The organism is Crenobacter caeni (assembly GCF_010435965.1).
Lineage (GTDB): Bacteria > Pseudomonadota > Gammaproteobacteria > Burkholderiales > Chromobacteriaceae > Craterilacuibacter > Craterilacuibacter caeni.
In genome coordinates this window covers 55,942-111,953 of record NZ_JAAGAA010000013.1, presented here as the reverse complement: position 1 = coordinate 111,953, position 56,012 = coordinate 55,942, and the positions used below count along the sequence as shown (strand labels likewise).

54 protein-coding genes and 1 tRNA gene (2 of these 55 only partly in view) are annotated in these 56,012 nt (G+C 66.8%); 33 read left to right on the top strand and 22 right to left on the bottom strand.

Going from position 1 to position 56,012, the window contains the following annotated elements; all coding sequences use genetic code 11:
- From udk to iscR, 10 genes are all read right to left on the bottom strand, one after another.
- Positions 1-146 carry the 5' portion of a uridine kinase gene (udk, locus tag GZH52_RS14055; protein WP_163317276.1) on the bottom strand. It extends 469 nt beyond the left edge of the window, so the window shows 146 of its 615 coding nt (coding positions 1-146); it begins with the start codon at positions 144-146; its stop codon lies off the left edge, out of view.
- Between the two features lie 59 nt (positions 147-205).
- On the bottom strand, positions 206-844 hold the full coding sequence (locus tag GZH52_RS14050) for a glutathione S-transferase family protein (protein ID WP_163317274.1): 639 nt from the start codon (positions 842-844) through the stop codon (positions 206-208).
- 157 nt (positions 845-1,001) lie between these two features.
- A complete protein-coding gene (gene iscX, locus GZH52_RS14045) occupies positions 1,002-1,196 on the bottom strand; it encodes a Fe-S cluster assembly protein IscX (protein ID WP_163317272.1) in 195 nt (64 codons plus the stop codon).
- Positions 1,197-1,220: 24 nt separating this feature from the next.
- On the bottom strand, positions 1,221-1,562 hold the full coding sequence (fdx, locus tag GZH52_RS14040) for an ISC system 2Fe-2S type ferredoxin (protein ID WP_163317270.1): 342 nt from the start codon (positions 1,560-1,562) through the stop codon (positions 1,221-1,223).
- A gap of 8 nt (positions 1,563-1,570) precedes the next feature.
- A complete protein-coding gene (hscA, locus tag GZH52_RS14035) occupies positions 1,571-3,430 on the bottom strand; it encodes a Fe-S protein assembly chaperone HscA (RefSeq protein ID WP_163317268.1) in 1,860 nt (619 codons plus the stop codon).
- A gap of 46 nt (positions 3,431-3,476) precedes the next feature.
- Positions 3,477-4,010 carry a Fe-S protein assembly co-chaperone HscB gene (hscB, locus tag GZH52_RS14030; RefSeq protein ID WP_163317266.1) on the bottom strand — a complete coding sequence of 178 codons (534 nt, stop codon included), beginning with the start codon at positions 4,008-4,010 and terminating at the stop codon, positions 3,477-3,479.
- 59 nt (positions 4,011-4,069) lie between these two features.
- Positions 4,070-4,393, bottom strand: a complete 324-nt coding sequence (gene iscA / locus GZH52_RS14025) for an iron-sulfur cluster assembly protein IscA (protein ID WP_163317264.1) — start codon at positions 4,391-4,393, stop codon at positions 4,070-4,072.
- A 14-nt stretch (positions 4,394-4,407) separates the two neighbouring features.
- Positions 4,408-4,791 carry a Fe-S cluster assembly scaffold IscU gene (gene iscU, locus GZH52_RS14020; RefSeq protein ID WP_163317262.1) on the bottom strand — a complete coding sequence of 128 codons (384 nt, stop codon included), beginning with the start codon at positions 4,789-4,791 and terminating at the stop codon, positions 4,408-4,410.
- A gap of 52 nt (positions 4,792-4,843) precedes the next feature.
- A complete protein-coding gene (locus GZH52_RS14015; protein ID WP_163317260.1) occupies positions 4,844-6,061 on the bottom strand; it encodes an IscS subfamily cysteine desulfurase in 1,218 nt (405 codons plus the stop codon).
- Positions 6,062-6,095: 34 nt separating this feature from the next.
- Positions 6,096-6,575 carry a Fe-S cluster assembly transcriptional regulator IscR gene (gene iscR, locus GZH52_RS14010; RefSeq protein ID WP_163317258.1) on the bottom strand — a complete coding sequence of 160 codons (480 nt, stop codon included), beginning with the start codon at positions 6,573-6,575 and terminating at the stop codon, positions 6,096-6,098.
- 292 nt (positions 6,576-6,867) lie between these two features.
- Between iscR and GZH52_RS14005 the strand changes: the two genes are divergently transcribed.
- The 14 genes from GZH52_RS14005 (at position 6,868) to GZH52_RS13940 (ending at position 24,669) form a co-directional block, all read left to right on the top strand.
- On the top strand, positions 6,868-7,989 hold the full coding sequence (locus GZH52_RS14005) for a beta-ketoacyl-ACP synthase III (protein ID WP_163317256.1): 1,122 nt from the start codon (positions 6,868-6,870) through the stop codon (positions 7,987-7,989).
- A gap of 125 nt (positions 7,990-8,114) precedes the next feature.
- Positions 8,115-9,707, top strand: a complete 1,593-nt coding sequence (locus GZH52_RS14000) for an ABC transporter substrate-binding protein (protein WP_163317254.1) — start codon at positions 8,115-8,117, stop codon at positions 9,705-9,707.
- A gap of 276 nt (positions 9,708-9,983) precedes the next feature.
- A complete protein-coding gene (locus tag GZH52_RS13995; protein WP_163317252.1) occupies positions 9,984-11,576 on the top strand; it encodes an ABC transporter substrate-binding protein in 1,593 nt (530 codons plus the stop codon).
- Positions 11,577-11,740: 164 nt separating this feature from the next.
- A complete protein-coding gene (locus GZH52_RS13990) occupies positions 11,741-12,769 on the top strand; it encodes an ABC transporter permease subunit (RefSeq protein ID WP_163317250.1) in 1,029 nt (342 codons plus the stop codon).
- A 10-nt stretch (positions 12,770-12,779) separates the two neighbouring features.
- Positions 12,780-13,700, top strand: a complete 921-nt coding sequence (locus tag GZH52_RS13985) for an ABC transporter permease subunit (RefSeq protein WP_163317248.1) — start codon at positions 12,780-12,782, stop codon at positions 13,698-13,700.
- Between the two features lie 10 nt (positions 13,701-13,710).
- Positions 13,711-14,688, top strand: a complete 978-nt coding sequence (locus GZH52_RS13980; protein WP_163317246.1) for an ABC transporter ATP-binding protein — start codon at positions 13,711-13,713, stop codon at positions 14,686-14,688.
- Positions 14,685-15,656, top strand: coding sequence for a peptide ABC transporter ATP-binding protein (locus GZH52_RS13975; protein WP_163317244.1), 972 nt, complete (start codon positions 14,685-14,687; stop codon positions 15,654-15,656). The genes GZH52_RS13980 and GZH52_RS13975 overlap by 4 nt, the downstream gene beginning before the upstream one ends.
- 134 nt (positions 15,657-15,790) lie before the next feature.
- Positions 15,791-16,288, top strand: a complete 498-nt coding sequence (gene coaD, locus GZH52_RS13970; protein ID WP_136553335.1) for a pantetheine-phosphate adenylyltransferase — start codon at positions 15,791-15,793, stop codon at positions 16,286-16,288.
- 68 nt (positions 16,289-16,356) lie between these two features.
- The gene (locus GZH52_RS13965) at positions 16,357-17,307 is read left to right on the top strand and encodes a class I SAM-dependent methyltransferase (RefSeq protein WP_163317242.1); all 951 of its coding nucleotides are present in this window, start codon (positions 16,357-16,359) and stop codon (positions 17,305-17,307) included.
- Positions 17,308-17,359: 52 nt separating this feature from the next.
- Positions 17,360-18,559: a sodium/glutamate symporter gene (gene gltS / locus GZH52_RS13960; protein ID WP_163317240.1), complete on the top strand. Its 1,200-nt coding sequence runs from the start codon at positions 17,360-17,362 to the stop codon at positions 18,557-18,559.
- Between the two features lie 128 nt (positions 18,560-18,687).
- A complete protein-coding gene (gene trxA, locus GZH52_RS13955) occupies positions 18,688-19,062 on the top strand; it encodes a thioredoxin (protein ID WP_163317238.1) in 375 nt (124 codons plus the stop codon).
- A gap of 131 nt (positions 19,063-19,193) precedes the next feature.
- Positions 19,194-20,453, top strand: coding sequence for a murein transglycosylase A (gene mltA, locus GZH52_RS13950; protein ID WP_163317236.1), 1,260 nt, complete (start codon positions 19,194-19,196; stop codon positions 20,451-20,453).
- Positions 20,454-20,481: 28 nt separating this feature from the next.
- Entirely contained in the window at positions 20,482-21,561 is a 1,080-nt protein-coding gene (locus GZH52_RS13945) for an efflux RND transporter periplasmic adaptor subunit (protein ID WP_163317234.1), read from the top strand.
- Positions 21,562-21,564: 3 nt separating this feature from the next.
- Positions 21,565-24,669, top strand: coding sequence for an efflux RND transporter permease subunit (locus GZH52_RS13940; RefSeq protein ID WP_163317232.1), 3,105 nt, complete (start codon positions 21,565-21,567; stop codon positions 24,667-24,669).
- A 4-nt stretch (positions 24,670-24,673) separates the two neighbouring features.
- Here GZH52_RS13940 and murJ read toward each other — a convergent pair whose 3' ends face one another.
- Positions 24,674-26,209 carry a murein biosynthesis integral membrane protein MurJ gene (gene murJ / locus GZH52_RS13935; RefSeq protein WP_163317230.1) on the bottom strand — a complete coding sequence of 512 codons (1,536 nt, stop codon included), beginning with the start codon at positions 26,207-26,209 and terminating at the stop codon, positions 24,674-24,676.
- 125 nt (positions 26,210-26,334) lie between these two features.
- Between murJ and rpsT the strand changes: the two genes are divergently transcribed.
- A complete protein-coding gene (gene rpsT, locus GZH52_RS13930) occupies positions 26,335-26,598 on the top strand; it encodes a 30S ribosomal protein S20 (protein WP_163317228.1) in 264 nt (87 codons plus the stop codon).
- 87 nt (positions 26,599-26,685) lie between these two features.
- Here rpsT and GZH52_RS13925 read toward each other — a convergent pair whose 3' ends face one another.
- Genes GZH52_RS13925 through fabI form a run of 3 tightly spaced genes read right to left on the bottom strand, consistent with a single transcriptional unit; the run spans position 26,686 to position 29,556 of the window.
- Positions 26,686-27,831, bottom strand: coding sequence for an acetate/propionate family kinase (locus tag GZH52_RS13925; RefSeq protein ID WP_163317226.1), 1,146 nt, complete (start codon positions 27,829-27,831; stop codon positions 26,686-26,688).
- Positions 27,828-28,760: a phosphate acetyltransferase gene (locus GZH52_RS13920; protein ID WP_163317224.1), complete on the bottom strand. Its 933-nt coding sequence runs from the start codon at positions 28,758-28,760 to the stop codon at positions 27,828-27,830. The genes GZH52_RS13925 and GZH52_RS13920 overlap by 4 nt, the downstream gene beginning before the upstream one ends.
- Positions 28,761-28,779: 19 nt before the next feature.
- A complete protein-coding gene (fabI, locus tag GZH52_RS13915) occupies positions 28,780-29,556 on the bottom strand; it encodes an enoyl-ACP reductase FabI (protein ID WP_163317222.1) in 777 nt (258 codons plus the stop codon).
- A 231-nt stretch (positions 29,557-29,787) separates the two neighbouring features.
- Here fabI and GZH52_RS13910 point away from each other — a divergent pair, with 231 nt between their 5' ends.
- From GZH52_RS13910 to GZH52_RS13895, 4 genes are all read left to right on the top strand, one after another.
- The gene (locus GZH52_RS13910) at positions 29,788-30,018 is read left to right on the top strand and encodes an FmdB family zinc ribbon protein (RefSeq protein ID WP_163317220.1); all 231 of its coding nucleotides are present in this window, start codon (positions 29,788-29,790) and stop codon (positions 30,016-30,018) included.
- Positions 30,019-30,021: 3 nt separating this feature from the next.
- A complete protein-coding gene (locus tag GZH52_RS13905) occupies positions 30,022-30,654 on the top strand; it encodes a DUF502 domain-containing protein (RefSeq protein ID WP_163317218.1) in 633 nt (210 codons plus the stop codon).
- A 46-nt stretch (positions 30,655-30,700) separates the two neighbouring features.
- The gene (gene aspS / locus GZH52_RS13900) at positions 30,701-32,488 is read left to right on the top strand and encodes an aspartate--tRNA ligase (RefSeq protein ID WP_163317216.1); all 1,788 of its coding nucleotides are present in this window, start codon (positions 30,701-30,703) and stop codon (positions 32,486-32,488) included.
- 181 nt (positions 32,489-32,669) lie between these two features.
- The gene (locus tag GZH52_RS13895; RefSeq protein ID WP_163317214.1) at positions 32,670-33,284 is read left to right on the top strand and encodes a peroxiredoxin; all 615 of its coding nucleotides are present in this window, start codon (positions 32,670-32,672) and stop codon (positions 33,282-33,284) included.
- A gap of 202 nt (positions 33,285-33,486) precedes the next feature.
- On the opposite strand, the gene ppsR is transcribed toward GZH52_RS13895, so the two are convergent.
- Positions 33,487-34,305, bottom strand: coding sequence for a posphoenolpyruvate synthetase regulatory kinase/phosphorylase PpsR (gene ppsR, locus GZH52_RS13890; protein ID WP_163317212.1), 819 nt, complete (start codon positions 34,303-34,305; stop codon positions 33,487-33,489).
- 192 nt (positions 34,306-34,497) lie between these two features.
- Here ppsR and ppsA point away from each other — a divergent pair, with 192 nt between their 5' ends.
- The 5 genes from ppsA to GZH52_RS13865 all read left to right on the top strand — a co-directional run bounded on the left by ppsA (position 34,498) and on the right by GZH52_RS13865 (position 39,461).
- On the top strand, positions 34,498-36,885 hold the full coding sequence (gene ppsA / locus GZH52_RS13885) for a phosphoenolpyruvate synthase (RefSeq protein ID WP_163317210.1): 2,388 nt from the start codon (positions 34,498-34,500) through the stop codon (positions 36,883-36,885).
- Between the two features lie 152 nt (positions 36,886-37,037).
- Positions 37,038-37,385 (top strand): YgiW/YdeI family stress tolerance OB fold protein, encoded by a 348-nt coding sequence (locus GZH52_RS13880; RefSeq protein WP_163317208.1) that lies wholly within the window; start codon positions 37,038-37,040, stop codon positions 37,383-37,385.
- Positions 37,386-37,465: 80 nt separating this feature from the next.
- Positions 37,466-37,828 carry a YgiW/YdeI family stress tolerance OB fold protein gene (locus GZH52_RS13875; protein ID WP_163317206.1) on the top strand — a complete coding sequence of 121 codons (363 nt, stop codon included), beginning with the start codon at positions 37,466-37,468 and terminating at the stop codon, positions 37,826-37,828.
- Positions 37,829-37,959: 131 nt separating this feature from the next.
- A complete protein-coding gene (locus GZH52_RS13870; protein ID WP_163317204.1) occupies positions 37,960-38,856 on the top strand; it encodes a DMT family transporter in 897 nt (298 codons plus the stop codon).
- Positions 38,856-39,461, top strand: a complete 606-nt coding sequence (locus tag GZH52_RS13865; protein WP_163317201.1) for a LysE family translocator — start codon at positions 38,856-38,858, stop codon at positions 39,459-39,461. The genes GZH52_RS13870 and GZH52_RS13865 overlap by 1 nt, the downstream gene beginning before the upstream one ends.
- Before the next feature lie 239 nt (positions 39,462-39,700).
- On the opposite strand, the gene mfd is transcribed toward GZH52_RS13865, so the two are convergent.
- The gene (gene mfd, locus GZH52_RS13860) at positions 39,701-43,102 is read right to left on the bottom strand and encodes a transcription-repair coupling factor (protein WP_163317199.1); all 3,402 of its coding nucleotides are present in this window, start codon (positions 43,100-43,102) and stop codon (positions 39,701-39,703) included.
- 113 nt (positions 43,103-43,215) lie between these two features.
- On the opposite strand from mfd, the gene GZH52_RS13855 reads away from it, so the two are divergent.
- The 7 genes from GZH52_RS13855 (at position 43,216) to rplI (ending at position 48,986) form a co-directional block, all read left to right on the top strand.
- Positions 43,216-46,482, top strand: a complete 3,267-nt coding sequence (locus GZH52_RS13855) for a sensor domain-containing protein (RefSeq protein WP_239058137.1) — start codon at positions 43,216-43,218, stop codon at positions 46,480-46,482.
- A 20-nt stretch (positions 46,483-46,502) separates the two neighbouring features.
- Positions 46,503-47,249 (top strand): 23S rRNA (guanosine(2251)-2'-O)-methyltransferase RlmB, encoded by a 747-nt coding sequence (rlmB, locus tag GZH52_RS13850; RefSeq protein WP_136553384.1) that lies wholly within the window; start codon positions 46,503-46,505, stop codon positions 47,247-47,249.
- 26 nt (positions 47,250-47,275) lie between these two features.
- Positions 47,276-47,485: a heavy-metal-associated domain-containing protein gene (locus tag GZH52_RS13845; protein ID WP_163317197.1), complete on the top strand. Its 210-nt coding sequence runs from the start codon at positions 47,276-47,278 to the stop codon at positions 47,483-47,485.
- 103 nt (positions 47,486-47,588) lie between these two features.
- Positions 47,589-47,966: a 30S ribosomal protein S6 gene (rpsF, locus tag GZH52_RS13840; protein WP_163317195.1), complete on the top strand. Its 378-nt coding sequence runs from the start codon at positions 47,589-47,591 to the stop codon at positions 47,964-47,966.
- A gap of 14 nt (positions 47,967-47,980) precedes the next feature.
- The gene (gene priB / locus GZH52_RS13835; protein WP_163317193.1) at positions 47,981-48,280 is read left to right on the top strand and encodes a primosomal replication protein N; all 300 of its coding nucleotides are present in this window, start codon (positions 47,981-47,983) and stop codon (positions 48,278-48,280) included.
- Between the two features lie 4 nt (positions 48,281-48,284).
- Positions 48,285-48,512: a 30S ribosomal protein S18 gene (rpsR, locus tag GZH52_RS13830; protein ID WP_136553391.1), complete on the top strand. Its 228-nt coding sequence runs from the start codon at positions 48,285-48,287 to the stop codon at positions 48,510-48,512.
- Positions 48,513-48,536: 24 nt separating this feature from the next.
- Entirely contained in the window at positions 48,537-48,986 is a 450-nt protein-coding gene (gene rplI / locus GZH52_RS13825; protein WP_136553393.1) for a 50S ribosomal protein L9, read from the top strand.
- A 98-nt stretch (positions 48,987-49,084) separates the two neighbouring features.
- Here rplI and GZH52_RS13820 read toward each other — a convergent pair whose 3' ends face one another.
- The 6 genes from GZH52_RS13820 to GZH52_RS13795 all read right to left on the bottom strand — a co-directional run bounded on the left by GZH52_RS13820 (position 49,085) and on the right by GZH52_RS13795 (position 54,704).
- A complete protein-coding gene (locus GZH52_RS13820) occupies positions 49,085-49,648 on the bottom strand; it encodes a LutC/YkgG family protein (protein ID WP_239058136.1) in 564 nt (187 codons plus the stop codon).
- The gene (locus GZH52_RS13815; RefSeq protein WP_163317190.1) at positions 49,645-51,024 is read right to left on the bottom strand and encodes a lactate utilization protein B; all 1,380 of its coding nucleotides are present in this window, start codon (positions 51,022-51,024) and stop codon (positions 49,645-49,647) included. The genes GZH52_RS13820 and GZH52_RS13815 overlap by 4 nt, the downstream gene beginning before the upstream one ends.
- Positions 51,021-51,755, bottom strand: a complete 735-nt coding sequence (locus GZH52_RS13810) for a (Fe-S)-binding protein (RefSeq protein ID WP_163317188.1) — start codon at positions 51,753-51,755, stop codon at positions 51,021-51,023. The genes GZH52_RS13815 and GZH52_RS13810 overlap by 4 nt, the downstream gene beginning before the upstream one ends.
- Before the next feature lie 84 nt (positions 51,756-51,839).
- Positions 51,840-51,934 (bottom strand) — tRNA-Sec (locus tag GZH52_RS13805).
- Positions 51,935-51,953: 19 nt separating this feature from the next.
- Positions 51,954-53,813 (bottom strand): selenocysteine-specific translation elongation factor, encoded by a 1,860-nt coding sequence (gene selB / locus GZH52_RS13800; protein WP_163317186.1) that lies wholly within the window; start codon positions 53,811-53,813, stop codon positions 51,954-51,956.
- 3 nt (positions 53,814-53,816) lie between these two features.
- Positions 53,817-54,704 carry a cation diffusion facilitator family transporter gene (locus tag GZH52_RS13795; protein ID WP_163317184.1) on the bottom strand — a complete coding sequence of 296 codons (888 nt, stop codon included), beginning with the start codon at positions 54,702-54,704 and terminating at the stop codon, positions 53,817-53,819.
- Positions 54,705-54,892: 188 nt separating this feature from the next.
- Between GZH52_RS13795 and GZH52_RS13790 the strand changes: the two genes are divergently transcribed.
- Entirely contained in the window at positions 54,893-55,885 is a 993-nt protein-coding gene (locus GZH52_RS13790) for a DUF2860 family protein (RefSeq protein ID WP_163317182.1), read from the top strand.
- Between the two features lie 102 nt (positions 55,886-55,987).
- Positions 55,988-56,012, top strand: partial view of a histidine-type phosphatase gene (locus GZH52_RS13785; protein ID WP_163317180.1) — the start only. The gene runs 1,196 nt beyond the window's last position; 25 of the gene's 1,221 nt are visible here — the first part of the coding sequence; it begins with the start codon at positions 55,988-55,990; its stop codon lies beyond the right edge, outside the window.

The following is a 56,012-nucleotide window of genomic DNA, read 5'->3' as shown; positions in this document are numbered from 1 at the left end:
GTCAGGTGGCTCTGGTCGCGGTAGTAGTTGTCCTGGATGATCACCGCCGCCTTGTCGGCGCCGATGGTTTCGACCACCTTGCGGGTGACCGTGGTCTTGCCGCTGCCGCTGCCGCCGGCGACACCGATGATGAAAGGTTTGCTCATGACCACCCCCACAAAGAAAAGCGGGCTAATTTAGCAAAGTCTGATGTACAAGAAAAGCGTCAGGCGTCCCCACCCGCTTCGGCCTCGGCGCGGGCTGCGTCGTGCCACGCCTGCATCGCCGGCAGCGCGCGCATGTGCGCGGCGTACTCGGCCGCGTCGCCGTCAAGTTGCACGCCGTAAGTCTCGAAGCGGAATACCACCGGCGCGAACATCGCGTCGGCGATGCCGAAGCGGCCGAACAGGAAGGGGCCGGCCTCGCGGTGCGCCGCGCGCAGCGACTGCCACAACTGGGTGATGCGCTGGATGTCGGCGAGGGTGGCCGCGTCAGGCTCGATCACATGGCGCTGTCCGCAGTCGAAACCCATCTGCTGGCGCAGCGCGGCGAAGCCCGAGTGCATCTCGGCGCTGACCGCGCGCGCGAGCGCGCGCTCCTCTGCCTCGCGCGGCCACAGGCCGGCGGCCGGGTAGCATTCGGCGAGGTACTCGCAGATCGCCAGCGAGTCCCAGATCTTCAGGTGGTGGTCGATCAGGAGCGGTACCTTGCCGGTCGGGCTGTACTGCAGGATGCGCTCGCGGGTATCGCTCTGGTAGAGCCGGACCTGGACCTCCTCGAACGGCTCTTCCAGCATCTTCAGCACGAGCCAGGGCCTGAGCGACCACGAGGAATAGCGTTTGTCTCCAATCACGAGCCGGAACATGACGGCCTCTCCTGTTTGCTGGGATTTATGCATTCTAGGATAAAAGCGTCCGCCAAGGCTTAGACTTGGTGGCAGACAAGCAAGCCGGGCACGCGCCCATGGCGCGAAAAAAGCCGGCCTGCACCCTTGTGCGGCCGGCATGCGTGGCGTGGCGGTGTTACTCGGCCTCGTCTATCCACGCCTGCTGGATCGCCTCGAGGACCTTCTCGCCACCGCGGGTGTGGTTGTCGTCGAAGCCGGGCAGGCCGACTACCTTGTTGTGCAGGTCGGTAAAGCGGATCGTCTTCGGGTCGACCTCGGGGTAACGGTCGTAGAGTTCGGCTGCGATCGCGTGAATGTCGGTCCATTTCATGGCGTCTTGTCCTCGGCGGCGGTCTCAGTGGTGTTCGCGGGCGTGGTTGATCGTGTAGCGCGGGATTTCGACGACAAGGTCGGCGCCGTCGACGATGGCCTGGCACGACAGGCGCGAGTCGGGCTCGAGCCCCCACGCCTTGTCGAGCATGTCCTCTTCGAGCTCATCCGCCTCGTTCAGCGATTCGGCCCCCTCGCGCACGACGACGTGGCAGGTCGTGCACGCGCACGACATCTCGCACGCGTGTTCGATTTCGATGCCGTGGTCGAGCAGGGTCTGGCAGATGCTCTGGCCGGACGGGGCGTCGTCGATCACGGTGCCATCGGGGCAGAGTTCGGCGTGCGGCAGCACGATGATGCGGGGCATGTTCTTCCTTACAGTTCTGCGATGTTGTGGCCCTTGAGGGCGCGCTGGATATTGCGGTCCATGCGCCGCTCGGCGAAGGGGTCGGTCGCGCGGCTGAGCGCGGCGGCCGCCTCGTTGACGGCACGGGTGTCCTCTCCGGCGGCGGCACGCTCGGCGGCCTCGAGCGCGGCGTCGACCCGAGCGCGCTCGCTCTGGTCGAGCAGGTCGCCGTCGCTCGCGAGTGCGGCGCGGGTCGCCTCGATCAGGCTTTCGGCGTCGACGACTGCCTCGCGCAGCTTGCGCGCCTGGATGTCGTCCTGCACGTTGGCCAGCGAGTCGGCGAGCATGGTGCTGATCGCCTCGTCGGTCAGCCCGTACGAGGGCTTGATCTGGATCGACGCTTCGACGCCGGTGGTCTGCTCGCGCGCGGACACCGACAGCAGGCCGTCGGCGTCAATCTGGAAGGTGATGCGGATGCGTGCGGCGCCGGCGACCATCGGCGGGATGCCGGAGAGCACGAAGCGGCCGAGCGAGCGGCAGTCGGCGACCAGTTCGCGCTCGCCCTGCAGCACGTGGATGCTCATCGCGGTCTGGCCGTCCTTGAAGGTGGTGAACTCCTGCGCGCGGGCCACCGGCAAGGTGGTGTTGCGCGGGATGATCTTCTCGGTCAGCCCGCCCATGGTTTCCAGCCCCAGCGACAGCGGGTTGACGTCGAGCAGCAGCCAGTCGTCGCCGGCCTTGTTGCCGGCGAGCACGTTGGCCTGGATCGCCGCGCCCAGCGCGACGACCTTGTCCGGGTCGAGGTTGGTCAAGGGCGGCTGGTCGAAGAAGTCGCCGACCGCCTTCTGGATCGCCGGGATGCGCGTCGCGCCGCCGACCATCACCACGCCGCGGATGTCGGTGCGTTCGATGCGCGCGTCGCGCAGCGCCTTGCGCATCGGCAGCATGGTCTTGTCGACCAGGGTGCGGGTGATCTGGTTGAAGGTCTCCTGCGTCAGCGTGAGGTCGACCGCCTGCCCGTCGGCTAGGATGGCGGTGATGCGCGCGCTGCTGTGGTCGGTCAGGTGTTCCTTCGCCTCGCGGGCGCGGGTCAGCAACAATCGGGTGTCCTGCGCGGACAGGCCGGACAGGCCGGATTCGGCGAGCAGCCAGCAGTAGATGCGGTGGTCGAAGTCGTCGCCGCCGAGCGAGGCGTCGCCGCTGGTGGAGAGCACCTCGAACACGCCGCGGGTCAGGCGCAGGATGGACACATCGAGCGTGCCGCCGCCCAGGTCGTACACCGCGTAAGTGCCTTCGGCACCGTTGTCCAGCCCGTAGGCGATCGCAGCGGCAGTCGGCTCGTTCAGGAGGCGCAGCACGGAGAGACCGGCGAGCCTTGCCGCGTCCTTGGTCGCCTGCCGCTGCGCGTCGTCGAAGTAGGCGGGTACGGTGATCACCACCCCGGTCAGCTCGCCGCCCAGGCTGGCCTCGGCGCGCGCGCGCAGCGCCTTGAGAATCTCTGCGGAGACTTCAACCGGGCTCTTGCAGCCGGCGCGGGTCTGCACGCCGACCATGCCCGGCGCGTCGACGAAGCGGTAGGGCAGCGTCGGCGCCTCGCTGATGTCGGCGAGGCTGCGGCCCATGAAGCGCTTGGCCGACACGATGGTGTTGTGCGGGTCGTGGCTCTGTTCGGCCTGCGCGGCGTAGCCGACGGCGACACGGCCGTCTTCCAGGTAGCGGACGACCGACGGCAGCAGGCTGCGTCCTTCGCTGTCGGGCAGCACGGTCGCGCTGCCGCTGCGCACGGTGGCGACCAGCGAATTGGTGGTGCCAAGGTCGATGCCGGCGGCGAGGCGGTGCTGGTGGGGCGCGGCGGACAGGCCGGGTTCGGCGATTTGCAAGAGGGCCATGGATTCGGGTCTTTGTCGTCGGGCGAGCTAGCGCGCCCGGTCGTTGTCAGTACAGCAACGCTTCGATGGCGTCGCCGGTTTCCTGCTCGATCTTCTCCAGGAAGCGCAATTTTCGCACCAGCAGTGCGCCTTCTTCCAGCTCGCCGCGCGTATCGATCGCGTCTTCGAGCGCGGCCTCGAGTTCGCGGGTGTCGGCACGGATCTCGGAGAGCAGCGCCTCGAGCGCGTCGATGTCGCTCGCCTCGCGCGCGGCCTCCAGCGTCTCGCGCCACGCAAGCTGCGCCATCAGGAAGTCGACCGGCATCCGCGTGTTGGTCTCCTCCTGGGTGTCGACCCCGGCGAGCTGCAACAGGTAGCGGGCACGGTTGACCGGCTTTCTCAGCGTCTGGTACGCCTCGTTGACGCGGGTGGCCAGCATCAGCGCGTCGCGCCGCTCGGCGTCAGGGGCGCTGGCGAAGCGGTCGGGGTGGACCTCGGCGGCCAGCGCGCGCCATGCGGTGTCTAGGGTGACCGCGTCGATCGCGTAGCGGCGCGGCAGCGCGAAGAGCGCGAAGAAGTCCTGCTTCAGGTCAAGGTTCATGGCGGGGCGGTCCGGACGGGAAAGGGCCGGGCGGCGGACCGCCCGGCGACGGGGGCTGCTCAGACGTGGAAGCTTTCGCCGCAGCCGCACTCGTTCTTGACGTTCGGGTTGTTGAACTTGAAGCCTTCGTTCAGCCCTTCCTTGACGAAGTCGAGCTCGGTACCGTCAAGATAAGCGAGGCTTTTGGCGTCGGTGAACACGGTGACACCGAAGCTCTCGAAGGTGAGGTCGCTCTCGTCGGCGACGTCGACGAACTCGAGCTTGTACGCCATGCCCGAACAGCCGGACGTCTTGACGCCCAGACGGACGCCGAGACCCTTGCCGCGGCGGGCCAGGAAGTTGCGTACATGGTTGGCGGCGGCTTCGCTCAGGGTGATGGCCATGCTGGACTCCTTGTTTACTTGCCGTGCTTTTGCTTGTAGTCGTCGACGGCGGCCTTGATCGCGTCCTCGGCGAGGATGGAACAGTGGATCTTGACCGGTGGCAGCGCCAGCTCTTCCGCGATCTGGGTGTTCTTGATCGACAGCGCTTCGTCGAGCGTCTTGCCCTTCACCCATTCGGTGACCAGCGAGCTCGACGCGATTGCCGAACCGCAGCCGTAGGTTTTGAACTTGGCGTCTTCGATCACGCCGTCTTCGCCGACCTTGATCTGCAGCTTCATCACGTCGCCGCAGGCCGGTGCGCCGACCATGCCGGTGCCGACGGTGTCGTCGCCCTTGTCGAAGGCGCCGACGTTGCGCGGGTTTTCGTAGTGGTCGAGGACTTTTTCGCTGTATGCCATGGTGTTCTCCGGTGCTGGAGCGGGCGGCGGTGCCGCCCGCGGTTGCAGTCTCTTAGTGGGCGGCCCACTGCACGGTGTTCAGGTCGACGCCGTCCTTGTACATCTCCCACAGCGGCGAGAGTTCGCGCAGCTTGCCGATCTTCTGCTTGAGCAGGTCGACCGCGTAGTCGACTTCTTGTTCGGTGGTGAAGCGGCCGATGGTGAAGCGGATCGAGCTGTGCGCCATCTCGTCGTTGCGGCCGAGCGCGCGCAGCACGTAGGACGGTTCGAGCGACGCCGAGGTGCACGCCGAGCCGCTGGACACCGCGAGGTCCTTGATCGCCATGATCAGGCTCTCGCCTTCGACAAAGTTGAAGCTGACGTTCAGGTTGTGCGGCACGCGCTGTTCGATGTCGCCGTTGATGTACACCTCTTCCATGTCCTTGATGCCGTTCCACAGGCGGTCGCGCAGCATGCGGATGCGTTCGTTCTCGGTGTGCATCTCCTCGCGCGCGATGCGGTACGCCTCGCCCATGCCGACGATCTGGTGGGTGGCCAGCGTGCCCGAGCGGAAGCCGCGCTCGTGGCCGCCGCCGTGCATCTGCGCTTCCAGGCGGACGCGCGGCTTGCGGCGCACGTACAGCGCGCCGATGCCCTTGGGCCCGTAGGTCTTGTGCGCGGACAGGCTCATCAGGTCGACCTTGAGGGTCGAGAGGTCGATGTCGACCTTGCCGGTTGCCTGCGCGGCGTCGACGTGGAATAGGACGCCCTTTTCACGGCACATTTCGCCGATCGCCGGGATGTCCTGGATCACGCCGATCTCGTTGTTCACGTACATCACCGAGACGAGGAGGGTATCCGGGCGGATCGCCGCCTTCAGCTCGTCCAGGTCGATCAGGCCGTTTTCCTGCACGCCAAGGTAGGTGACTTCGAAACCTTCGCGCTCAAGTTCGCGGCAGGTATCGAGCACGGCCTTGTGTTCGGTCTTGACGGTGATCAGGTGCTTGCCCTTGCCCTGGTAGAAGTGGGCGGCACCCTTGATCGCCAGGTTGTTCGACTCGGTCGCGCCCGACGTCCAGACGATTTCCTTGGGGTCGCAACCCAGCAGTTTCGCGACTTCGACGCGCGCGTTCTCGACGGCCGCCTCGGCGTCCCAGCCGAAGGCGTGGCTGCGCGAGGCCGGGTTGCCGAACTGCCCGGTCAGGTAGGGGATCATCTTGTCGGCGACGTGCGGGTCGACCGGCGTCGTCGCCGAGTAATCGAGGTAGATCGGGAACTTGAGTTCGCTCATTTTCTGGAATTCTCCACTGGATGGGGCCGCTGCTTCAGGCCGCGCCGGCTGCCGCACTGGCGGCTGCCTGCTCCGGTACGCGCTTGTCGTGGATCACGCTGGTTTCCTTCGCCTTGTGCTGGCGCACGAGGCCGCCCAGCGTGACGTTGGACAGGTAGTTGAACAGGGTGGCGTTGAGGTCGGTCCACAAATCGTGTGTCATGCAGCGGTGATTGTCATGGCAGTTCTCGCGGCCGGCGCACTGGGTGGCGTCGACCGGTTCGTCGACGGCGATGATGATCTGCGCGACCGTGATGTCATCTGCTTCACGGGCAAGAGTATACCCTCCGCCGGGGCCTCTTGTGCTCGTGACCAGCGCGTTGCGGCGCAATTTGCCGAACAGCTGCTCGAGGTAGGACAGCGAGATGCCCTGCCGTTCGCTGATGCCGGCCAGCGTCACCGGGCCGCGGCTCTCGCGCAGCGCCAGGTCGAGCATCGCTGTAACTGCGAATCGTCCCTTGGTGGTCAGTCGCATGGTGAAGTCTTCCTTTGTCGTGGACGCCCGCAGCGGCGGGACAGGCCTATTATGATGATTTCCGACCAATATGGTCAAGTATTGCGTGCGTGGCCGGTATCCCGCACGGCTTGCGCTTCAATATCCGATTATTTTACTTGGATTTTTGGGCTTTGTGCCAGCGGCCGCCCGCGAGTCGATAGTCGGTGCTTATGACAGTCCGGCATGAAGGTGTATTATCCAGCCGCTAATACTTACAACCCAGACAACCTATGGCGGCGCGCGGCAAGGCGCGTACGCGCGGAGTTTTTGCATGCACAAGGTCGTGATCAGCGGCACCGGTCTTTTCACCCCGCCCAATGCGGTCAGCAACGAGGCGCTGGTCGAGGCGTTCAACGCGTGGGTGCGCGGGGCCAACGCCGCGAACGCGGAGGCGATCGCGGCGGGACGCATGGACCCCCTGCCCGAGTCGAGCGCCGAATTCATCGTCAAGGCGTCCGGTATCCGCCAGCGCTACCTGATGGACGCCGCAGGCGTGCTCGACCCCGAACGCATGGTGCCCCACCTTGCCGAGCGGCCGAACGAGGCGCTGTCGGTGCAGGCCGAGATGGCGGTCGCCGCCGCGAAGGGCGCGCTCGCGCGCGCCGGCCGCGCCGGCAGCGACGTCGACATGGTGATCTGTGCGTGCTCCAACCTGCAGCGCGCATACCCGGCGGTGTCGATCGAGGTGCAGCAGGCGATCGGCGCTGCCGGCTTTGCCTACGACATGAACGTCGCCTGCTCGTCGGCGACTTTCGGGATCCAGGCGGCGGTCAGCGCGATCGCGACCGGCGCCGCGCGTACCGTGCTGGTGGTCAACCCCGAGATCTGCTCGGCCCATCTCAATTTCCGCGACCGCGACAGTCACTTCATCTTTGGCGACGCGGCCACCGCTGTACTGCTCGAGCGCGCCGACGCGGCGACCGCCGAGGGATGTCTTGAAGTACTCGGCTGCAAGCTCGCGACCGTGTTCTCCAACAACATCCGCAACAATGCCGGCTTCCTGAACCGTTGCGACGCGGCGGGCATCGGCGCGCCGGACAAGCTGTTTGTCCAGCAGGGGCGCAAGGTGTTCAAGGAGGTCTGCCCGATGGTCGGCGAGCACATTGTCGGCCACCTGGGCGAGCTTGGCATCGCGGCGGAGGGCGTGCGCCGCTTCTGGCTGCACCAGGCCAACCTGGCGATGAACCAGCTGATCGCGCGCCGCGTGCTGGGGCGCGAGGCGACCGAAAGCGAGGCGCCGGTGATCCTCGACCGCTACGCCAACACGAGCTCGGCCGGCTCGGTGATCGCGATGCACCTGAATCGCGACGACCTCGTGCCCGGCGACATCGGCGTGCTCTCGTCGTTCGGTGCCGGCTATTCGGTCGGCAGCGTGGCGCTGCGGCGCATCTAAATGCCTAATTTGCAAGATTCTTTGCCTTTTTATGACATGGATCTTGCATTTGGTATTGTGTTTGCTTAGTGTCAGTTTCATGCGGCGGCCGTGGCTGCCGCGTCTCGACCTGAGGGAGAAACTACATGAAGACAAACAAACGCATTCTCGTCGCCGCCAGCCTGCTGGCAGCGGCCAATCTGGCGTCCGCCGCCGGCACGCTGATCTACTGTTCGGAGGCGAGCCCGGAAGGCTTTGACAACGCGCAGTACACCGGCGGCAACAGCTTCGACGCCTCCGGCCACGCCGTCTACAACCGTCTGGTCGAGTTCGAGCAGGGCTCGACCAAGCTGCAGCCGGGCCTCGCCGAGAGCTGGACCGTGTCGCCGGACGGCAAGACCTACACCTTCAAGCTCCGTAAGGGCGTGAAGTTCCACACCACCGACTTCTTCAAGCCGACGCGTGAATTGAACGCCGACGACGTGGTGCTGACCTTCGACCGCATGGTCAACAAGAACAACGCCTTCCGCAAGGCGTACCCGGTCGAGTTCCCGTACGCGTCCGACACCGGTCTCGACGCCAATATCGTCGCCGTAGAGAAGGTCGATGCGAATACCGTGCGCTTCGTGCTCAAGGAGCCGGACGCCGACCTCTTGGCCAAGATCGCGATGCCGTTCGCGTCGGTGCTCTCCGCCGAGTACGTCGGCCAGCTGATGGCCGCCGGCAAGGCCGCCGACATCAACCAGAAGCCGGTCGGCACCGGCCCCTTCGTGTTCAAGCGCTACCAGAAGGACGCGCAGATCCGCTTCGCGGCGAACAAGGACTACTGGAAGAAGGGTGCGGTCAAGGTCGACAACCTGGTGTTCGCGATCACCACCGACCCGTCGGTGCGCTTCCAGAAGATGAAGGCCGGCGAATGCCAGATCATGTCGTACCCGAAGCCGACCGACCTCGCCGCGATGAAGACCGACCCCAAGATGAAGATGATCTCGTCGCAGGGCTTCAATATCGGCTACCTGTCGTACAACACCGAAAAGCCGCTGTTGAAGAAGAAGGAAGTGCGCCAGGCGCTGGACATGGCGATCAACCGCAAGGCGATCATCGACGCGGTGTACCAGGGGCAGGGCGTCGAGGCGGCCAACCCGATCCCGCCGACGCTGTGGTCGTACAACAAGTCGCTGAAGAACGCCGCGTTCGACCCGGCCAAGGCCAAGGCGCTGCTCGCCAAGGCCGGCTACCCGAACGGCTTCGAGATCACGCTGTGGGCGATGCCGGTGCAGCGCCCGTATAACCCGAACGCCAAGCTGATGGCCGAGATGATCCAGGCAGACTGGGCCAAGATCGGCGTCAAGGCCAAGATCACCAGCTACGAGTGGGGCGAGTACCTCAAGCGGATGAAGAACGGCGAGCACGACACCGGCCTGATCGGCTGGACCGGCGACTACGCGTCGCCGGACAACTTCCTCGGCGTGCTCCTGACCTGCGAGGCGGTCGGCGGCTCCAACTACGCGCGCTACTGCAGCAAGGAATTCGACCAGCTGGTGCTCGCCGCTCGCAAGTCGAACAACGTCGCCGAGCGCACCAAGTTGTACGCGAAGGCGCAGGAAGTGTTCAAGCGTGACCTGCCGTGGTCGACCATCGCCCACTCGACGGTCAACCAGCCGATGCGCAAGGAAGTGAACGGCTTCAAGATCAGCCCGTTCGGCGACTACACCTTCCAGAACGTCAGCGTCCGTTAATTCTGTCTGACAATGTGCAAAAAAGCCCTCCGTACGCGGAGGGCTTTCTGTTGCCCGTGCCTCCTGGGTGGCATGCGGCTGATTTGCTTGAATATTATTTTCTGCTTTTATTGCTTGTCATTTTATTGCAATAATACATTTCCTTTTGGAATATTAATTCATTAATTATAGAATCCGCGCTTGTCAATTGTTATGTAATTAAATAATGTCTTTTGAGTGCGGGCGGTTCCTGACCGGACGCACCCCATCCAAGCCAAAGAGAAGTGGAGCCAGAAAATGAAAAGAAGCAAGCAATGGCTGATCGCGGCGGGCCTGATGGCCAGCGCGGCAGCAAGCCAGGCAGCCGGAACGCTGATCTACTGTTCCGAGAGCAGTCCCGGCGGTTTTGACCCCGCGCAGTACCTGTCCGGTGCCGACTTCGACGCGTCCGCCGAGACCGTGTTCAACCGTCTGGTCGAGTTCGAGCGCGGCGGCACCAAGGTGATTCCGGCACTGGCCGAGTCGTGGACCATCTCGCCGGACGGCAAGGTGTACACCTTCAAGCTCAGGAAGGGCGTGAAGTTCCACAGCACCGACTACTTCAAGCCGACGCGCGACTTCAACGCCGACGACGTGGTGTTCACCTTCTCGCGCATGCTCGACAAGAACCACCCGTTCCGCAAGGCGTACCCGACCGAGTTCCCGTACTTCACCGACATGGGCCTGGACGGCAATATCGCCAAGGTCGAGAAGCTCGATCCGCAGACCGTGCGCTTCACGCTCAAGAACGTCGACGCCGCCTTTATCCAGAACCTGGCGATGAGCTTCGCGTCGGTGCAGTCGGCCGAGTACGCGGACAAGCTCTTGAAGGCCGGCAAGGCCTCCGAGATCAACCAGAAGCCGATCGGCACCGGCCCCTTCGTGTTCCGCCGCTACCAGAAAGATGCGCAGATCCGTTTCAGCGGCAACAAGCAGTACTGGAAGCCGGCCGACGTCAAGCTGGACAACCTGGTGTTTGCGATCACCACCGACGCGTCGGTGCGCGCGCAGAAGCTGAAGAAGGGCGAGTGCCACGTCACCGTCTACCCGCGTCCGGCCGACGTGCCGTCGCTGAAGGCCGACCCCAACGTCACCGTGCTGAGCAAGCCGGGCTTCAACCTCGGCTACCTCGCGTACAACGTCGAGAAGCCGACGCTGAAGAAGCTCGAGGTGCGCCAGGCGCTCGACATGGCGGTCAACAAGGACGCGATCCTGAAGGCGGTCTACCAGGACGCCGGCCAGAAGGCCGACAACGCGCTGCCGCCGACCCAGTGGTCGTACAACAAGGCGATCAAGGCGACCGCGTACAACCCGGCCAAGGCCAAGGAACTGCTGGCCAAGGCGGGTTACCCGAAGGGCTTCGAGATGACGCTGTGGGCGATGCCGGTGCAGCGTCCGTACAACCCGAACGCGCGCCTGATGGCCGAGATGATGCAGGCCGACTTCGCCAAGGTCGGCGTCAAGGCCAAGATCGTCAGCTACGAGTGGGGCGAGTACATGAAGCGCGCGATGAAGGGCGAGCACGACGCGATCCTGATCGGCTGGACCGGCGACAACGGCGACCCGGACAACTGGATGAACAACCTGTACGGCTGCGACTCGGTCAAGGGCAGCAACTACTCGAAGTGGTGCTACAAGCCGTTCGACGACCTGGTGCAGAAGGCCAAGGTGACGACCAACGTCGCCGAGCGCAGCAAGCTCTACTCGAAGTCGCAGGAAGTGTTGAAGGGCCAGGTGCCGATCACGCCGATCGCGCACTCGACCGTCAACCAGCCGGTGCGCAAGAACGTGCAGGGCTTCAAGGTCAGCCCGTTCGGCCTGCACTCCTTCTACGGCGTGTCGGTGAAGTAAGTGTTTGACCGCCGGGCAACCGGCGGCAGCGGCGCGGGCGAGCAGCCAGTCAAGAGCCTGCCGCCCGCGTTTGGCGGGCCGGGGTTACCCCGGCCCAAGGCCCGGGGATTGCGCCCGGGGCTTCAAGGGGAATGGAATCGGCACCCGGTGCCGGGAGAGAAATGATGTTCACTTTTATCCTTCGTCGGCTCGGCTTGCTGATACCGACGTTTTTCGGCATTACGCTGTTGACCTTCGGCCTGATCCGGATGATCCCGGGCGACCCGGTCGAGGTGATGATGGGCGAGCGCTCGCTCGACCCGCAGATGCACGCCGAAGCGCTGCACCGGCTGGGGCTGGACAAGCCGCTTTACGCGCAATATTTCGATTACCTCTCCAACCTGGCCCGGGGGGATCTTGGCCAGTCGCTGGTGACCCGCGAGAACGTGTGGGCCGAATTCACCACGCTGTTCCCGGCGACGCTTGAGCTTGCGCTGTGCGCGATGCTGTTCGCCAGCGTAGTCGGCCTGCTGGCCGGCGTGCTCGCCGCGATCAAGCGCGGCTCGCTGTTCGACCACGGTGTGATGGGCATCTCGCTGACCGGCTTCTCGATGCCGATCTTCTGGTGGGGCCTGGTGCTGATCATGTTCTTCTCGGTGTCGCTCGGCTGGACGCCGGTGTCGGGCCGGCTCGATTTGATGTTCGACATTCCGCCGGACACCGGCTTCATGCTGATCGACGCGTGGCGTGCCGAAGCCGCTGACCCCGAGTACAACGCCGGCGCGTTCAAGGACGCGCTGATGCACCTGATCCTGCCGTCCATCGTGCTGGGCACCATCCCGCTGGCGGTGATCGCGCGGATGACCCGCTCGTCGATGCTGGAAGTGATGCAGGAAGACTACGTGCGTACCGCGCGCGCCAAGGGCCTGTCGCCCGCGCGCGTGATCTTCGTGCATACCCTGCGCAACGCGCTGATCCCGGTGCTGACCGTGATGGGCCTGCAAGTCGGCGTGCTGATGGGTGGCGCGGTGCTGACCGAAACCATCTTCTCGTGGCCGGGGATCGGCAAGTGGCTGATCGACGCGATCGGCCGGCGCGACTATCCGGTGGTGCAGAACGGCATCCTGATCGTCGCCACCCTGGTGATCCTGACCAACTTCATCGTCGACATCCTGTACGGCATCGCCAACCCGCGCATCCGTCACGCCAAATAAGGAAGCAACCATGACGCAAGCCAACAGCGCCCTTCAGGCCACGGCCGACGACGTGGCGGTCAGCTACCCCAGCCCGCTCAAGGAATTCTGGCAGGGCTTTTCCTTCAACAAGGGCGCGGTCGCCGGCATGCTGTTCATGCTGGTGGTGTTCTTCGCGGCGATCTTCGCGCCGTGGGTCGCGCCGTACAGCCCGATCGAGCAGTTCCGCGACCACCTGCTGACGCCGCCGGCCTGGCTGGAGGGCGGCTCGAGCGCCTACCTCCTGGGCACCGACGAGCTCGGCCGAGACATCCTGTCGCGCCTGATCCACGGCGCGCGGCTGTCGCTCTTCATCGGCGTCTCGTCTGTGCTGATGTCGCTGATCCCGGGCATCGCGCTGGGCCTGGTCGCCGCGTTCTTCCCGCGCGTGGCCGGTCCCGCGATCATGCGGCTGATGGACGTGATGATGGCGCTGCCGGCGCTTTTGCTCGCGGTCGCCATCGTCGCCATCCTCGGGCCGGGCCTTATCAACACCATGATCGCGATCGCGGTGGTCGCGCTGCCGGGCTACGTGCGCCTGACCCGCGCCTCCGCGCTGACCGAGCTCAACCGTGACTACGTGACGGCCAGCCGCGTCGCCGGCGCCGGCAAGCTGCGCCTGATGTTCGTGACCGTCTTGCCCAACTGCATGGCGCCTTTGATCGTGCACGCGACGATGAGCTTCTCCTCGGCCATCCTCGAGGCCGCCGCGCTGGGCTTCCTCGGCCTTGGCGTGCAGCCGCCGACGCCGGAGTGGGGCACCATGCTCGCCTCCGCGCGCGACTACATCGAGCGCGCGTGGTGGGTGGTGACCATGCCCGGCCTGACCATCCTGTTTTCGGTGCTGGCGATCAACCTGATGGGCGACGGGCTGCGCGACGCGCTCGACCCCAAACTCAAGCGTGCAGCCTAAGGAGAGCAAAATGAGCCTGTTGGAAATCAAGAACCTCTCCGTGCAGTTCGGCCGCAAGGACGCTCCGTTCAACGCGGTCGAGGGCCTCGACCTGACGGTGAACGAGGGCGAGCTGGTCGGCATCGTCGGCGAGTCCGGTTCGGGCAAGTCGGTGACCATGATGGCGATGATGGGCCTGCTCGAAGGGCAGGGCCGTATCGTCGCCGACAAGCTGTCGTTCGACGGCAAGGACCTGCTGACCATCAGCGCGCGCGAGCGCCGCAAGATCGTCGGCAAGGACATCGCGATGATCTTCCAGGACCCGATGACGTCGCTGAACCCCAGCTACACCGTCGGCTACCAGATCATGGAAGTGCTGAAGGTGCACCAGGGCCTGAGGGGCGCCGCGCTCAAGGCGCGCGCGCTCGAGCTGATGCAGATGGTCGAGATCCCGGCCGCCGAGAGCCGGCTGTCGGCCTACCCGCACCAGCTCTCCGGCGGCATGAGCCAGCGCGTGGTGATCGCGATGGCGATCGCGTGCAAGCCCAAGCTTTTGATCGCCGACGAGCCGACCACCGCGCTCGACGTGACCATCCAGGCGCAGATCATGGAATTGCTGGTGTCGCTGCAGAAGAGCCAGAACATGGCGCTGATCATGATCACGCACGATTTGGCGGTGATCGCCGAAGTCGCACAGCGCGTCGCGGTGATGTACGCGGGGCAGGTGGTCGAGATGGGGGCCGTGCCCGGACTCTTCCGCCAGCCGGTGCACCCGTACACCGAGGCGCTGCTCTCGTCGATTCCCGAGCACAGCAAGGGCGCGAGCCGACTCTCGACGCTGCCGGGCATCGTCCCCGGCCAGTACGACCGCCCGGCAGGCTGCCTGCTGTCGCCGCGCTGCCCGTATGTGCAGCCCAATTGCCGGCAAGACCGGCCGGCGCTGAGCCCGCACGGCGAGGGTGCGTACCGCTGCCACTACCCGCTACTGAACAAGGAGACCGCACGATGAGCGAGACCGTATTGCGTGCCCGCGACCTGACCCGCCACTACGAGGTCTCGCAGGGCTTTATGAAGCCGAACGGCGTGGTGCGCGCGCTGGGCGGGGTATCGTTCGAGCTTGCGGCGGGCAAGACGCTGGCGGTGGTTGGCGAGTCCGGCTGCGGCAAGTCGACGCTGGCGCGCGCGCTGACGCTGATCGAGACGCCGACCTCGGGCTCGCTCGAACTGGACGGCGTCGACGTGGTCGCTGGCGCCAAAGCCGACATCCGCAGCCTGCGCAGCAAGGTGCAGATGGTGTTCCAGAACCCGTACGCGTCGCTGAACCCGCGCCAGAAAATCGGCGTGCAGCTGGCCGAGCCGCTCCTGATCAACACCGACCTCACGGCCGCCGAGCGCGAGGCGCGCGTCAAGGAGATGATGTCCATCGTCGGCCTGCGCCCCGAGCACTACTACCGCTACCCGCACATGTTCTCCGGCGGCCAGCGCCAGCGCATCGCCATCGCGCGGGCGATGATGCTGCGCCCGAAGATCGTGGTCGCCGACGAGCCGACTTCGGCGCTTGACGTGTCGATCCAGGCGCAGGTGCTCAACCTGTTCATGGACCTGCAGCAGGAGCTGGGCACCGCCTACGTGTTCATCTCGCACAACCTGTCGGTGGTCGAGCATGTAGCGGACGACGTGATGGTGATGTACCTGGGGCGCACGGTCGAGATGGGCAGCAAGGCGCAGATCTACGGCGCGCCGCGCCACCCGTACACCCGCGCGCTGCTGTCGGCGACGCCGTCGATCCACCCGGAGGACAGGCGGGTCAAGATCAAGATCGAGGGCGAGCTGCCCAGCCCGCTCAACCCGCCGACCGGTTGTGCCTTCCATAAACGCTGCCCGTTCGCCAAGGCGCGCTGCCAGGAAGAGGTGCCGCTGCTTCGCGAGGTCGATGGCCACCAGGTTGCCTGCCACTTCGCCGAAGAAATCTCGTAAGCGTCGTCTTGGGTGACGCCCGGGCCCCGTGCCGTGCACGGGGCTTTTGCATTGCAGCAGAGACGGCTTGCCCCTGCCCAGCGTCGGCGTTACAGTGTGCCGATTGTCATTTAATAAGCATAAAGGGGGACGCCTTGAAACGTGCCGTATACGCCGGCAGCTTCGACCCGGTGACCAATGGCCACCTGTGGATGATCCGCGAGGCGGTCGAGCTCTTCGACGAGCTGGTGGTCGCCATCGGCGTCAACCCCGAGAAGCGTTGCACCTTCAGCGTCGAGGAGCGTGCCGAGATGCTGCGCGCGGTCACCCGCGGCCTCGACAAGCTGAAGATCGAGGTGTTCGAGAACCAGTTCCTGGTCAACTACGCGCAGAGCATCGACGCCAACTACATCGTGCGCGGCATCCGCACCGCCAGCGACTACGAGTACGAGCGCACCATGCGCTATATCAACTCGGACCTGCACCCCGAGATCACCACCGTGTTCCTGTTGCCGCCGCGCGAGTACGCCGAAGTGTCGTCGACCATGGTCAAGGGCCTGGTCGGCCCGGACGGCTGGGAAAAGGTGATCCGCCAGTACGTCGCAGAACCGGTCTACCGCAAGCTGGTCGCGCTGTACGGCACCGAGGAGTAGCCAGGCAAGGGGGGGCTTGACCGGTTTGTTATACTGTTGCGTTCGACGTTCACGCAGCAGGAGGCAATATGGTCGACGTCTCGCCTTTTCTGAACCGCCTGGCCAAGAACTACAAGCATCTGGCCAAGTGGGCACGCCGCCAGGAGATCGAAGCCTGGCGCATTTATGACCGCGATATCCCGCAGTTTCCGCTCGCGGTCGACCTCTACGGCACCCGCGCGCAGGTTTACGAATACGACACCGGCTGGCAGATCGACGACGACGCCTATCAGGCGTGGCTGGATGCCGCGCTCGGCGCGATCGCCGAGGTGACCGGCATTGCCAGCGAGGCCATCGCGGTGAAGACCCGTCGCCGCCAGAAGGGCGTCCAGCAGTACGAGAAGCTCGACGCGCAGGGCCGCGACTTCGTCGTGCTGGAACAGGGGCAGCGCTTCTGGGTCAACCTCGACGACTATCTCGACACCGGCCTCTTTCTCGACCACCGCAACACCCGTCGGCGCGTGCGCGAAGAGGCCGCCGGCAAGCGCTTCCTCAACCTGTTCGCGTATACCGGCAGCTTCAGCGTGTACGCGGCGGCCGGCGGCGCGGTCTCGTCGGAGACGGTCGACCTGTCGAACACCTACCAGGACTGGACGCGCCGCAATTTCGAGCTCAACGGGGTGGACCTCGCGCGCCACCATCTGGTGCGCGCCGACGTGTTCCAGTACCTCGACGACGCCGCGCGCGACCACAAACGCTTCGACCTGATCGTGATGGACCCGCCGAGCTTCTCCAACTCGAAGAAGATGCTGGAGATCCTCGACGTGCAGCGCGACCAGGCCCGGCTGGTTGACTGCGCGATGGACCTGCTCGCGGACGACGGCGTGCTTTATTTCTCGAACAACCTGAGGAGCTTCACGCTCGAGCCGTCGCTCGAGGCACGTTACGCGGTGCGCGACATCAGCGCGCAGTCGGTGCCGGAGGACTTCCGCAACCGCAAGATCCATCAGTGCTGGCGTATCACCCACCGCAAGGCATGAGCAGCGGTCTGGCATGGCGCCGGCTACAACAAAAATACAGGAGGCATGATTAATGGATCTGGATTTCTACGGCACGCTGGTCGCCGCGTCGCTGGTGCTGTTGGCCGGGCGCATGATCGTCGCGCGGGTGTCTGTGTTGCGCAATTTCAACATCCCAGAGCCGGTCGCAGGTGGCCTGTTGGTCGCGCTGGGCCTGCTCGCGCTGCGCTCGGCAACCGGTACCGAGGTGCATTTCGACACCGCCTTGCAGACCCCGCTGATGCTGGCATTCTTCGCGTCGATCGGGCTGTTGGCCGACCTTGCCCGCCTGCGCAGCGGCGGCAAGGCGCTGGCGCGCTTCCTGTTCGTGGTGGTCGGCCTGCTGGTCGTGCAGAACATCCTCGGCGTGTCGCTGGCGACGCTGCTCGGCCTTGACCCGCTGATGGGGCTGCTCGCCGGCTCGATCACGCTCTCCGGCGGCCACGGCACCGGCGCCGCGTGGAGCGCGGTGTTCGCCAACAAGTACGGCCTGCCCTCGGCGACCGAACTGGCGGTGGCGACCGCGACCTTTGGCCTGGTGCTGGGCGGCCTGTTGGGCGGCCCGGTCGCGCACCTGTTGCTCTCAAGGGTGAAGGCGCCCGGCGCCGAGCACAACGCCGACGACGAGCCGCAGGGCTTCGAGCAGCCCGACCATGTGCGCCTGATCACCCAGTTCAGCTTCATCGAGACGCTGGCGCTGATCGCGGTCAGCCTGCTGTGCGGAACCGCGCTCTCCGGCTGGATCCGCGGCACGCCGTTCGAGTTGCCGACCTTCGTGTGCGTGCTGTTTGTCGGCGTGGTGCTGCGCAACGGGCTGGAGGCGCTCGGCGTGCACAAGGTGTTCGAGCGCGAGGTGTCGCTGGTCGGCAACGTCAGCCTGTCGCTGTTTCTGGCGATGGCGCTGATGTCGCTGAAACTGTGGGACCTGGCCGCGCTCGCGCTGCCGATCTTTGTGCTCCTGGTCGCGCAGGCGGCGGCCATGGCGCTGTACGCGATCTTCGTGACCTTCCGCGTGATGGGGCGCAACTACGACGCGGTGGTGCTCGCGGCCGGCCACTGCGGCTTCGGCCTGGGCGCGACGCCGACGGCGATCGCCAATATGCAGGCGGTGACCCAGCATTTCGGCCCGTCCCACCTAGCCTTCTTGGTAGTGCCGATGGTCGGCGCGTTCTTCATCGACATCGCCAACGCGATCGTGATCAAGCTGTTCCTCGCGCTGCCCTTCATTGGCTGACGCTATGGGCCCATCGGCAAAAACAATGCAGTGGGCCGCTTGCAAGCGGTGCGGCGCGCCCCACCTAGGGGGAAAGGGCGGCGCCAGCTGACGCGCCGTCATCTCCCATCCCTGGAACTGGAGCCGCCATGGCCTACGTCGACATCACCGCAGACACCTTCAACGACACCGTCAAGCAGGACGGCATCGTCATCCTCGACTTCTGGGCGCCGTGGTGCGGCCCGTGCAAGAGCTTCGGCCCGGTGTTCGAGGCGGCGTCCGAACAACACGCCGACGTCGTGTTCGGCAAGATCAACACCGAGGAAGAGCAGGAACTCGCCGGCCACTTCGGCATCCGCTCGATTCCGACGCTGATCGCGCTGCGTGACGGCATCATGGTGTTCAACCAGGCCGGCGCGATGATGGCGCCGCAGTTCGAGCAGCTGATCCAGGCCGTGAAGGGCCTCGACATGGACCAGGTGCGCGCCGAGATCGCCGAGCACGAGGCCGGCTCGGCGTCCTGAGCCGCTAGACAACCACGCCAAGCCAACCGCCGGCCACGTCCGGCGGTTTTTTGCGCTTGTCCTTGCCACCTGGCAGGCGGCAAAATCGCCGTTTGCCCAAGAATTCCGCCCGCTTGGCGGGCCGCCTGTCCATGAAAAGAACTTCCTTCCTGCTGCTCTCCCTCACCCTGTGGCTTGCCGCGTGCTCCAGTATCGCGCCGCCGGGCAAACCTTCCCCCGGCGCGCCCGAGGGCGTGCGCTACGAACCGGTCGCGTTCGCGAGCCTGCCTGGCTGGGGGGACGCCGAGCGCGCCAAGAGCCTGGACGCGCTGCGCGAGAGCTGCCGCGTGCTCGCGCGGCGCGACGGCTGGGCCGGCGCGTGCGCGGGGGCGGCTGCGGTCGATACGGCTGACAGCGCAGCGGTGCGCCGCTATTTCGAGCAGTCGTTCGCGCCGTGGCGCATCGTCGAGGCAGGCAAGGACGCCGGCCTGATCACCGGCTACTACGAGCCGCTGCTCAACGGCAGCCGCGTGAAGAGCGCGCGCACGCCTTACCCGGTGTACGGGGTGCCGGCCGACCTCGTGGTCGCCGACGTGACGCCCGCGCAGCGCGCACGCGACGTACTGGTGTTGCGCCCGGCCGGCGCCAACCGCTACGCGGTGGTCGAAGGCAAGACGAGCGCGTCCGAAGGCGAGCTCATCGCGCGCCCGCGCGAGTTCGCGATCGACAGCCGCACCGCGCGCCTGAAGGGGCGGATCGACGGCAACCGTTTCGTGCCTTATTACCCGCGCGCGCAGATCAGCGCCGGGCAGGGCGTCGGCCAGACCGAGGTGCTCGCCTGGGTCGAAGACGCGGTCGAACTCTTCTTCCTGCAGGTGCAAGGCTCGGGCCGCATCCAGCTCGACGACGGCTCGATGCTGCGCGTCGGTTATGCCGAGCAGAACGGCTACCCCTACGTGTCGATCGGCCGCCACCTGGTCGACCGCGGCGAGCTGACGCTCGCCGACGCGTCGATGCAGGGCATCCAGGCATGGATCAAGCGTAACCCGAATCGCATGGACGAACTATTCAATGTGAATCCCAGTTATGTATTCTTCCGCAGGCTGGGCGAAACCGGCGGCGGGCCGCTCGGTTCGCTCGGCGTACCCCTGACCGACGGCTACAGTGTCGCGGTCGACCCGCGCTACGTGCCGCTGGGCGTGCCGGTGTTCCTCGACACCACCTGGCCGCTGACCGCGTCGCCGCTGCGCCGCGTGATGCTGGCGCAGGACACCGGCGGCGCGATCCGCGGCGCCAACCGTGCCGATTTCTTCTGGGGCTTCGGCACCGAGGCCGGCATGTACGCCGGCCGCATGAAACAGAAGGGCAGCCTGTGGCTGCTGTTGCCGCGCGGGGTCAACCCGCCGGCCTGACCCCTTACCGTAGTTCTGGAGCTTGTCGATGACGCTGCCGCGCCGCGCCTCCCTTGCCTTGCTGCTCGCGGCGCTTGCCGCCTGCAGCGCCGAAACCGAAGCGCCGCCGAAGGCGGCCGCGCCGGTGAAAGTGCTATCCGCGGCCGATACCGCCGTCGCCCGCGTGTCGACGGTGCGCGAGAGCGTGCCCCTGAACGCGACCCTGTCGGCGTTGTCGACCAGCGAACTGGCCGCGCAGGGCGAAGGGCGGGTGCAGGCGGTGGCAGTGCGCGAGGGCGAGCGGGTACGCCGCGGCCAGTTGCTCGCGCGCATCGACGCGCAATTGCTTGCCGAGGCGGTGCGCGAGCAGGAGGCGCAGCTCGCCAACGAGAAGGCGCGGCTGGAGCTCGCCCGCGTCAAGCTTGAAAAGCAGCGCGAACTCTACCGGCAGGGCTTCATCTCGGCGCTGGCCATCGCGGAACTGGAGAGCGACTACCAGGTGCGCGAGGGCAGCCTCGCCGCGCAGGCGGCGCAGCTTGCGCGCGCGCGCCGCGCGCTGACGGACACCGAGATCCGTTCGCCGATCGACGGCGTGCTGTACCGGCGCAGCGTCAACCCGGGCGACAGCGTGTCGCGCAACCAGAAGCTGTTCGCGGTCGCCGACCTGTCGGTGCTCGAGGCGGTCGCCGCCGTGCCCGCGCGGCGGGTGTCGGCCATCGCGCCCGGCCAGAAAGCCTGGCTGTCGGTGGAGGGGGGCGCGCCGGTGTGGGGGCAGGTGGTGCGTGTCAACCCGGTCGCCAACGAGGGCAGCCGCAGCTTCAACGTCTACGTGCGCGTCGACAACCGGGACGGCCGCCTCAAGGCCGGCCAGTTCGCCAAGGGGGCCGTCGTGCTCGCCGAGCGTAGCGACCGTGTCGCGCTGCCTGCGCCGGCGCTATCGCGCAAGGAGGGTGCCGCGAGCGTGCTGGTGGTGGAGGGCGGCGTGCTCAAGGCGCGGCCGGTGACGCTGCTGCTGGAAGACGAGGCGAACGGACTCGTCGCGCTCGACGGCGTGCGTGCGGGCGAGCGGGTGCTGCTGTTGCAGGGCCTGCGCGCAGGCGAGCGGGTGACGCTCGCGGCGGGGGGCTGAGCGATGTGGCTGACCCGTACCAGCGTCGACAACCCTTACTTCGCCGCGGTGCTGATGATCGCGCTGACCGTGCTGGGCCTGTTTGCCGGCAGCAAGATGGCGGTCGAGGAGTTTCCCGACATCCGCTTCCCGGTGGCCGCGGTGACCACCGCCTACCCCGGCGCGTCGCCCGAGGTGGTCGAGAGCGAGGTCACGCGCCCGCTGGAAGAGGCGATCAACACCATCGCCGGCATCAAGCATATCCGCTCGTACTCGATGGAGGGCGTCTCGACGCTGGTCGTCGAGTTCGAACTCTCCGCCGACCCCAACCTCGCGGTGCAGGAGGTGCGCGACCGCGTCTCCGGCGTGCAGGGCACGCTCAGGCGCGAGGTGAAGACGCCGGCGGTCTCGCAGTTCAATCCGAACGACGAGCCGTTGATCTCGTTGTCGTTCAATTCGTCGCAGGCCGGCGCGCGCGCGCTGACCGACTGGGTCGACAATGTGCTGAAGAAGCGTTTGCAGACGGTCAGCGGCGTCGGTGAGGTCAAGGTGCTCGGCGGCGCGCGCCGCGAAGTGCGCGTCGAGCTCGACCCGACGCGGCTCGAGGCGCTGGGCGTCGCCGTCGACGACGTCGCCTCTGCCCTTTCGGCCGGCAACCGCGACTGGGCGGCCGGCGCCTTGGGCGGCGGCGAGCAGGAGCGCAGCCTGCGCGTCGAGGGCAAGTTCACGACGCCCGCGTCGTTCGGCGACCTGCTGGTGAGCCGGCGCGCCGACGGCGAGGTGAGGCTGTCCGACATCGCCACCGTGCGCGACGCCGAGGCCGAGCGGGTGTCGGTCGCGCTGATCGACGGCAAGCCCGGCGTCGGCGTCGACATCCGTGCCTCGCGCGGCGCCAACGTGGTCGAGGTCGCCGAGGGCGTCAAGCGTACGCTGGACGCCTTGAGGCCGGCGATGCCGGCCGGTACCGTGGTGACCGTCACCTACGACAAGTCGGACGACGTCGAGCGCTCGCTCGCCGAGGTCCGGCAGTCGCTGGTCGAGGGGGCTGCGCTTACCGTGCTGATTGTCTTCCTGTTCTTGGGGAGCTGGCGCAGCACGGTGATCACCGGGCTGACGCTGCCGATCTCGCTGATCGGCACGCTGTTCGCGGTGTGGGCGCTGGGCTTCACCTTGAACCTGATGACGCTGATGGCGCTGTCGCTGTCGATCGGCCTTCTGATCGACGATGCGATCGTGGTGCGCGAGAACATCGTGCGCCATGCCGCGCTTGGCAAGAACCACCGCCAGGCGGCGCTGGACGGCACCAACGAGATCGGCCTCGCGGTGCTGGCGACCACGCTGACCATTGTCGCGGTGTTCCTGCCGGTCGGCTTCATGGGCGGCATCATCGGCAAGTTCTTCCACCAGTTCGGGCTGACCGTGGTCGTCGCCGTGCTGATTTCGATGCTGGTCAGCTTCACGCTCGACCCGATGCTCTCTTCGGTGTGGCCCGACCCGCACCACCACGGCGACCGCCACCGCGGCCCGCTCGGGCGCGTGCTCGACTGGCTCGAAGGCTCGCTCGACCGTCTGGCCGGCGCTTACGTCGGCGTGATTGGCTGGGCGCTGGGGCACCGCAAGACGGTGCTCGCCGTCGCCGCCTTGTTAACCATGGGCAGCTTCGCGCTGGTGCCGGCGATCGGCGGCGAATTCCTGCCGCGTGCCGACAAGGGCGAGTTCGTCGTCGTGCTCAAGGCCCCGCCCGGCTCGACGCTCGAGTACAGCGAGCGCAAGGCGCGCGAAGTCGAGGCGAGGCTGCGCACCTTGCCCGAGGTGCGCTCGGTCGAGATCAAGGTCGCCGGCGGGCGCTTTGGCGCCGGCAAGACCGAGGCGAGGGTCAAGGTCGAAATCGGCCGCGCCGCCGAGCGCACGCGCGACCAGGACGCGCTGATGCGTGACGCGCGCGCGCTGGCAGGCCAGGTCGCCGGCGTCGAGGTCGACGAGGTGTCCGCGCTCGGCCAGCACGGCGGGGGCGGCAAGCCGGTGAACGTCGGCGTGCGCGGCGGCAACGTCGCCGAGCTCGAGCGCACTGCGGCGATGCTCGCCGAGCGCATCCGGCGCGTGGACGGGGTGTCCGACGTGAGTACCAGCCTAGACGAAGCCGACCCGGCGCTGACCGTGCGCGTCGACCGCGACGCGGCGGCCGCGCTGGGGGTCGACCCGGCGCGGGTCGGGCAGACGCTGGCGACGCTGACGGCCGGCGCTCAGGTGACGACCTGGGAGGCGCCGGATGGCGAGAACTACGACGTGGTGCTGCAACTGCCCAAGGCCGAGCGTGCCGACGCCTTGCTCGAGATGCTGACCGTCGCCGCACCGGGCGCGGGCGGCACCGCTGCGATGGTGCCGCTCTCGGCGCTGGCGGATACCGAAAACGCCCGCACGCCGCGCCAGATCGAGCGGGTCGACCTGATGCGCGAGGTGTCGATCAGCGCGAACGTGCAGGGGCGCTCGCCGGGGGCGGTGTTCGCCGATGTCGACCGCCTGCTCGCGGGCACGCCGCTGCCACCCGGGGTGCAGTTGTCGCAGCAGGGTGAGCGGCAAGACATGCAGGAGTCGTTCAGCTACGCGCTGCAGGCGCTGGCGCTCGGCGTGGTGTTCATCTACATGATCCTCGCCGCGCAGTTCAGGAGCTTCACCTTGCCCCTGACCATCATGGTCGCGCTGCCCTTGTCGTTTGTCGGCGTGTTCTTGGCGCTGTGGGCATGCGGGTCGACGCTCAACATGTTCTCGGTGATCGGCATCGTGATGCTGATGGGGCTTGCTGCAAAGAACGGCATCCTGCTGGTCGACTTCATCGGCCAGGCGCGGCGCGAAGGCGCGCCGCGCGACGCGGCGATCGTCGAGGCCGGGCGCGTGCGGCTGCGACCGATCATGATGACCAGCCTTGCGATGATCTTCGGCATGCTGCCTCTGGCGCTCGCCAGCGGCGAAGGCTCGGAGACGCAGCGGCCGATGGCGCAGGCGATCATCGGCGGCCTGGTCACCTCGACCCTGCTCACGCTGATCGTGCTGCCGGTGGTCTACACCTACCTCGACGCGCTGAGGGTCAGGCTGCGCCGGCTGGTCGGCGCTCCCTCTGCCCGTGCCTGAGGGCTCATGCCTCGCGGCGCATGAAGTGGCGCGGGCGCAGCCCTAGCGCGAACAGGATGGCGAAATAGGCGGTGGCCGCCGCGCACAGGTGGGCGCCCAGCCATAGCGCGCGCTGCCAGGCGTGGCCGGTCCAGTTGCCCGGCAACCAGGTCTCCAGCGCCCACAGCGCGCCGGCCATCGCGGCGGAGGCGAGCGCGACCTTGAGGGCAAAGCCCGGCCAGCCCGGCTGCGGGCGGTAGATATCGCGGCGAATCAACAGCACCAAGAGCGCGACCGCGTTGATCAGCGCGGCCAGGCCGATCGCCAGCGCGAGGCCGGCGTGCTTCAGTTGCCAGACGAAGGCGAGGTTCATCAGCTGCGTCATCGCGAGAGTGAAGATGCCGACCTTGACCGGCGTCTTGATGTCTTGGCGCGCGTAAAAGCCGGGTGCCAGCACCTTGACCATGATCAGCCCGGTCAGCCCGACCGCGTAGGCGACCAGCGCCTGGCGCGTCATTTCGGCGTCCAGTTCGGTGAAGCGGCCGTACATGAACAGGGTCGCAATCAGCGGCTTGGCCATCACCGCCAGCCCCACCGACGCCGGGATGGCCAAGAGCAGCGACAGGCGGATGCCCCAGTCGAGCAGCTTCGAGTATTCCTCGGCCGACTTGTCGGCGGCGTGCCGCGACAGTGAAGGCAGCAGGATGGTGCCCAGCGCGACGCCGAGGATGCCGGTCGGGAACTCCATCAGGCGGTCGGCGTAGTACATCCACGACACGCTGCCCGAGACCAGGAAGGACGCGAAGATGGTGTTGATCACCAGCGACACCTGCGCGATCGACACGCCGAAGATGGCCGGCCCCATCAGCTTGACCACCCGCCACACAGCCGCGTCCTTCAGGTTCAGGCGCGGCCAGGCGAGCATACCGATCTTTTTCAGGTAGGGCAGCTGGTAGCACAACTGGGCGAGGCCGCCGATGAACACCGCCCACGCGAGCACCAGTACCGGCGGGTCGAAGTAGGGCGCGAGCAAAAGCGAGCAGGCGATGAACGACACGTTCAAGAGCGTCGGCGTGAACGCCGGCACCGAGAACTGGCGCCAGGTGTTGAGGATGCTGCCGGCCAGCGACGACAGCGAGATGAACAGGATGTAGGGGAAGGTGATGCGCAGCAGGTCGACGGTCAGCGCGAACTTGTCCGCCTCGCGCGCGAAGCCCGGCGCTGATATCCAGATCACCCACGGCGCGGCCAGCATGCCCAGCGCGGTCACTGCCACCAGCGCGAGCGTGAGCAGGCCGGCGACATGCGCGAGGAAGGCGCGCGTCTCGTCCTCGCTCTTTTCGCGGCGGTACTCGGCGAGCACCGGTACGAAGGCCTGCGAGAACGCGCCCTCGGCGAAGATGCGGCGCAGCAGGTTGGGGAGCTTGAACGCGACGAAGAAGGCGTCGGTCGCGAAACCGGCACCGAAGACGCGGGCGATGATCGCGTCGCGCACGAAGCCCAGCACGCGCGAGACCAGGGTCAAACTGCTGACAGCCGCCAGCGCCTTGAGTAGATTCATGGAAAATCGTTGTTATCGTTTATGCAACAGGGCGTGAGTTTACTCGGGCGGGATTCCTGTTGCAAAACCAGTGCTTAACGAATAGAATCGCGGGTTTCAGATTCCGCTCATCAGGAGAAAGATTCATGGCTAACAGCGCACAAGCTCGCAAGCGTGCACGCCAGGCTCTCAAGCAGCGCGCGCACAACGCCAGCCTGCGTACTGCGTTCCGTTCCGCAGTCAAGAAAGTGCTCAAGGCAGTTGCCGCTGGCGACAAGGCCGCCGCCAAGGTGGTGTTCCAGTCGTCCGTCAAGGTGATGGACAGCATCGCCGACAAGGGCGTGTTCCACAAGAACAAGGCCGCTCGTCACAAGAGCCGCCTGTCCGCACAGATCAAGGCCATGGCCTGATTCTGAGCGGTACGGAGCCAGCAGGCTCCGGCCAGCAGAATACGCAAAAGCCCCGCCTGGTGCGGGGCTTTTGCGTGGGCGGACGTTTTACGCGAGCAGCGGTGCCGCCTCGCGTGCCATCTCGCCTTCCTCGTCGGTGGCGAGCACCCAGGCGTGGCGTGCGCTGTCCGCCTCCGTGAGCCTGGCGCCACCCGCGTCGTTGGCGGCCGCATCCAGCGTGAAGCCCAGCCAGGCGAGCCGCGACAGCACCCGCGCGCGGATTTCCGGCGAGCGCTCGCCGATGCCGGCGGTGAACACCAGCGCGTCGACGCCACCCATCGCCGCGGCGAGCGAGGCGACCTCGCGCGCGACGCGGTAGCAGAACAGCTCGACCGCCTCGGCGGCTTGTGGCTGGTCGCTCGCGAGCAGCTCGCGCATGTCGGCGGAAATGCCCGACACGCCGAGCAGGCCGGAGCGCTTGTACAACTCGTCGCGGATCGCGGCGACGTCCATGCCGTGGCGCTCCTGCCAGTAGAGCAGCACCTCCGGGTCGAGGTGGCCCGGGCGGGTGCCCATCATCAGCCCTTCCAGCGCGGAGAGCCCCATCGACGAGGCGACGCTTTGTCCGGCGCGGATCGCGCACGCGCTGGCACCGCTGCCCAGGTGGCAGACGACGACGCGCGCGTCCTCAAGCCCCAGGGCGGGCAACTGGCGGGTGATCGCCGCGTACGACAGGCCGTGGAAACCGTACGCGCGCACGCCTTCGTCGTGCCAGTGGCGCGCGATGCCGAAGCGGGTGGCCAGCGTGTCCTGCCCCGCGTGGAACGCCGTGTCGAAGCAGGCGATCTGGCGGATTTCGGGGTGGGTGTGCGCGAAGGCGTCGATCACCGCGAGGCTGGCCGGCTGGTGCAGCGGCGCCAGCGGGATGAAGCGCGCCAGCGCCGCGCGTACCTCGCCGGTGATTTCGGTCGCGTCGGTGTAGACGCCGCCGCCGTGCACCACGCGGTGCACCACCGCGTCGGGCCTGAGGCCGGCCGCGCCCAGCGCGTCCAGCATCGCTGTGGCGGCCGCCTCGCGGCTCGCGCCGACCGGCTGCGTGTCGAGCGTGGCGCCGTCGGCCGCGTGCAGGGTGAGCGTGCTGCCGCTCATGCCCATGCGGTCGATCAGCCCGCGCGCGACGAGCGCACCGTCCTGGTAGGCACGGAACTTCAGCGTCGCCGAGCCTGCATTGACCGCGATCAGTGTGTGCTTCACAGGCGGTCCCCCGGCCGGCGCTGGCGGGCCAGCACGTTGGCGACGGCGCTGGATGCCAGGCGGCCGTGCGCGTCCTCGGCGCGGCTGGTCAGCACGATGGGCGCGCGCGCGCCCATCACGATGCCGGCCGACGCGGCGGCAGCGAGGTAAGTCAGCTGCTTGGCAAGCATATTGCCCGACTCGAGGTCCGGCACCAAGAGGATGTCCGGCTCGCCGGCCACCAGCGAGTGGATGCCCTTGGTGTCGGCCGCCGCGTGCGAGATCGCGTTGTCGAAGGCGAGCGGGCCGTCGAGCAGCGCGCCGCTGATCTGGCCGCGATCGGCCATCTTGCACAGCGCGGCCGCGTCGATGGTCGAGCGGATCGCCGGGGTCACCGTCTCGACCGCCGACAGGATCGCGACCTTGGGCTCCTTGATGCCCAGCGCGTGGGTGAGGTCGATCGCGTTCTGGCAGATGTCGCGCTTGGTGGTGAGGTCGGGCTCGATATTGATCGCCGCGTCGGTGATGAACAGGTAACGCGGGTAGCTTTCGACCTTCATGATGAAGACGTGGCTGATCCGGCGGTCGGTGCGGATGCCGGTCGAGCGGGCGAGCACCTCGGTCATGAATTCGTCGGTGTGCAGGCTGCCCTTCATCAGGATATCGGCCCGGTGGCTGCGCACCAGCTCGACCGCCTTCTCGGCGGAGGCGTGGCTGTGCGGTACGTCGACAAGCTCGATGCCGTCCAGCGACAGCTCAAGCTCGTCGGCGAGCTTGCGGATCTTGTATTCGGGGCCGACCAGGGTGGGGGTGGCAATGCCGTGGTCGGCGGCTTCCAGCGCGCCCTGCAGCGATTCCCGGCTGCACGGGTGGGCGACGGCCATGCTGACCGGACCGTTGGCGCGCGCCTGCGCGAGGATGCCGGAGAAGGCGTTGTCGTCGTATGTCATCGCTTGCCTGTCCTCCGGTTTAGGCCATGATGTTGAAGCCGCCGTCGATGTAGACGGTCTGGCCGGTCTGCGCGCGCGCGTAGTCGGACGCCAGGAAGGTGCAGGTGTGGCCGACGTCCTCGATGTCGACCAGCTTGTGCTGCGGCGCGCGCTGCTTGGCCTCGTCGATCAGCGCGTCGAAGTGGGCGATGCCACTGGCCGCACGGGTCTTCAGCGGGCCGGGCGAGACCGCGTGCACGCGGATGCCCTTGGGGCCGAGCTCGTGTGCGAGGTAGCGGGTGGTGCTCTCCAGCGCCGCCTTGACCGGCCCCATGATGTTGTAGTTCTCGACGACCTTGTCGGCGCCGTAGTAGCTCATCGTCAGCAGCGCGCCGCCTTCCTTCATCAAGGGTTCTGCGTGGCGGGCCAGTTCGATGAAGGAGTAGCAGGACACGCGCATCGCGCGCAGGAAGCCGTCGAGCGAACAGTCGGTGACGCGGCCGTGCAGGTCCTGCATCGGGCAGAACGCGATCGAGTGCACCATGAAGTCGAGCTGGCCCCACTGCTCGCCGATCCGCGCGAACAGCGCTTCGGTCTGGCCGGGGGTCTCGACGTTCAGCGGCTCGACGATGCTGGCCGACAGCGACTCCGCCAGCGGGCGCACGTAGGGTTCGGCCTTTTCGTTCAGGTAGGTGACGGCGAGTTCGGCGCCGGCCAGCTGCATGCTGCGCGCGCAGCCGTAGGCGATGCTGTGCTCGTTGGCGATGCCGACGATCAGTCCTTTCTTGCCGGCGAGCGGTTTCAGTGCCATGTTCATGTGTTCTCCTTGCGCTTGTCTGTGCCTTAGCGTGCCGACGCGGCGTGACAACTTGATGTCCGGCATTTTTCGGCTGCGTTTTTGTATTGCCTGTTCAGTCGGTTATAATGCGCGGTTTGCGGCCCGGTTCATGTCCGGGTGGCCCGCGAGCCGATATGCGCCGCGTCCTGGTTGCGGTGCAGCAATCCATATGTATTATTGCACTGCACAATGCCAGTGCTGGAGAAATTGATGCCTATTTACGAATACCGCTGTGAAAAGTGTGGCGAACAGCACGAACACCTGCAGAAGCTGAGTGACGCGCCGGTCGCCGCCTGCCCGTCGTGCGGCAGTGCCGACTATGCCAAGCTGCTGTCCTGCGCGGGCTTCCAGCTCAAGGGCAACGGCTGGTACCAGACCGATTTCAAGAACAGCGGCAGCAAACACAGTTGCGGCGACGGCGGCTGCGGTGGTTGCGGCTAAGCGATGACCCATATCAAACTGACGCTCAAGGGCTACCTCGTCACCGGCCTGTTGATCTGGTTGCCGCTGGCGGTGACCTGGTGGGTGCTCGACATGATCGTCGGCACCCTCGACCAGACGCTGGTGCTGCTGCCCGATGCGCTGCGCCCGCAAAGCCTGTTCGGCTTCGACGTGCCGGGCCTGGGCGTGGTGCTGTCGGTGCTGGTGCTGATCGGCACCGGCATGGTCGCCGCCAACGTGCTCGGCCAGAAGCTGTTCGACGCGTGGGACGCTCTCTTGGTGCGTATCCCGGTGGTCAAGAGCATCTACAGCAGCGTCAAGCAGGTCAGCGACACGCTGTTCTCCGACAGCGGGCAGTCGTTCAAGAAGGCGATGCTGGTGCGTTTCCCGCACCAGGACATGTGGACGGTCGCGTTCCAGACCGGCTCGCTGCCCGAGAGCGTCGCCCGCGCGCTCGCCGACGTCGGTGACGACTTCATCGGCGTTTACGTGCCGACCATCCCCAACCCGACGTCGGGTTACTTCGTGATGGTCGATCGCAAGGACACCCGCGAGCTGGCGATGACCGTCGACGAGGCGCTCAAGTACGCGATCTCGATGGGCATGGTCGCGCCGGCCCAACCCAAGGCGCGCTGACACCCGGTGTCGCGCGTAACCCAATAACCTACCCGAAGCTGACAGCATGCGAACCGATTACTGCGGACTCATTGACAAGAAATACCTCGGCCAGACCGTGACCGTTAAGGGCTGGGCCCACCGTCGCCGCGACCACGGCGGCGTGATCTTCATCGACCTCCGGGACCGCGAGGGCCTGGTGCAGGTGGTGATCGACCCGGACACCCCCGAGGCCTTCGCGCTGGCGGATAGCGCGCGCAACGAGTACGTACTGTCGGTGACCGGCATCGTGCGCGAGCGCCCGGCGGGCACCGCCAACACCAAGATGATTTCCGGCGAGATCGAGCTCTTGGCCAAAGAGATCGAGATCCTGAACGCCGCGGCGACCCCGCCGTTCCAGATCGATGACGAGAACATCTCCGAGAACGTGCGCCTGCTCAACCGCGTGATCGACCTGCGCCGTCCGGTGATGCAGAAGAACCTGCGCCTGCGCTACCGCGTCGCGATGGGCGTGCGCAACCACCTGGACAAGCAGGGCTTCATCGACATCGAGACGCCGATGCTGACCCGCTCGACCCCGGAAGGCGCGCGCGACTACCTGGTGCCGTCCCGTGTGCACCCGGGCGAGTTCTTCGCGCTGCCGCAGTCGCCGCAGCTGTTCAAGCAGCTGTTGATGGTCGCCGGCTTCGACCGCTACTACCAGATCACCAAGTGCTTCCGTGACGAGGACCTGCGCGCCGACCGCCAGCCCGAATTCACCCAGATCGATATCGAAACCTCGTTCCTGAACGAGAACGAGATCATGGACATCACGGAAACCATGGCGCAGGAGATCTTCCGCGACGTGATGAACGTCGAGCTGGGCAAGTTCCCGCGCATGACGTACGCCGACGCGATGTACTACTACGGCTCGGACAAGCCGGATCTGCGCGTGTCGCTCAAGTTCACCGAACTGACCGACCTGATGAAGAACGAGGAGTTCAAGGTGTTCCGTGGCGCCGCCGACATGCCGAACGGCCGTGTCGTCGCGCTGCGCGTGCCCAAAGGCGCTGCGCTCAGCCGCAAGGAGATCGACGACTACACCCAGTTCGTCGGCATCTACGGCGCCAAGGGCCTCGCCTACATCAAGGTCAACGACGCGTCCAAGCCGAACGAGGAAGGCCTGCAGTCGCCGATCGTCAAGTTCCTGTCCGCCGAGGGCCTCGCCGCCATCATCGAGCGCACCGGTGCGAAAGACGGCGACATCATCTTCTTCGGCGCCGACAAGGCCAAGGTGGTCAACGAGGCGATCGGCGCGCTGCGCATCAAGATCGGCCACGAGCGCGGCCTCGAGAACGGCTACTTCGTCAAGGAATGGCGCCCGTTGTGGGTGGTCGACTTCCCGATGTTCGAGTACGACGAGGACGACGACCGCTGGACCGCGTGCCACCATCCGTTCACCAGCCCGAAGCCGGGCCACGAAGACCTGATGGAGACCGACCCGGGCGCCTGCATCGCGCGCGCCTACGACATGGTCCTCAACGGCTGGGAGATCGGCGGCGGTTCCGTGCGTATCCACCGTGCCGACGTGCAGGAGAAGGTGTTCTCCGCGCTGAAGATCAGCCCGGAAGAGCAGCAGAACAAGTTCGGCTTCCTCTTGGACAACCTGAAGTTCGGCGCGCCGCCGCACGGCGGCCTGGCTTTCGGCCTCGACCGTCTGGTGACGCTGATGTGCGGTGCCGAGTCGATCCGCGACGTGATCGCGTTCCCGAAGACGCAGCGCGCGCAGTGCCTGCTGACCAACGCGCCGAACCATGTCGACGACAAGCAGCTGCGCGAGTTGAACCTGCGCCTGCGCAAGACCGAAACCGCGTAAGCGGCACCTCGCACGCGACAACCGGCCGGGCTTGCCCGGCCGGTTTTTTTGCGTGTGCCCCTTGAAAGGGACTGATTCGGCAGCAATATGCTGACAGGTTGCCGCGGCCCTGTCCGCGGCCGCTTCGCAGGTGCCCGCGCCGGCGCGGGATGTCCGATCCTATCTTCTCAGGAGCAAACAGATGGCCGTACTCGTAGGCAAGCAAGCCCCGTTCTTTGATGGCGACAAGACTTTCTCCGCCGTCCTCGGCGACGGTCAGATCGTCGACAACTACAGCTTCAAGGACGCGACCGCCGGCAAGTACGCCGTGGTGTTCTTCTACCCGCTGGACTTCACCTTCGTCTGCCCGTCCGAGCTGATCGCATTCGACCATCGCCTGGAAGAATTCAAGCAGCGCAACGTAGAAGTGATCGGCGTGTCGATCGATAGCCAGTTCACCCACGCCGCGTGGCGCAACACCGCCGTCGAGCAGGGCGGCATCGGCCAGGTCGGCTACACGCTGGTCGCCGACATCCAGCACGCGCTGTGCCAGGCGTACGACGTCGAGGCGGACGAAGGTGTCGCCTTCCGCGGCTCCTTCCTGATCGACCGCTCGGGCGTGGTGCAGCACCAGGTCGTCAACAACCTGCCGCTGGGCCGCAATATCGACGAGATGCTGCGCATGGTCGACGCGCTGCAGTTCACCGAAGAGCACGGCGAAGTCTGCCCGGCCGGCTGGAACAAGGGCAAGAAGGGCATGAAGGCGAGCGCCGAGGGCGTCGCCAGCTACCTGGCCGAGAACGCCAAGGAGCTGTAAGAGCCTGTTCACGGTCTGCTGCGCATCGCCGATACAGCGTTGAAAACGGCTTCGAAATGCTCATGTACAAGCTGTACACTCCGCTTTCTCAGCCGTTTTCGCCTTGTCTCGCTCTCGCTCGCGAGACCGTGAACACGCTCTAAGCGAGGCTTGCACGCAAAAAAGCCCGCGCCGAATGCGCGGGCTTTTTTGCGTGCAAGGCTCAGAAACGGCGGGTCAGCCCGGCCTTGAGCATGATGGTCGTCGAGATCTCCTCGATCGACTTATGGGTGGTGCTGACGAACGGGATGCCGTGCTGGCGGAACATCGACTCGGCCTCGTTCACCTCGTAGCGGCAGTTGTCCATGCTCGCGTAGCGCGAGTCGCGGCGCCGCTCGGTGCGGATGTTGTGCAGGCGCTGCGGGTCGATGGTCAGCCCGAAGATCTTCTGGCGGAACGGCAGCAACATCTTGGGCAGGGTCGGGCAGTCCAGGTCTTCCGGGGTCAGCGGGTAGTTGGCGGCCTTGATGCCGTATTGCAGCGCAAGGTACAGACAGGTCGGCGTCTTGCCCGAGCGCGACACGCCGACCAGGATCACGTCGGCCTCCTCGAGGTCCTTGAGCTTGACGCCGTCGTCGTGGTCGAGCGAGAAGTTCACCGCGGCCATCCGGTAGTCGTAGCGTTCCTCATTGACGAGGCCGTGCGTCTTGCCGACCGTCAGCGACGGTTTCTGCCCCAGTTCGTTTTCGATCTGCCCGATGAAGGTCTCGAAGAAATCGATCGACAGCGCGCAGTCGACCTTGAACACCGCCCGTACCGCCGGGTCGACGATGCTGGTGAACAGGAGCGGGCGGTGGTGGTCGGACCCCGCGCGCTCGCGGATGGTGGCGACGACTTCCTCGGCCTTCTCGACGGTGTCGACGTAGGGGATGGTCTCGCGCTTGAACTCCTGCTCGAACTGGGTCAGCAGGGTCGAGCCCATCGCCTCGGCGGTGATGCCGGTGCGGTCGGACACGAAGAAGGCGGAGCGGCGGTGTGGCATGGGTTACCCCCTATCTGGATCAATAAATGTCTGCTGCGGATTGCGCTATTATATCGCCGCCTTGCGCGGGGCCGGGTGTTTGCCGCTGCATGCGGTATTCATATTGCGGTGCAAAACCTTACGCAATGCACCGAGTATTCGTATAGAATCGCGCAACCGAAATTCGTCCAATCCACACAGGAAGAGATAGTGATGGCTGACAGCTACGTCATCTGGTTCGAGAAGCTGCGTATGACCGACGTCGAAGAGGTGGGCGGCAAGAACGCTTCCCTCGGCGAGATGATCAGTCAACTCGCAGGTTCCGGAGTCCGCGTCCCCGGCGGTTTCGCCACCACGGCCGAGGCCTACCGTGACTTTCTGAACCACAACGGCCTGGCCGACCGCATCAATGCGAAGCTGAACCAGCTGGACATCGATGACGTGACCGAGCTGGCCCGCGTCGGCAAGGAAATCCGCCAGTGGATCATCGACACGCCGTTCCCGGAGAAGCTTGACCAGGATATCGCCCAGGCGTGGGCCAAGATGGTCGACGATGCCGGCGGCGCCGACATTTCGGTCGCCGTGCGCTCCTCCGCCACGGCCGAAGACCTGCCGGACGCCTCGTTCGCCGGCCAGCAGGAAACCTTCCTCAACATCCGCGGCCTCGACAACGTCAAGGACGCGATGAAGCACGTGTTCGCGTCGCTGTACAACGACCGCGCGATCTCCTACCGCGTGCACAAGGGCTTCGCCCACGACGTGGTCGCGCTGTCCGCCGGCGTGCAGCGCATGGTGCGCTCCGACATCGGCGCCGCCGGCGTGATGTTCACCATCGACACCGAGTCGGGCTTCGAGGACGTGGTGTTCATCACCGCCTCCTACGGCCTCGGCGAGACCGTGGTGCAAGGCGCGGTGAACCCGGACGAATTCTACGTACACAAGCCGACGCTCTCCGCCGGCCGCCCGGCCATCCTGCGCAAGACCATGGGCTCCAAGCTGATCAAGATGGAGTTCACCGACGCGTCGCAAGCCGGCCGCTCGGTGCGCACGCTGGACGTCGAGCCCGAACTGCGCAAGCAGTTCTCGATCACCGACGCCGAGATCGAGGAGCTGGCGCGCTACGCACAGATCATCGAGAAGCACTACCAGCGTCCGATGGACATCGAGTGGGGCCGCGACGGCGTCGACGGCAAGCTCTACATCCTGCAGGCGCGTCCGGAGACCGTGAAGTCGCAGGAAAACCGCGTCGACACGCTGCGCCGCTACCGCCTGAACAGCAAGTCCGCCGTGCTGGCCGAAGGCCGCGCGATCGGCCAGAAGATCGGCCAGGGCGTGGTGCGCATGATCAAGGACGCGTCCGAGATGGACCGCGTGAAGGCCGGCGACGTGCTGGTCACCGACATGACCGACCCGGATTGGGAACCGGTGATGAAGCGCGCGGCCGCGATCGTGACCAACCGTGGCGGCCGTACCTGCCACGCGGCGATCATCGCGCGCGAACTGGGCATCCCGGCCGTAGTCGGCTGCGGCGACGCGACCGACGTGCTGCGTGACGGCATGGAAGTGACCGTCTCCTGTGCCGAAGGCGACGCCGGCCTGATCTACGAAGGCCTGCTCGACGTCGAAGTGATCGACCTCAAGCTCGACTCGATGCCGAAGAGCCCGGTCAAGATCATGATGAACGTCGGCAACCCGGAACTCGCGTTCGACTTCGCGCAGCTGCCGAACGAAGGCGTGGGCCTGGCCCGCATGGAATTCGTGATCAACCGCCAGATCGGTATCCACCCGAAGGCGCTGCTCGAATTTGACAGCCTGTCGGCCGACCTGAAGGCGACCATCAGCGACCGCATCGCCGGCTACGCGAGCCCGGTCGACTTCTACGTCGACAAGATCGCCGAAGGCGTGTCGACGCTGGCCGCGGCCTTCTCGCCGAAGAAGGTGATCGTGCGCATGTCCGACTTCAAGTCGAACGAGTACGCGAACCTGATCGGCGGCAGCCTGTACGAGCCGCACGAAGAGAACCCGATGATCGGCTTCCGCGGCGCAGCGCGCTACGTCGCCGACAGCTTCCGCGACTGCTTCGAGCTCGAGTGCCGCGCGATCAAACACGTGCGCGACGTGATGGGCCTGACCAACGTCGAGGTGATGATCCCCTTCGTGCGTACCGTCGCCGAAGCGCGCGCAGTGGTCGACATCCTGGCCGGTTTCGGCCTCAAGCGCGGCGAGAACGGCCTGCGCCTGATCATGATGTGCGAGCTGCCGTCCAACGCGGTGCTCGCCGAGCAGTTCCTCGAGTACTTCGACGGCTTCTCGATCGGCTCGAACGACATGACCCAGCTGACCCTCGGCGTCGACCGCGACTCCGGCGGCCCGATCGCTTCGACCTTCGACGAGCGCAACGACGCGGTCAAGGCGATGCTGTCGATGGCCATCAGCGCCTGCCGCAAGCAGGGCAAGTACGTCGGCATCTGCGGCCAGGGCCCGTCCGACCACCCCGACTTCGCCAAGTGGCTGGTGGAAGAGGGTATCGAGACCGTGTCGCTGAACCCGGACACCGTGGTCGAGACTTGGCTGTACCTGGCCAAGGAACTGAACGCGTAAGTGTTTACCGCCTTCGCGTCCGAACCGCCCGGCCTTGCCGGGCGGTTTTGTTTTGTCTGCACAGATACGAAAGAATTTGCTCGCTTAAGTTTTGTTTAAGGTGGGTCGGGTCTAATGCACGCATCGCAAGTCACCGCACAAGGACAAGACCCATGAAGAAAACCGTCATCGCAGCGCTGTTTGCCGCGCTCGCCCCACTGGCCGCCCACGCCGCCTACCAGGGACCGGGTAGCGCGCCCGCCGTGCGCACCATCACCCAGGCCCAGGCCGCCGCCGACGACGCGGCCTTCGTGCTCGAAGGGCGTCTCGTGAAGAAACTCGGTCACGAACGCTACCTGTTTGCCGACGCAAGCGGCGAGGGCGAGGTCGAGATCGACGACAAGCGCCTGCCCGGCGTTACCTTCGACGACAAGGCTCTCGTACGCCTGAGCGGCAAGGTCGACAAGGCGTGGTACGGGACACGTGAAGTCGAGGTCAAGCGCGTCGAGTTGCTCGACTGAGGGCGGCAGCGCACCACGAGCCGCCTATAACGTAGGTCGGAGTTCTAATTTTCATCCAGAATCAAGAACGGGAGCATTTCATGACTGCCAAGAAGACTGTCCTCGCGCTAGCCATCGCGCTCGCTGCCGCCACGCCGCTCGTCGCGCAGGCTGGCTATACCGGTCCTGGCGCACAGCCGCCGGCCAAGATGAACGCGCAAGAGGCGATCAAGGCGGCCGACGACACGGCGGTGGTCCTCGAAGGCCACATCGTCCGCCACCTGGGCAAGGACCGTTACCTGTTCCGCGACGCCAGCGGCGAGATCACGGTCGAGATCGACCACAAGCGCATGCCCAAGGCCAACTTCGACGCCAGCCAGCGTGTGCGGCTGACCGGCGAAGTCGACCGCGAGCTGACCGGGCAGGACGAAGTCGACGTCAAGCAGGTCGAGTTGCTGAAATAAGGCGGCGACCCCCAGACGACAAAACCCGCAGCTTGGCTGCGGGTTTTTTGTGTGCAGAGGGTGAGTTGCAAGTTAGACGGCATGTGCTATCTGGTGGCAGAATGCCATAAGCAAAATGTCCGGTGGTTTGTATGCTTCCCTACCTTGCGCTGATCCTCGCGATGCTGCTGTGGGCCAGTTCCTTCATCGCGCTCAAATACGTGTTCGTCGTGTTCGACCCGATCGCCGTGCTGTTCGCGCGCATGCTGATTGCCACCGTCTGCGTGCTGCCGCTGATCCGGCTGACCGGCGCGCGCGGCCACTACCGAAAGGGTGACTGGAAGTGGCTCATGGCGCTGGGGCTGGCCGAGCCTTGCCTCTATTTCCTGTTCGAGGCGCAGGCCTTGATGCTCACCAGCGCGTCGCAGGCGGCCATCCTCACCGCGACGCTGCCGATGCTGGTCGCGTTCGGCGCGATGCTGTTCCTGGGCGAGCGGCAATCGGCGCGGATGTGGGCGGGGATGGCGGTGTCGATGGCCGGCGTCATCTGGCTGACCGCCGGCGCAGGCCAGAGCGCGTCCGCGCCCAACCCGGTGCTCGGCAACCTGCTGCAGTTCCTGGCGATGGTGTGCGGGGCCGCCTATATGCTGGTCGCCAAGCGACTGTCCGGACGCTACTCGCCGCTGCTGCTCACCTGCGTGCAGTCGGTGACCGGCAGCCTGTGGTTCGGCGCCGGCATGTTCACGCCGTGGGTAGCGTGGCCGACCGTGTTTCCGCTGTGGCCGAGCTTCTGGGTGGTGTACCTGGGCGCCGGCATCACGCTGGGTTCGTACGGGCTGTATACCTGGGCGGTGTGCCGGGTGCCGGTCGCGCAGGCGGCAATGTTTACCAACCTGATCCCGGTGTTCGCGGTGCTGCTGGCGTGGGCCATCCTCGGCGAGACGCTGAATGCCGCGCAGTGGTTCGCCTGCGCGCTGGTGTTCGCCGGGGTGTGGCTGAGCCAGCGCAAGGACGAGGCTGCGCCGCGCGCGGCCGCGCAGGCCGGCTGATGCCGCCTGTCGACACGCTGGCCACCTTCTTCGGCGTCGCCGTCCTGTTGGCGCTCTCGCCGGGGCCGGACAACCTGTGCGTGCTCGCGCTCTCCGCGCGGCACGGCACGCGTGCGGGGCTGCGCCTGGTGCTGGGCCTGTGCATGGGCCTGCTCGTGCAGACGGCGCTGGTGATGGCCGGCGTTTCCGCCTTGCTCGCGGCCTCGCCCGTCGCCTTTGGCCTGCTCAAGCTCGCCGGCGCGCTCTACCTTGCGCGCCTTGCCTGGCTGGCGTGGTGCCACGCGGGGCAGGGGCGCCTGCCTGCGGACGGCCGCGTGCCGGGCATCCGGCAGGGCGTGTGCATGAACCTGGCCAACCCCAAGGTCGTGCTGTTCTTCCTGGCCTTGCTACCCCAGTTCGTCGACCCCGAGCTTGGCCACGCGTCGTGGCAGCTCGCGTGGTTGGGTAGCGCCTTCATCCTAGCGACCTTGCTGGTGTTCGGTGCCGTCGCCTGTGCGGCCGGCGCACTCTCGCGCCGCCTGGCCCGTTCGCCGAGTCTGTTTGCCGCGCTCGACCGCCTTGCCGCCTTGCTGTTCGCTGGCATGGCGCTGGCAGTCCTGCTGTAACGGCCGACCCTCATCCGGCGCCCCACAGCTCCTCTCCCGCGGGCGGGAGAGGAGCTGTGGGGGAGCTGGCTTGGTCGGTGGGTAGTGGGTGACGGCCTGCGGCCTGATCCACGGGTGTCTGGTGATGGGTACGCCGCCTGCCGGCGGCTATTCCATCCTGCGGGGGGCTGGTCGGCGGGTGGTGGGTTACGGCCTGTGCGACCATTCACCCTCTCCAGCTGGCGGGAGAGGGGTGAGGGTCAGGCCAGCGCCTTCATGATCTCGCGCACCTTGGCGACGCGCGCGGCGACGTCGGGGAGTTTTACCTCGCAGCGCAGCTTGTCCGGGCCGGCCATCTTGTAGCCCTTGCCGCTTTGCATCAGCGCGATGATCTTGATCGGGTCGACGTCGGGTTTCTTGACGAAACTCAGCTGAACCACGCTGTCGCTCGCCTCCAGCTTGGCGACGCCGAGCGACTTGGCCATCAGGCGCAGCCGGTGGCTCTCGATCAGCGTCTTCACCGCTTGCGGCGGCAGGCCGAAGCGGTCGATCAGCTCCTCGTGCATGGCGTCGATCTCGTCGCCGCTCTCGCAGGTGGCCAGCCGCTTGTAGAGCACCAGCCGCTCGTGCACGTCCGGGCAGTACGCCTCGGGCAGCAGCGCCGGGCTGTACAGGTTGACTTCGGTGGTCACCCCCAGCGGCTGGTCGAGGTCGGGTTCGCGCCCTTTTTTCAGCGCGCGTACCGCCTGCTTGAGCATCTCGGTGTAGAGGCCGAAGCCGACTTCCTGCATTTCGCCCGACTGCCCTTCGCCCAGCACCTCGCCGGCGCCGCGGATCTCCAGGTCGTGCATGGCCAGATAGAAACCCGCGCCCAGTTCTTCGGAGAGCTGGATCGCTTCCAGCCGCTTTTGCGCGTCGCGCGTCATGCCGTCCGGCGTGAGCAGGTAGGCGTACGCCTGGTGGTGGCTGCGGCCGACCCGGCCGCGCAGCTGGTGCAACTGGGCGAGGCCGAAGCGGTCGGCGCGGTTGATCAGGATGGTGTTGGCGTTGGGGATGTCGATGCCGGTTTCGATGATGGTCGAGCACAGCAAGAGGTTGTAGCGCTGCTGCATGAAGTCGCGCATCACCTGCTCGAGTTCGCGCTCGGGCATCTGGCCGTGGGCGACGCCGATGCGCGCCTCGGGCAACAGCTCGGCCAGCTTGTCCCGCATATTGGGGATGGTGTCGACCTCGTTGTGCAGGAAGAACACCTGGCCGCCGCGCTTGAGTTCGCGCAGCACCGCCTCACGGATCACCCCGTCGCGCAGGGGACTGACGAAAGTCTTCACCGACAGCCGGCGGCTGGGGGCGGTGGCGATCACCGAAAAGTCGCGCAGGCCTTCCAGCGCCATCGACAGCGTGCGCGGGATCGGTGTCGCGGTCAGCGTCAGCACGTCGACGTTGGCGCGCAGCCGCTTGAGCTGCTCCTTCTGGCGCACGCCGAAGCGGTGTTCCTCGTCGATGATGACAAGGCCCAGGTTCTTGAAGTGCACGTCCGGCTGCACCAGCTTGTGGGTGCCGATCACGATGTCGACCGAGCCGTCTGCCAGGCCCTTGAGCGCGGCGGTCGTCGCTTTTGACGTGTTGAAGCGCGACAGGCTGGCGATCTTCACCGGCCAGTCGGCGAAGCGGTCGGCGAAGCTTTGCGCGTGCTGTTCGGCCAATAGCGTGGTCGGCACCAGCACCGCCACCTGCTTGCCGCCCATCACCGCGACGAAGGCGGCCCTGAGCGCGACCTCGGTCTTGCCGAAGCCGACGTCGCCGCATACCAGGCGGTCCATCGGCTTGCCGGAAGTCATGTCGGCGATCACCGCCTCGATGGCAGATGCCTGGTCGGCGGTCTCCTCGAAGCCGAAGCCCTCGGCGAACGCCTCGTAGTCGTGGTGGCTCATGGTAAAGGCGTGCCCCTCGCGCAGCGCGCGCTGCGCGTAGAGGTTCAAAAGCTCGGCGGCGGTGTCGCGCGCCTTCTCGGCGGCCTTCTTGCGCGCCTTCTCCCATGCCGGGTTGCCCAAGCGGTGCAGGTGCACCTCGTCGGCGGCGGCGCCGGCGTAGCGCGAGATCATCGCCAGTTGTTCGACCGGCACGTAGAGCACCGCGCCGTCGGCGTACTCCAGCTGCATCAGCTCGGTCTCGCCCAGTCCCAGGTCCAGCGTGACGAGACCCATATAGCGGCCGATGCCGTGCGCCTCGTGCACCACCGGGTCGCCGACCTTCACCTCGGCCAGGTCGCGCAACATGCTGTCGGTGCTGGCGGCGCGCTTGCGCCGGCGCGCCCCCGAACGCGCGACGTGGCGGTACAGCTCGGATTCGGTGACGACGACAAGGGCCGGGTCGAGTTGCGCGTAGCCCGACCACAATGGGCCGACCGACAGCGCGACTTTCATGTCGCCCGACACGAACGCCGCCCAGTTGTCGACCGTCTGGGTGCGGATGCCGTTGTCGGCGAGGAAGGCCTGCATGGTTTCGCGCCGGCCCAGACTCTCGGCCAGCAGCAGCACGCGCGCACCGGTAGCGGCCAAAAAGTCGGCCAGCTTTTGCAGCGGGGCGTCGGCACGGCGCTCTACGGCGAGGTCGGGTAGCGCGGCAAACGGCAGCGCGTCGCCGGCGTCGCCGGTCTCGAAGCGCGGCAAGGGCTTGACCAAGCCCATCAGCTCGTCGGCGCGCAAGAAGAGCGCGGACGGTGGCAGCAGCGGCCGCTCCGGGTCGCCCTGGCCCATGCGGTAGCGGCTCTCCACTTCGCGCCAGAATTCTTCGGCGGCGGCGAGGGTGTCGCCCAGCAGCACCACGGTGGGCGGCGTGCGGAAGTAGTCGACGAGCGTCGCCGTCTCGTCGAAGAACAGCGGCAGGTAGTACTCGATGCCGGCCGGCCAGCTGCTGGCCGACACGTCGCGGTAGATGCGGCTGCGGCTGGGGTCGCCCTCCATCCGCTCGCGCCAGTGCTGGCGGAACGCGGTGACGCCGGCTTCGTCGGCCGGGTACTCGCGCGCCGGCAGCATGCGCACCTCGGGCACGGTGTCCTGCGTACGCTGGCTGTCCGGGTCGAAGGTGCGGATCGATTCGATCTCGTCGTCGAACAGGTCGACCCGGAACGGCAGCGTGCTGCCCATCGGGTAGAGGTCGACCAGCCCGCCGCGGATCGAGAATTCGCCGGGCACCATCACCTGCGTCACGTGCTGGTAGCCGCCGGTGACGAGGTCGGCGCGCAGCGCGTCGACGTCGAGCGACTGACCGGTCTTGAGGAAGAAGGTACGCGCGGCGAGGAAGGACGGCGGCGGCAGCTTCCCCTGCGCGGTCGCCACCGGCGCGATCACCACGTCGCACGCGTTTTGGCGGATTTGCCACAGCGTGAGCAGGCGTTCGGACACCAGGTCGGCGTGCGGCGAGAAGTGGTCGTACGGCAGCGTCTCCCAGTCCGGCAACAGCGCGACGCGCAAGGCCGGACGGAAGAAGGCGATCTCGGTCTTCAGTCTTTGCGCGGCTTGCGCGCTGGCTGCCAGCACCAGCAGGGGTGCGTCACCGCCCGCCTGCGCGGCGAGCCAGGCGGCGTCGGCACCGGCCGGCGGGGTGACAAGACGGGTTTTCTGGCCGGCGGTGGGCCACGGCAGGGAGGCAGGTAATGACATTGCGCTACAAGGTCGGGAGTAAGACGTTATTATAAGCGCGTCACCGCGCGAAGACGCGGGCCGCGACGCCTGCAGGCCGGGCACCGCCAACAGCAAGAGGGATGAGGGTAACCATGCAGTGGAGTCCGGCTACCTGGCCGATCACGGCCGGGCCGTTTGTTGCGGGCAGCTTGCCCGACCTGTTCGTGCAGGGCGTGCTGATTTCGCCGCTGTGGTTCATGCATGCCGCACTGGTGCTGTGGTGGGTGTCCCGCTTGCGGGGCGACGCCAACGCGCCGCTGCTGGGCTCGCGGACATTCTGGGGCGGACTCGTGCTGTTCACGGCTGTTCTGCTGCCTTTGGGCGTGCCCGAGGCCGCCCGCTGGGGCGCCTCGCTGTTGTTGTGTGCAGGCGGGTTGCAGCTGATGCGCGGCGCGCTCTGCGTGGCGCCGTCGACGGGCAGCCGCCTGCTGCTGTTCCTGCTGCGCCTGACGGTGCTGCCCGCCTTGCTCGCGCTGTTGCCGTGGGCCCTTGCCGGGGCATGGGGCGGCGGGGCGGCCGTGACGACGCTGCCGGCACTCTGGCTGGCGCTGGCGACCTTGCTCGCCTGTGCCGGCGCGGCGCCCTGGCAGCACAGGCCTGGCTGGCCGGCGGCCGGCGAGCTTGTGCTGGTGCTGGGCGTGCAGGGCTTGCTCTGGTCCGGTTACGGCCACGCACAGGCGTCGCAGGTTCCGCTCGAACTCTTCTATACGCCGCTCTACCTGTGGGCGGCCAGCCGTTTCGGCATGGCCGGGCCGCTCGCCGTATACGCGGGGGCATGGGCGCTGGCGTGGCTGGGCCACCCCCAGCCCGCGGGCACGGCGGACGCCTTGGGTGGCGCCTTGCTCTGCGCGGTGAGCGTGAGCGCCGCGCTGATGCTCTCGCTCTCGAGCGCGCGGCTGCGCCGGCAGGAGCAGGCGCTGCGCGACAGCCACGCCCGCTTCGAGGCGCTGATCAACCAGAGCCCGAACATCATGGCGATCAAGGACCTGGACGGGCGCTACCTGCTGGCCAACCAGGCGTGCGCGTCGCTGCTAGGCGTGCCGCAATCGGCGGTGATCGGCCGGCGCGCCGGCGATTTCCTGCCCCCCGCGCTGGCCGGGCAACTGGAAGCGCTCGCCGGCCGGGTGCACGCGAGTCGCCAGGTCTGCCAGCAGGAGGCGCAGGTGGTGCTGGACGAGGAGGCGAGCACCTGGCTTGCGACGATGTTCCCGCTGTTCGACAGCGGCGGCCGGCTGTCGGGGGTCGGCACCATCGCGTCCGACGTCACGGACATCAAGCGGGACGAACAGGCGCGCGGCGAGATGATCGACCAGTACCGTGCCGTAGTCGAGCAGTCCCTGGTCGGCATCTTCATCCAGCAGGACGGCCGAATCGTCTACCTGAACCCGACGCTGGCCGAGATGGGCGGCTACCGGGTCGAGGAACTGGCCGGTGTCATGCTTTACGACTACCTGATGCCGGAGGAGGTCGAGCGGATCGCGCGGCAGATCCAGCTGCGCAAGGAGCAGAAGGTCAAGGTGATGCGTTTCTCGACCCGCCTGCGCCACCGGAATGGCTCGGCGGTCGACATCGAGGTACACAGCCGGCTGATCGAGTACCGCGGCGAGCCGGCGTTCATCGGCGTCGCGATCGACGTGTCCGACCGCGTGTCGGCGCAGACCGAGCTGAGGCTGGCGGCCAAGGTGTTCGAAAACTCGGCCGAAGGCATCCTGATCACCGACGCCACCGGCTGCATCATCACGGTCAACCAGGCGTTCACCCGCATCACCGGCTACCGCTACGAGGAAGCGGCCGGGCGCGTCTCGCGGATGTTCCGGGGCGTGGACGGTGGCGGCGCGCTGCTGGCCGAACTGTCGCGCACCGGTTTCTGGAGCGGCGAGATGTACGACAAGCGCAAGGGCGGCGAGTGGTACCCGGCCGAGCTGACCCTCTCCGCGGTACGCGAGACGGACGGCGCCATCAGCAACTACGTCGGCGTGTTCACCGATATCACCGAGCGCAAGCACGCCGAAGAGCGGCTGCATTTCCTGGCCAACCATGACCCGCTGACCGGCTTGCCCAACCGCAGCCACCTGATCGGCCACCTCGACAACGCCCTGGCGGGCGGCAGCGCCGACGACGAGTTCCGCCTCGCGCTGATGTTCATCGACCTTGACCGCTTCAAGCTGATCAACGATTCGTTCGGCCACCAGGCCGGCGACGGCCTGTTGACCGAGATCTCCGCGCGGCTGACCCGCATCTGCAGCCGTTACGGCATGGTCGCGCGGCTGGGCGGCGACGAGTTCACGCTGATCGTCGAGGACTACCGCAGCCGGGAGCAGCTCTGTGCGATCGCCGACGAGGTGCTGGCGGAACTGGCGAAGCCGCTGCTCCTGGAAACCCAGGAGCTGTTCGTCACCGCCAGCATCGGCGTCAGCGTGTACCCGGGCGACGGCATTGACGCGCGTACCCTGCTCAAGAACGCCGACGTCGCGATGTACCGCGCCAAGGAGCAGGGCAAGAATACCTTCCAGTTCTTCGACGCCGACATGAATTCGCAGACGGTCGAACGCTTGCTGCTGGAGAACGCGCTCAGGCAGGCGCTGGAAAAGGGCGAGTTCGAGCTGCATTACCAGCCGCAGCTCTCGCCTGCGCGCGGCGAATTGCTCGGCGTCGAGACGCTGATCCGCTGGCGCCACCCGCAGCTTGGGCTGGTGTCGCCGGTGCGCTTCATCCCGCTGGCCGAGGAAACCGGGCTGATCAAGCCGATCGGCGCCTGGGTGCTGCGCGAGGCCTGCCTGCAGATCGCCCGCTGGGACGCGTCCGGGGTGCACGTGCCGCGCGTCGCGGTCAACCTGTCGGCCCGCCAGTTCGAGCAGGCCGACCTCGTGTCCATGATCGACGGCGCGCTGGAGGCGGCCGGCATCGACGCGAGCCGCCTCGAGGTCGAGCTGACCGAAAGCCTGCTGATGCAAAAGCCGGAGGAGGCGGTGCTGGTGCTGCGCCAGCTCAAGGCGCTCGGCGTCACCCTCGCGCTCGACGATTTCGGCACCGGCTACTCGTCGCTGTCGATGCTCAAGCGTTTCCCGCTGGACACGCTGAAGATCGACCGCTCCTTCGTCGAAGGGCTGCCCGGCGACGACGACAGCGTGGCCATCGCGCAAGCCATCGTCGCGATGGCGCGCAAGCTGCGCTATACCGTGGTCGCCGAGGGCGTGGAGACGGCAGCGCAGAGCGCCTTCCTGCGCGACAACGGCTGCAACGCGCTGCAGGGCTACCTGTTCAGCCGTCCGCTGCCGGCGGCCGAGCTGCCCGCCTGCATCGACCGGCTCGCCGTGGCGGCGAGGCACGCGGCGGAGGTAGAATACGCGGCCTTATGAATAGCGACGGGAATCCCAAGGTGAGCAACCGCAAACTCATACACGGCTTTCACGCGGCCAACGCCCGCCTGTGGCAGAACCCGAAGAGCCTGATCGAGATCTACCTGGCCGGCGGCCGCCACGACGCGCGCGCGCAGGCCGTGCTCGACAAGGCCGCGGCCGAAGGCATCAAGCTGCACATCGTCGACAAGGCGCGGCTGGACAGCATGACCGGCGGCGCACGCCACCAGGGGGTCGCCGCGGTGATCGATGCCTCGCGCAGCCACGTGACGCTGGACGACGTGCTGGAAAACCTGGCCGAGCCGCCCTTGCTGCTGATTCTCGACGGCGTGACCGACCCGCACAACCTCGGCGCCTGCCTGCGCGTGGCCGACGCGATGGGCGCGCACGCGGTGATCGCGCCGAAGGACCGTTCGGCCGGCATCAACGCCACCGTCTCCAAGGTTGCCTGCGGCGCGGCCGAGGTGGTGCCCTACATCACGGTGACCAACCTCGCGCGCACCCTGCGCGACCTGAAGGACAGCGGCGTCTGGATCGCCGGCACCACCATGGAGGCCGACACCGACCTCTACCACTTCGACGCGGCAGGGCCGCTCGCGTGGGTGATGGGCGCCGAGGGCGAGGGCATGCGCCGGCTGACCCGCGAGCATTGCGACGTGCTGGTGTCGATCCCGATGTTCGGCACGGTCGAGAGCCTGAACGTGTCGGTGTCCGCCGGCATGGTGCTCTCGGAGAGCCGCCGCCAGCGCACGCTGGCTGGCCGCTGATTTTTTACGCGACAGGAGTCAAGCAGATGGAAAAGATGATCCTGCAGGTTGCCGGCATGAGCTGCGGCGGCTGTGCCGCCGGCGTGACCCGCGCGGTCGAGGCACTCGACGGCGTGCACAAGGTGACGGTCGATTTGGCCAGCGGCCGCGTCGAAGTCGAGTACGACGGCGCGCTGCCCGAGCGCGAACTGGTTGCCGAGGCGATCAGCGACGCCGGCTTCGAGGTCGTCGGCTAGGCTGCGTTTGCCTCGCGCAGCCCGCTTGCGTATAATCCGCCGGTTTCAACCCTTGCCTTTCGCTACCGCATGGCGAAAGGCTTTATAGCCACAAGGAGTTTACATGCGTCATTACGAGATCGTGTTCATCGTCCATCCGGACCAGAGTGAACAAGTCCCGGCCATGATCGAGCGTTACAAGGGCATGGTCCTGGGCGCCGAAGGCACCATCCACCGCCTGGAAGACTGGGGCCGCCGCCAGCTGGCTTACCCGATCCAGAAAGTGCACAAGGCTCACTACGTGCTGATGAACGTCGAGTGCGGCGTTGAGACCCTGGCCGAGATCGAGCACGCCTTCAAATTCAACGATGCCGTTCTGCGTCATCTGACCATCAAGATGGACAAGCCCGTCACCGAGGCTTCCCCGATGATGAAGGATGAGAAGGCCAAGAACCTGCTGGATAACAGCCAGCCGGTCGCCGAAGGCGAGGTGGCTGCCTGATCCCAGGCCAGCCCTTGCAGAACAGACTGGTACTGACCGCGTCGGTGACGCGCGAGGAAGCGTTGCGCTACACCCCCGCCGGGATCCCGGTGCTGGAGATGTGGCTCGCACACGGTTCCAGACAACGCGAAGCCGGCCTCGACCGCGACGTGCGCTGTGAGATACAGGCCGTCATGGTCGGCGAAACCGGCAGGAAGTTCGCCGGTCGGGTCGCCGGGCAGGTGCTGACGTTCGAGGGTTTCCTCAGTCAACGCAGCCTGCGTAATCCGAGGTTGGTACTGCACATCGAATCCGCAGAATTTGTAAAAGGTTAAGAAAATGGCTCGTCAACTCTTCAAGCGCAAGAAGTTCTGCCGCTTCACGGCAGAAGGCATCAAGCACGTCGACTACAAGGCAGTCGACCTGCTGAAGGATTTCATCGCCGAAAACGGCAAGATCATCCCGGCCCGTATCACCGGTACCAAGGCCCGTTACCAGCGCCAGCTGACCACCGCGGTCAAGCGCGCGCGTTTCCTGGCTTTCCTGCCGTACACCGACCAGCACTAAGTCGACAGAAAGGGACTACACAAGATGCAAATCATTCTGCTCGAAAAAGTGGCTAACCTGGGTCAACTGGGTGACGTGGTCAAGGTGAAAGAGGGCTACGCCCGCAACTTCCTGATCCCGCAGGGCAAGGCCAAGCGCGCGACCGCCGCCAACCTGGAAGCGTTCGAAGCCCGCCGCGCCGAACTGGAAGCCAAGCAAGCCGAGATCCTGGCCGACGCCAAGGTCCGCGCCGAGAAGCTGGAAGGCGCCGAGTTCACCATCGCCCAGAAAGCCGGCGTTGACGGCCGTCTGTTCGGTTCGGTGACCAACGCCGACATCGCCGCTGCGATCACCGCTGCAGGCGTTGAAGTGGCTCGCTCCGAAGTGCGTATGCCGAACGGCCAGCTGAAGGCCATCGGCGAGTACGACCTCGAGATCGCCCTGCACCACGACGTCGTGGCTGCCATCAAGGTCATCGTGGTCGGCGAAGCCTGATCCCGGTTTGACCCCGCAAAAAAGCCGGCGCTTAGCGCCGGCTTTTTTCTTGTGGCGCCTGCCCGCGCTTGCTGCCGGCAGGCGTTTTTCCGTCCTGCTTACTCGAATACGACCAACGCCGCCATCGCGCCGTGCGCGCCCATCACCAGGCTCTGTTCGATGTCGGCGGTGCGTGACGAGCCGGAGATGAAGCTGCCGAAGCCGTGCTCGGCAAACCCGACGCGCGCGTAGGCGTCGCGCATGGTGTCGACCAGGGCGTCGCGCGGCACGACCATCACCAGCCGCTGCGCGAGGAAGTACAGCGAGCGGTAGGCGAGCGCGTCCTGGCTCACCCACACCGCGGCGTTCTCGGCGACCGCGAGCTGGCCGGGCACGATGGCGATGTCGACGTCGGCCCAGTCGTGCGGGCTGGCCGCCTCGTCGTGGATCGCTTGCGTGGTGTCGACTACCCGGCCCTGCGCCGGCCAGTGCGTATCTACCGCCTCGCGCACGGTCTGCCCAGGCGCCAGCGTCAACGCGTGGCCGCCGAGACCCGCGATCAGCGTGGCGAACTGCGCGTAACGGTCTTGATAGGTGATGAAGGCCGGCGCGTGGATGTCGGGCAGCGCGGCTTCTGCCGGGCGGTGGCGGCGGATGCGCGCGAGGATGGCGTCACGGCTCATGGTTTCTTCCTGTTTTGCAGCCACCATTCGCGGAAGCTCTGCGCGGGCATCTCGGGCAGCGCACGCCCCGGGCGGCTGTACGGGTTGTCTTGCGCGAGCCCTGCCGGCAGGATGGGGAAGACCTTGCGCAGCGTCTTGCCGGCCAGCGCGAACAGGGCAGGGTGGCGGGTCAGCACGCCCAGCGCGCCGATCGCCGCGCGTTTGCCTGCGGGCAGCGCGCCGGTCTGCCACGCGCGCGCGCGCTGCGCGACCAGCTGTTCGGAGAGCGGGATGCGTACCGGGCAGACGTTGTCGCACGACGCGCAGGTCGTGCACGCGAAGGCCATGCTCGCGTGCTTCCTGATGTCGCGGCTGGGGCCGAGCGTCGAGCCGATCGGCCCCGGGATGATGTAGCTGTAGCTGTAGCCCGAGCTTCGGCGGTAGACCGGGCAGGTGTTCATGCACGCGCCGCAGCGGATGCAGCGCAGGCTCTGGTAAAAGTCTTCGCGGCCGAGGATCTCGCTTCGGCCGTTGTCGACGATCACCACGTGCAGCTCGCCCCCCGGGCGCGGCTTGTGGAAATGCGAGGTGTAGGTGGTGGTCGGCGAGCCGATCGCCGAGCGCGCCAGCAAGCGGGTGAATACGCCCAGATGCTCGAGTCTCGGGATCAGCTTCTCCAGCCCCATGCACGCGATATGCAAGGGCGGCAGTGCGCTGCCCAGGTCGGCGTTGCCCTCGTTGGTGCACACCACCAAGCCGCCGGTTTCAGCGATCGCGAAGTTGACGCCGGTGAGCCCGGCGCCTGCACTCAGGAAGTGCTCGCGCAGGTTGGCGCGCGCGGCGTGGGTCAGGTAGGTCGGGTCAAAATTGCCGGGCTCGGTGCCCAGTTCGCGCTCAAACAGCTCGCTGATCTGCTGCTTTTTCAGGTGGATCGCCGGCATCACGATATGGCTGGGTGCCTCGTGCCGCAGTTGCACGATGCGCTCGCCCAAGTCGGTGTCGATCACCTCGACGCCGCGCGCCTCGAGGTAGGGGTTGAGCCCGCACTCCTCGGTGAGCATCGACTTTGATTTGACGAGCTTGTTGACCCCGCGCTCGGCGAGCAGGCCGTGCACGATGCGGTTGTGCTCGTCGGCGTCCGCCGCCCAGTGCACGACGACGCCGTTTTCCTCGGCCTTGCGCTCGAACGCTTCCAGGTATTCGTCCAGGCGCGACAGCGTGTGCGCCTTGATCTGTTCTGCCATCGTGCGCAGCGTTTCCCACTCGGGCAGTTGTGCCATCTGCGCGTCGCGCTTCTGGCGCACCCACCAGATCGCCGAGTCGTGCCAGCGCGCGCGCTCGCGGTCGGCCAGAAACTCGCGCGCCGCGGCGGGGTGGCGGATGGAGTCGTCCTTCATGCGCCCCCCCGCCCGGTCAACAGCAGCGCGATGTGCAGCGGGCGGATCGCCTTGTCCTGCGCGCGGATCACGCCGCCCATATGCATCAGGCAGGAAGGCTCGGCGCCGACGATGAACTCGGCGCCGGTCGCCGCGTGGCCGTCGACGCGGTCCTCGCCCATCGCGACCGACACCTCGGGTTCGTCGACGCAGAAACTGCCGCCGAAGCCGCAGCACTCGTCGCGCCTTTGCGGGTAAACGACGCTGACGCCGTCGACCAGCGCGAGGATGCGCTCGAGCCGCGACTGGTAGGGTAGCATCCGCTCCGACGGCGTCGCGTGCGCGCGCAGACGCAGGCCGTGGCAGCTCTGGTGCAGCGAGACCTTGTGCGGGAAGTACACCGGCTTGGGCAGGCGCTCGACCTTGAGCACGTCCTGCAGGAATTCGACCAGTTCGTACACGCGCGAGCGGGTCTTCGAGAGCGCGTCCGGGGTGTGCGCGCCGACGTGGCTGACGCAGCTGGTGCCGGGGCTGACGATGTAGTCGTAGCCGGCGAACACCTCGGCAAAACGCCCGGCGGCGCGGTCGGCGCCTTTGAGGTCGCCGTTGTTGAACTGGGGCTGGCCGCAGCAGGTCTGCGCGAGCGGGTAGTCGACGGTGAGGCCGTAGCCTTCGAGCAGTTCGAGCGTCGCGATGGCGACCTCGGGGGCAAGCTCGTTGACGTGGCAGGGGACGAACAGGCCGATTTTCATGAGCGGGATGCCTGGCTTGCGATGCCCCGATTAAAGCCCCGGCGACCGGTGCTTTCCATCGGGGCTTACCCTAGAAGGCGGCAGTGGCGGAAGGCCATGGGAGTCGAACCCACCCGGGACCGCTGGCGGCCCCCACTGATTTTGAAGACCAGCCGCCCCACCGGGAGCGAGGACCTTCCGCAAAGAGCGCGTATTCTATCAGGCTTGGCCGTCCGCTGCAGGCGGCGAAAACAGGATGGTGTCGCGCAGCAGGTGGCGGTCGCCCTGGCGGCGGGTCAGCCCGCTGCGGTCGAAGAATTCGAGGATCTGGATCGCCAGCTTGCGCCCGACGCCGACCGCGTCGCGGAAGGTGGCCGCGTCGACGTGGCCGTCGCGCAGCGCGATCTCGCGCACCGTGCGCGCCAGCGCGTCGACGCGCGCGGCGCGGTAGTAGCGGTCGGGGACGACGGCGACGACCAGCCCCAGCCGCGCGGCAGTCTTGAGGAGCGCGCGTGCCTCGGTTTCTTCCATGCCGGCCGCGCGCGCCAGGTCGCGCACCCAGCCGTCAGCGTTGCCCAGTTGTGCCTCGAGCACTGGCCAGCGCGCGGCCTCGCTGCTACTGAACGCGAGCACGTGGCCGGGCAGGTGCAGCCAGCCCTGGCTCTGTGCGAGCTGGCCGTCTGCGAGCAAGGCCGTCACCAGCGCGTCGAACAACGGCTGCGGCGTGCGCGGCAAGGCGAGGCGCTTGAGGCGCTCACGCGCCGCGCCGCGCTGATCCGGCTGCGCCGCGTGCAAGGCTTCGAGCTTGTCGCACAGGGTGTCCGCCAGCGCGTCCCAGCGGGCGGACGACACCGCGTAGCCGCCAGCCACCTTCAGGCCGGCTGCACTCGCCAGCGTCTCGACGTCGTCCCGCTGGCGCGCCCACGCGAAGGCGGAGAGCTCGACCGCGTCGGCGTCGGCCAACAGCGCGAGCGCGTCCGAGTCGGCATCGCACGCGGCGAGCCGCCCGAGCAGGGCGAGCCGCGCCGGCGCGCGCTTGCCGCGGGCCGGGGGAGCGAGTTCGAGCACGCGCGCGCCGGCGAGCGTCTCGCGGGCGCTGGCGTCGCGCAGAATCAGCCTGTCGTTGTCGGCCAGCCACAGCGGCGCATCCAGCGCAAGTTCGGCGAGCGCCTCGTCCAGCAGCGCGACGCGGCCGGTCACTTTTGACGCGCCGTGGTGTACTTGCACCGCCTGCCAGTGGGCGAGCGTCACGCCGGGCAGCGGGCTCAGTACCACCGTCGCGCGCGCGCAAGGCGCGCCCGGCGTTTGGGCTAGCAGCCAGTCGCCGCGCGCGACGTCCTCGCGGTTGATATCCCCTACCAAGTTGAGCGCGAGGCGTTCGCCGGCCAGGCCTTGTTCGGCCGCCTGCGACTGCGCGTGCAAGGCGCGCACACGCAAGGGAGCCGCGCGGCCGGCGAGCCACACGCTGTCGCCGACGGCCACCTTGCCCGCGAGTGCGCTGCCGGTGACGACGAGGCCGGCGCCCTTGACGGTGAACACGCGGTCGATCGCCAGCCGGAAGCGTCTGGGCGCGGGGTCCGTCTCCGGCAGCGTGGCGAGAAAATCGCGCAAGGCCGGGATGCCGTCACCGCTTATGCTGTCGACCTCGAAGCGCGCGGCAGGCGCGAGCGAGAGCGAGGCAAACAGCGCGTCCAGTTCGGCCTGTACCTCAAGCGCGCGCGCGTCGTCCACCAGCGCGCGTTTGCTCAGCACGACGCTGATGTCGCGGGCGCCGGCGAGCTTGAGGATGGCCAGGTGTTCGCGTGTTTGAGGCATCACGCCGTCGTCGGCGGCGACCACCAATAGCGCGTGGTCCAGCCCGCCGACACCGGCGAGCATGTTGCCGAGGAAGCGTTCGTGGCCGGGCACGTCGACGAAGCCGATGCGGCCGCCGTCCGTGCGCTCGAGGAAGGCGTAGCCGAGGTCCAGCGTCATGCCGCGCCGCTTCTCCTCGGGCAGGCGGTCGGCGTCGGTGCCGGTCAGCGCGCGGATCAGCGAGGTCTTGCCATGGTCGACATGGCCTGCGGTGGCGACGATCATCGCTCAGTGCACCGGGTCGACGTGGGTCATCACGTTGAGCACCGGGTGCTCGGCCATTACCCGCGCGCGCGCATCCAGCGCGATCGCGTGCCCCTCGCGCACGTTGAGGTCGCCGTCCACTTCGAGGTGAACGTCGACGACGATCATGTCGCCCATCTTGCGGGTGCGCAGGTCATGTACGCCGGCCACCCCCGGCGTCGCCAGCAGCGTCTCGCGGATCTTCGCCTCGGCCTCGGCGTCAGCCGCGCGGTCCATCAGGTCGGACAAGGCGTCCCACGCGAACTCGCCGCCGGTCTTCACGATCATCAGGCCGACCACCAGCGCCGCCGCCGGGTCGAGTAACGGGTAACCCAGCATGTTGCCGGCGATGCCCAGCGCGACCACTAGCGAGGAGAGCGCGTCCGAGCGCGCGTGCCACGCGTTGGCGACCAGCATGGTCGAACGCACCCGCTCGGCGATGCCGAGCATGTAGCGGAACAGCCCTTCCTTGCTGACCAGGGTGAACAGCGCGACGAACAGCGCGAGCGGATGCACCCGCGGGATGGAGCCCGGGTCGTTGAATTTGCCGGCAGCCGACACCAGCATGCCCACGCCGACCGCCAGCAGCAGCAGGCCGAGCACCAGCGACGCGGCATTCTCGTAGCGCTGGTGGCCGTAGGGGTGATCCTCGTCCGGCCCCTTGCGGCTGTGGTGGCTGGCGATCAGCACGACGAAGTCGGCCAAAAGGTCGGACAGCGAGTGCAGGCCGTCCGCGATCAGCGCCTGCGAACGGGCGAAGAAGCCGACGGCAATCTGTAGCACGGTCAGCACCAGGTTGACGACGATGCTGATGAAGGTAGTCTTGCGCGCCGCCGCGTGGCGATCGGCGCTCGGGTCTAGGTGTTGCGTCATGTCTACAGGGCAAATGCCAGGTGCGTGGCGGATGGGCGCCGGGATAGTAACAAGCCCGTATTATCGCAGCTTGGTGTGAAATAGTTCACACCCGTTAGAAATCAAATTCTATCCATGTGACGATGCCGGCCACACGCCCACCTGTGCCGCGGCCCTCTGGCGGCGGCCCCCTACTAACAGGATTACCCATGCGATTTCTGACTCCCATCGCGGCTGCCGTGCTGGCCGCCGGCTCGGCCCACGCCGCCATCAACCCGATCCCGACCACCAACGGCTTCTCCGGCTCGGTCGGCGTCGGCATTGCGACCAACGACGTCGCGTCGAACTTCTACAAGGTCGACGGCAACGAGCGCTCCGAAGGCCTGGGCAATGCCCCCAAGAGCCACAACGAGGGTCAGTTCATGCCTTCGCTCGACCTGCGCTACACGCTGGCCGACAGCCGCACCCAGTTCGTGCTCGGCAACCAGATCCACGACCAGATGCGCCTGGACTACTCGCAGCAACTGGCGGTGCGCCAGGAAGTCGGCGCCAACGGCATCGTCTCCTTCGGCCTGGTCTTCAACGGCATCGCGCCGAACGAAGTGTGGGCGAACCCGTACGCGTCCGGTGAGCGCAGCGATACCAAGCGCAAGTCGAACGGCGTGCGTCTGGGCTGGGAAGGCATCCTCGGCAGCAACTTCAGCGCCGACATCACCCGCCGCAAGATCGAACTCGACGAAGAGCGCAGCGGCCTTGGCCTGGGGCTGTCGTCGGCTGAGCGTGCGCTGCTCGACCGTAACGGCGACGTCACCCGCGTCAACGTGTCGTACGACTGGGAATTCGCGCCGGGCCAGTTCCTGGCACCGGGCGTCGTCTACGCCGAGCACGACCTAGACGGCCGCGCGATGAGCAGCAAGAGCACCGGTCTCAAGCTCGACTACGGCATCCGCACCGGCACCGGCGTGTTCACCACCACCGCCTACGTCGGCAAGCAGGACTACGACGCGGCCAACCCGATCTGGAACCGCAAGGCGGACGCCGACGAATACGTGATCGGCGTCAACTACCTGCACGGCAAGCTGTTCGGCTACAAGCAGCTGTCCGGCTACGTGAACGCCGCCTACGGCAAGTCCGACTCCGACATCGACTTCTTCGACACCGAAGTGAGCCGCGTCGGCGCCGGCGTGCGCTACAGCTTCTGAGCACACTGAACTGCCAGAGAAAAACCGGGCCGCGAGCCCGGTTTTTTCATGGGCGCGCGCCGCTGTCCATACTGTACGCATGTCTATGTAGGGGTAGAAACGATGCGAGGATGGCAACGGTGGTCTG

Bases quoted from the DNA above. Each gene is read 5' to 3' on its own strand.
- iscX (WP_163317272.1), bottom strand. From the start codon at position 1,196: ATGAAATGGACCGACATTCACGCGATCGCAGCCGAACTCTACGACCGT.
- GZH52_RS13965 (WP_163317242.1), top strand. From the start codon at position 16,357: ATGGTCGACGTCTCGCCTTTTCTGAACCGCCTGGCCAAGAACTACAAG.
- GZH52_RS13880 (WP_163317208.1), top strand. From the start codon at position 37,038: ATGAAGAAAACCGTCATCGCAGCGCTGTTTGCCGCGCTCGCCCCACTG.
- GZH52_RS13815 (WP_163317190.1), bottom strand. From the start codon at position 51,024: ATGAAGGACGACTCCATCCGCCACCCCGCCGCGGCGCGCGAGTTTCTG.
- trxA (WP_163317238.1), top strand. From the start codon at position 18,688: ATGGCCTACGTCGACATCACCGCAGACACCTTCAACGACACCGTCAAG.
- GZH52_RS14005 (WP_163317256.1), top strand. From the start codon at position 6,868: ATGCACAAGGTCGTGATCAGCGGCACCGGTCTTTTCACCCCGCCCAAT.
- ppsR (WP_163317212.1), bottom strand. From the start codon at position 34,305: ATGCCACACCGCCGCTCCGCCTTCTTCGTGTCCGACCGCACCGGCATC.
- rpsT (WP_163317228.1), top strand. From the start codon at position 26,335: ATGGCTAACAGCGCACAAGCTCGCAAGCGTGCACGCCAGGCTCTCAAG.
- mltA (WP_163317236.1), top strand. From the start codon at position 19,194: ATGAAAAGAACTTCCTTCCTGCTGCTCTCCCTCACCCTGTGGCTTGCC.
- GZH52_RS13820 (WP_239058136.1), bottom strand. From the start codon at position 49,648: ATGAGCCGTGACGCCATCCTCGCGCGCATCCGCCGCCACCGCCCGGCA.
- ppsA (WP_163317210.1), top strand. From the start codon at position 34,498: ATGGCTGACAGCTACGTCATCTGGTTCGAGAAGCTGCGTATGACCGAC.
- fabI (WP_163317222.1), bottom strand. From the start codon at position 29,556: ATGAACATGGCACTGAAACCGCTCGCCGGCAAGAAAGGACTGATCGTC.
- hscB (WP_163317266.1), bottom strand. From the start codon at position 4,010: ATGAACCTTGACCTGAAGCAGGACTTCTTCGCGCTCTTCGCGCTGCCG.
- GZH52_RS13790 (WP_163317182.1), top strand. From the start codon at position 54,893: ATGCGATTTCTGACTCCCATCGCGGCTGCCGTGCTGGCCGCCGGCTCG.
- GZH52_RS13990 (WP_163317250.1), top strand. From the start codon at position 11,741: ATGTTCACTTTTATCCTTCGTCGGCTCGGCTTGCTGATACCGACGTTT.
- GZH52_RS13865 (WP_163317201.1), top strand. From the start codon at position 38,856: ATGCCGCCTGTCGACACGCTGGCCACCTTCTTCGGCGTCGCCGTCCTG.
- GZH52_RS13855 (WP_239058137.1), top strand. From the start codon at position 43,216: ATGCAGTGGAGTCCGGCTACCTGGCCGATCACGGCCGGGCCGTTTGTT.
- fdx (WP_163317270.1), bottom strand. From the start codon at position 1,562: ATGCCCCGCATCATCGTGCTGCCGCACGCCGAACTCTGCCCCGATGGC.
- GZH52_RS14000 (WP_163317254.1), top strand. From the start codon at position 8,115: ATGAAGACAAACAAACGCATTCTCGTCGCCGCCAGCCTGCTGGCAGCG.
- rpsR (WP_136553391.1), top strand. From the start codon at position 48,285: ATGGCTCGTCAACTCTTCAAGCGCAAGAAGTTCTGCCGCTTCACGGCA.
- selB (WP_163317186.1), bottom strand. From the start codon at position 53,813: ATGATCGTCGCCACCGCAGGCCATGTCGACCATGGCAAGACCTCGCTG.
- GZH52_RS13995 (WP_163317252.1), top strand. From the start codon at position 9,984: ATGAAAAGAAGCAAGCAATGGCTGATCGCGGCGGGCCTGATGGCCAGC.
- GZH52_RS13920 (WP_163317224.1), bottom strand. From the start codon at position 28,760: ATGACATACGACGACAACGCCTTCTCCGGCATCCTCGCGCAGGCGCGC.
- GZH52_RS13945 (WP_163317234.1), top strand. From the start codon at position 20,482: ATGACGCTGCCGCGCCGCGCCTCCCTTGCCTTGCTGCTCGCGGCGCTT.
- GZH52_RS13845 (WP_163317197.1), top strand. From the start codon at position 47,276: ATGGAAAAGATGATCCTGCAGGTTGCCGGCATGAGCTGCGGCGGCTGT.
- rplI (WP_136553393.1), top strand. From the start codon at position 48,537: ATGCAAATCATTCTGCTCGAAAAAGTGGCTAACCTGGGTCAACTGGGT.
- GZH52_RS13980 (WP_163317246.1), top strand. From the start codon at position 13,711: ATGAGCCTGTTGGAAATCAAGAACCTCTCCGTGCAGTTCGGCCGCAAG.
- GZH52_RS13795 (WP_163317184.1), bottom strand. From the start codon at position 54,704: ATGACGCAACACCTAGACCCGAGCGCCGATCGCCACGCGGCGGCGCGC.
- mfd (WP_163317199.1), bottom strand. From the start codon at position 43,102: ATGTCATTACCTGCCTCCCTGCCGTGGCCCACCGCCGGCCAGAAAACC.
- GZH52_RS13810 (WP_163317188.1), bottom strand. From the start codon at position 51,755: ATGAAAATCGGCCTGTTCGTCCCCTGCCACGTCAACGAGCTTGCCCCC.
- GZH52_RS13985 (WP_163317248.1), top strand. From the start codon at position 12,780: ATGACGCAAGCCAACAGCGCCCTTCAGGCCACGGCCGACGACGTGGCG.
- GZH52_RS13910 (WP_163317220.1), top strand. From the start codon at position 29,788: ATGCCTATTTACGAATACCGCTGTGAAAAGTGTGGCGAACAGCACGAA.
- GZH52_RS13975 (WP_163317244.1), top strand. From the start codon at position 14,685: ATGAGCGAGACCGTATTGCGTGCCCGCGACCTGACCCGCCACTACGAG.
- gltS (WP_163317240.1), top strand. From the start codon at position 17,360: ATGGATCTGGATTTCTACGGCACGCTGGTCGCCGCGTCGCTGGTGCTG.
- iscA (WP_163317264.1), bottom strand. From the start codon at position 4,393: ATGGCCATCACCCTGAGCGAAGCCGCCGCCAACCATGTACGCAACTTC.
- GZH52_RS14050 (WP_163317274.1), bottom strand. From the start codon at position 844: ATGTTCCGGCTCGTGATTGGAGACAAACGCTATTCCTCGTGGTCGCTC.
- GZH52_RS13895 (WP_163317214.1), top strand. From the start codon at position 32,670: ATGGCCGTACTCGTAGGCAAGCAAGCCCCGTTCTTTGATGGCGACAAG.
- iscR (WP_163317258.1), bottom strand. From the start codon at position 6,575: ATGCGACTGACCACCAAGGGACGATTCGCAGTTACAGCGATGCTCGAC.
- rpsF (WP_163317195.1), top strand. From the start codon at position 47,589: ATGCGTCATTACGAGATCGTGTTCATCGTCCATCCGGACCAGAGTGAA.
- GZH52_RS13875 (WP_163317206.1), top strand. From the start codon at position 37,466: ATGACTGCCAAGAAGACTGTCCTCGCGCTAGCCATCGCGCTCGCTGCC.
- aspS (WP_163317216.1), top strand. From the start codon at position 30,701: ATGCGAACCGATTACTGCGGACTCATTGACAAGAAATACCTCGGCCAG.
- GZH52_RS13905 (WP_163317218.1), top strand. From the start codon at position 30,022: ATGACCCATATCAAACTGACGCTCAAGGGCTACCTCGTCACCGGCCTG.
- hscA (WP_163317268.1), bottom strand. From the start codon at position 3,430: ATGGCCCTCTTGCAAATCGCCGAACCCGGCCTGTCCGCCGCGCCCCAC.
- GZH52_RS13870 (WP_163317204.1), top strand. From the start codon at position 37,960: ATGCTTCCCTACCTTGCGCTGATCCTCGCGATGCTGCTGTGGGCCAGT.
- iscU (WP_163317262.1), bottom strand. From the start codon at position 4,791: ATGGCATACAGCGAAAAAGTCCTCGACCACTACGAAAACCCGCGCAAC.
- GZH52_RS13940 (WP_163317232.1), top strand. From the start codon at position 21,565: ATGTGGCTGACCCGTACCAGCGTCGACAACCCTTACTTCGCCGCGGTG.
- murJ (WP_163317230.1), bottom strand. From the start codon at position 26,209: ATGAATCTACTCAAGGCGCTGGCGGCTGTCAGCAGTTTGACCCTGGTC.
- GZH52_RS14015 (WP_163317260.1), bottom strand. From the start codon at position 6,061: ATGAGCGAACTCAAGTTCCCGATCTACCTCGATTACTCGGCGACGACG.